54 protein-coding genes (2 of these 54 cut by a window edge) are annotated in these 57,671 nt (G+C 61.5%); 37 read left to right on the plus strand and 17 right to left on the minus strand.

The genetic code is table 11. From position 1 onward, the window contains the following. From tusB to AC07PQ_RS03950, 4 genes are all read left to right on the plus strand, one after another. Positions 1–23, plus strand: the 3' portion of a protein-coding gene (tusB, locus tag AC07PQ_RS03935) for a sulfurtransferase complex subunit TusB (protein ID WP_053261833.1). 277 nt of this gene lie to the left of the window's left edge; the window shows 23 of its 300 coding nt (coding positions 278–300); its start codon lies off the left edge, out of view; its stop codon occupies positions 21–23. Continuing rightward, positions 20–355 carry a TusE/DsrC/DsvC family sulfur relay protein gene (locus AC07PQ_RS03940; protein ID WP_007929238.1) on the plus strand — a complete coding sequence of 112 codons (336 nt, stop codon included), beginning with the start codon at positions 20–22 and terminating at the stop codon, positions 353–355. Before tusB ends, AC07PQ_RS03940 begins: the two co-directional genes overlap by 4 nt. Then, positions 352–1,353, plus strand: coding sequence for a glycosyl transferase family protein (locus AC07PQ_RS03945; protein WP_493184393.1), 1,002 nt, complete (start codon positions 352–354; stop codon positions 1,351–1,353). The genes AC07PQ_RS03940 and AC07PQ_RS03945 overlap by 4 nt, the downstream gene beginning before the upstream one ends. Before the next feature lie 88 nt (positions 1,354–1,441). Next, a complete protein-coding gene (locus AC07PQ_RS03950) occupies positions 1,442–2,443 on the plus strand; it encodes a glutathione S-transferase family protein (protein WP_493184392.1) in 1,002 nt (333 codons plus the stop codon). Between the two features lie 74 nt (positions 2,444–2,517). On the opposite strand, the gene cysG is transcribed toward AC07PQ_RS03950, so the two are convergent. The 6 genes from cysG to ftsK all read right to left on the minus strand — a co-directional run bounded on the left by cysG (position 2,518) and on the right by ftsK (position 10,034). Beyond that, entirely contained in the window at positions 2,518–3,912 is a 1,395-nt protein-coding gene (gene cysG / locus AC07PQ_RS03955) for a siroheme synthase CysG (RefSeq protein WP_493184391.1), read from the minus strand. Further along, positions 3,913–5,193, minus strand: a complete 1,281-nt coding sequence (gene serS / locus AC07PQ_RS03960) for a serine--tRNA ligase (protein WP_007929229.1) — start codon at positions 5,191–5,193, stop codon at positions 3,913–3,915. A 16-nt stretch (positions 5,194–5,209) separates the two neighbouring features. After that, positions 5,210–5,584, minus strand: a complete 375-nt coding sequence (gene crcB, locus AC07PQ_RS03965) for a fluoride efflux transporter CrcB (protein ID WP_007929222.1) — start codon at positions 5,582–5,584, stop codon at positions 5,210–5,212. Next, on the minus strand, positions 5,581–6,906 hold the full coding sequence (locus tag AC07PQ_RS03970; RefSeq protein ID WP_493184390.1) for a replication-associated recombination protein A: 1,326 nt from the start codon (positions 6,904–6,906) through the stop codon (positions 5,581–5,583). The genes crcB and AC07PQ_RS03970 overlap by 4 nt, the downstream gene beginning before the upstream one ends. 30 nt (positions 6,907–6,936) lie before the next feature. Further along, positions 6,937–7,560: an outer membrane lipoprotein periplasmic chaperone LolA gene (gene lolA, locus AC07PQ_RS03975; RefSeq protein ID WP_007929220.1), complete on the minus strand. Its 624-nt coding sequence runs from the start codon at positions 7,558–7,560 to the stop codon at positions 6,937–6,939. A 65-nt stretch (positions 7,561–7,625) separates the two neighbouring features. Beyond that, positions 7,626–10,034 (minus strand): DNA translocase FtsK, encoded by a 2,409-nt coding sequence (gene ftsK, locus AC07PQ_RS03980; protein ID WP_009044578.1) that lies wholly within the window; start codon positions 10,032–10,034, stop codon positions 7,626–7,628. 316 nt (positions 10,035–10,350) lie between these two features. On the opposite strand from ftsK, the gene trxB reads away from it, so the two are divergent. From trxB to infA, 4 genes are all read left to right on the plus strand, one after another. Continuing rightward, complete coding sequence (gene trxB, locus AC07PQ_RS03985) at positions 10,351–11,301, plus strand: thioredoxin-disulfide reductase (protein WP_493184389.1); 951 nt, start codon at positions 10,351–10,353, stop codon at positions 11,299–11,301. Between the two features lie 71 nt (positions 11,302–11,372). After that, the gene (gene aat / locus AC07PQ_RS03990) at positions 11,373–12,053 is read left to right on the plus strand and encodes a leucyl/phenylalanyl-tRNA--protein transferase (RefSeq protein WP_493184388.1); all 681 of its coding nucleotides are present in this window, start codon (positions 11,373–11,375) and stop codon (positions 12,051–12,053) included. A gap of 57 nt (positions 12,054–12,110) precedes the next feature. Further along, positions 12,111–12,818 carry an arginyltransferase gene (locus tag AC07PQ_RS03995; protein ID WP_007929216.1) on the plus strand — a complete coding sequence of 236 codons (708 nt, stop codon included), beginning with the start codon at positions 12,111–12,113 and terminating at the stop codon, positions 12,816–12,818. Positions 12,819–12,918: 100 nt separating this feature from the next. Then, on the plus strand, positions 12,919–13,137 hold the full coding sequence (infA, locus tag AC07PQ_RS04000) for a translation initiation factor IF-1 (RefSeq protein ID WP_002553999.1): 219 nt from the start codon (positions 12,919–12,921) through the stop codon (positions 13,135–13,137). Positions 13,138–13,258: 121 nt separating this feature from the next. On the opposite strand, the gene clpA is transcribed toward infA, so the two are convergent. Then, on the minus strand, positions 13,259–15,529 hold the full coding sequence (clpA, locus tag AC07PQ_RS04005) for an ATP-dependent Clp protease ATP-binding subunit ClpA (protein WP_007929214.1): 2,271 nt from the start codon (positions 15,527–15,529) through the stop codon (positions 13,259–13,261). A gap of 29 nt (positions 15,530–15,558) precedes the next feature. Beyond that, on the minus strand, positions 15,559–15,921 hold the full coding sequence (gene clpS, locus AC07PQ_RS04010; protein ID WP_009044582.1) for an ATP-dependent Clp protease adapter ClpS: 363 nt from the start codon (positions 15,919–15,921) through the stop codon (positions 15,559–15,561). A gap of 226 nt (positions 15,922–16,147) precedes the next feature. Here clpS and cspD point away from each other — a divergent pair, with 226 nt between their 5' ends. Then, positions 16,148–16,405: a cold shock domain-containing protein CspD gene (gene cspD, locus AC07PQ_RS04015; protein ID WP_007929210.1), complete on the plus strand. Its 258-nt coding sequence runs from the start codon at positions 16,148–16,150 to the stop codon at positions 16,403–16,405. 89 nt (positions 16,406–16,494) lie between these two features. Here cspD and icd read toward each other — a convergent pair whose 3' ends face one another. Beyond that, on the minus strand, positions 16,495–17,751 hold the full coding sequence (icd, locus tag AC07PQ_RS04020; protein ID WP_007929208.1) for an NADP-dependent isocitrate dehydrogenase: 1,257 nt from the start codon (positions 17,749–17,751) through the stop codon (positions 16,495–16,497). 504 nt (positions 17,752–18,255) lie between these two features. Between icd and AC07PQ_RS04025 the strand changes: the two genes are divergently transcribed. From AC07PQ_RS04025 to AC07PQ_RS04140, 24 genes are all read left to right on the plus strand, one after another. Further along, a complete protein-coding gene (locus tag AC07PQ_RS04025; RefSeq protein WP_007929198.1) occupies positions 18,256–20,481 on the plus strand; it encodes an NADP-dependent isocitrate dehydrogenase in 2,226 nt (741 codons plus the stop codon). Between the two features lie 117 nt (positions 20,482–20,598). After that, positions 20,599–21,045, plus strand: a complete 447-nt coding sequence (locus AC07PQ_RS04030; protein ID WP_007929196.1) for an NUDIX hydrolase — start codon at positions 20,599–20,601, stop codon at positions 21,043–21,045. Positions 21,046–21,116: 71 nt separating this feature from the next. Further along, on the plus strand, positions 21,117–22,241 hold the full coding sequence (mnmA, locus tag AC07PQ_RS04035; protein WP_007929194.1) for a tRNA 2-thiouridine(34) synthase MnmA: 1,125 nt from the start codon (positions 21,117–21,119) through the stop codon (positions 22,239–22,241). Further along, the gene (hflD, locus tag AC07PQ_RS04040) at positions 22,238–22,861 is read left to right on the plus strand and encodes a high frequency lysogenization protein HflD (protein ID WP_007929193.1); all 624 of its coding nucleotides are present in this window, start codon (positions 22,238–22,240) and stop codon (positions 22,859–22,861) included. Before mnmA ends, hflD begins: the two co-directional genes overlap by 4 nt. A 126-nt stretch (positions 22,862–22,987) precedes the next feature. Beyond that, positions 22,988–24,358 (plus strand): adenylosuccinate lyase, encoded by a 1,371-nt coding sequence (purB, locus tag AC07PQ_RS04045; protein WP_493184387.1) that lies wholly within the window; start codon positions 22,988–22,990, stop codon positions 24,356–24,358. 82 nt (positions 24,359–24,440) lie between these two features. Beyond that, the gene (locus AC07PQ_RS04050; RefSeq protein WP_007929191.1) at positions 24,441–25,607 is read left to right on the plus strand and encodes a ribosomal protein uL16 3-hydroxylase; all 1,167 of its coding nucleotides are present in this window, start codon (positions 24,441–24,443) and stop codon (positions 25,605–25,607) included. Continuing rightward, entirely contained in the window at positions 25,600–26,025 is a 426-nt protein-coding gene (locus AC07PQ_RS04055; protein ID WP_007929190.1) for a GNAT family N-acetyltransferase, read from the plus strand. The genes AC07PQ_RS04050 and AC07PQ_RS04055 overlap by 8 nt, the downstream gene beginning before the upstream one ends. A gap of 196 nt (positions 26,026–26,221) precedes the next feature. Continuing rightward, a complete protein-coding gene (locus tag AC07PQ_RS04060; protein WP_087091622.1) occupies positions 26,222–26,977 on the plus strand; it encodes a secretin N-terminal domain-containing protein in 756 nt (251 codons plus the stop codon). A gap of 511 nt (positions 26,978–27,488) precedes the next feature. Further along, entirely contained in the window at positions 27,489–28,814 is a 1,326-nt protein-coding gene (gene aceA / locus AC07PQ_RS04065) for an isocitrate lyase (RefSeq protein ID WP_007929188.1), read from the plus strand. A gap of 599 nt (positions 28,815–29,413) precedes the next feature. Further along, positions 29,414–29,827 carry an NADH-quinone oxidoreductase subunit A gene (locus AC07PQ_RS04070; protein ID WP_007929187.1) on the plus strand — a complete coding sequence of 138 codons (414 nt, stop codon included), beginning with the start codon at positions 29,414–29,416 and terminating at the stop codon, positions 29,825–29,827. A 10-nt stretch (positions 29,828–29,837) separates the two neighbouring features. After that, positions 29,838–30,512, plus strand: coding sequence for a NuoB/complex I 20 kDa subunit family protein (locus AC07PQ_RS04075; protein ID WP_007929186.1), 675 nt, complete (start codon positions 29,838–29,840; stop codon positions 30,510–30,512). 72 nt (positions 30,513–30,584) lie between these two features. Beyond that, positions 30,585–32,366: an NADH-quinone oxidoreductase subunit C/D gene (gene nuoC, locus AC07PQ_RS04080; protein ID WP_007929185.1), complete on the plus strand. Its 1,782-nt coding sequence runs from the start codon at positions 30,585–30,587 to the stop codon at positions 32,364–32,366. Between the two features lie 2 nt (positions 32,367–32,368). Beyond that, complete coding sequence (gene nuoE / locus AC07PQ_RS04085; protein WP_007929184.1) at positions 32,369–32,866, plus strand: NADH-quinone oxidoreductase subunit NuoE; 498 nt, start codon at positions 32,369–32,371, stop codon at positions 32,864–32,866. Further along, on the plus strand, positions 32,863–34,221 hold the full coding sequence (nuoF, locus tag AC07PQ_RS04090; protein WP_009044590.1) for an NADH-quinone oxidoreductase subunit NuoF: 1,359 nt from the start codon (positions 32,863–32,865) through the stop codon (positions 34,219–34,221). Before nuoE ends, nuoF begins: the two co-directional genes overlap by 4 nt. A gap of 125 nt (positions 34,222–34,346) precedes the next feature. After that, complete coding sequence (gene nuoG, locus AC07PQ_RS04095; RefSeq protein WP_277589203.1) at positions 34,347–37,061, plus strand: NADH-quinone oxidoreductase subunit NuoG; 2,715 nt, start codon at positions 34,347–34,349, stop codon at positions 37,059–37,061. After that, on the plus strand, positions 37,058–38,065 hold the full coding sequence (nuoH, locus tag AC07PQ_RS04100; RefSeq protein ID WP_007929607.1) for an NADH-quinone oxidoreductase subunit NuoH: 1,008 nt from the start codon (positions 37,058–37,060) through the stop codon (positions 38,063–38,065). The genes nuoG and nuoH overlap by 4 nt, the downstream gene beginning before the upstream one ends. An 11-nt stretch (positions 38,066–38,076) precedes the next feature. Further along, the gene (gene nuoI, locus AC07PQ_RS04105) at positions 38,077–38,625 is read left to right on the plus strand and encodes an NADH-quinone oxidoreductase subunit NuoI (RefSeq protein WP_003223795.1); all 549 of its coding nucleotides are present in this window, start codon (positions 38,077–38,079) and stop codon (positions 38,623–38,625) included. Positions 38,626–38,634: 9 nt separating this feature from the next. Then, positions 38,635–39,135 (plus strand): NADH-quinone oxidoreductase subunit J, encoded by a 501-nt coding sequence (gene nuoJ / locus AC07PQ_RS04110; protein ID WP_007929608.1) that lies wholly within the window; start codon positions 38,635–38,637, stop codon positions 39,133–39,135. 13 nt (positions 39,136–39,148) lie between these two features. Then, positions 39,149–39,457: an NADH-quinone oxidoreductase subunit NuoK gene (nuoK, locus tag AC07PQ_RS04115; protein ID WP_085985111.1), complete on the plus strand. Its 309-nt coding sequence runs from the start codon at positions 39,149–39,151 to the stop codon at positions 39,455–39,457. After that, entirely contained in the window at positions 39,454–41,307 is a 1,854-nt protein-coding gene (nuoL, locus tag AC07PQ_RS04120; RefSeq protein ID WP_101338482.1) for an NADH-quinone oxidoreductase subunit L, read from the plus strand. The genes nuoK and nuoL overlap by 4 nt, the downstream gene beginning before the upstream one ends. Positions 41,308–41,346: 39 nt before the next feature. Next, the gene (nuoM, locus tag AC07PQ_RS04125; protein ID WP_493184386.1) at positions 41,347–42,879 is read left to right on the plus strand and encodes an NADH-quinone oxidoreductase subunit M; all 1,533 of its coding nucleotides are present in this window, start codon (positions 41,347–41,349) and stop codon (positions 42,877–42,879) included. Between the two features lie 7 nt (positions 42,880–42,886). Beyond that, positions 42,887–44,350 (plus strand): NADH-quinone oxidoreductase subunit NuoN, encoded by a 1,464-nt coding sequence (gene nuoN / locus AC07PQ_RS04130; RefSeq protein ID WP_007929613.1) that lies wholly within the window; start codon positions 42,887–42,889, stop codon positions 44,348–44,350. Positions 44,351–44,595: 245 nt separating this feature from the next. Beyond that, a complete protein-coding gene (locus AC07PQ_RS04135; protein ID WP_493184385.1) occupies positions 44,596–44,946 on the plus strand; it encodes a type II toxin-antitoxin system RelE/ParE family toxin in 351 nt (116 codons plus the stop codon). After that, positions 44,936–45,250: a helix-turn-helix domain-containing protein gene (locus AC07PQ_RS04140; protein ID WP_007929615.1), complete on the plus strand. Its 315-nt coding sequence runs from the start codon at positions 44,936–44,938 to the stop codon at positions 45,248–45,250. The genes AC07PQ_RS04135 and AC07PQ_RS04140 overlap by 11 nt, the downstream gene beginning before the upstream one ends. 171 nt (positions 45,251–45,421) lie before the next feature. Here the strand turns inward: AC07PQ_RS04140 and AC07PQ_RS04145 are convergent, their stop codons facing one another. The 6 genes from AC07PQ_RS04145 to AC07PQ_RS04170 are packed head-to-tail and all read right to left on the minus strand — an operon-like array spanning position 45,422 to position 51,382. After that, the gene (locus AC07PQ_RS04145; RefSeq protein WP_492570964.1) at positions 45,422–47,164 is read right to left on the minus strand and encodes an ABC transporter substrate-binding protein; all 1,743 of its coding nucleotides are present in this window, start codon (positions 47,162–47,164) and stop codon (positions 45,422–45,424) included. A 50-nt stretch (positions 47,165–47,214) separates the two neighbouring features. Then, a complete protein-coding gene (locus AC07PQ_RS04150; protein WP_493184384.1) occupies positions 47,215–47,487 on the minus strand; it encodes a DUF2160 domain-containing protein in 273 nt (90 codons plus the stop codon). Between the two features lie 10 nt (positions 47,488–47,497). Further along, positions 47,498–48,298 carry a carbohydrate ABC transporter permease gene (locus AC07PQ_RS04155; protein WP_007929618.1) on the minus strand — a complete coding sequence of 267 codons (801 nt, stop codon included), beginning with the start codon at positions 48,296–48,298 and terminating at the stop codon, positions 47,498–47,500. Between the two features lie 11 nt (positions 48,299–48,309). Next, complete coding sequence (locus AC07PQ_RS04160) at positions 48,310–49,176, minus strand: carbohydrate ABC transporter permease (protein WP_007929620.1); 867 nt, start codon at positions 49,174–49,176, stop codon at positions 48,310–48,312. Then, positions 49,173–50,288 carry an ABC transporter ATP-binding protein gene (locus tag AC07PQ_RS04165; RefSeq protein WP_493184383.1) on the minus strand — a complete coding sequence of 372 codons (1,116 nt, stop codon included), beginning with the start codon at positions 50,286–50,288 and terminating at the stop codon, positions 49,173–49,175. The genes AC07PQ_RS04160 and AC07PQ_RS04165 overlap by 4 nt, the downstream gene beginning before the upstream one ends. Continuing rightward, on the minus strand, positions 50,288–51,382 hold the full coding sequence (locus tag AC07PQ_RS04170; RefSeq protein ID WP_493184382.1) for an ABC transporter ATP-binding protein: 1,095 nt from the start codon (positions 51,380–51,382) through the stop codon (positions 50,288–50,290). Before AC07PQ_RS04170 ends, AC07PQ_RS04165 begins: the two co-directional genes overlap by 1 nt. Before the next feature lie 294 nt (positions 51,383–51,676). On the opposite strand from AC07PQ_RS04170, the gene AC07PQ_RS04175 reads away from it, so the two are divergent. The 3 genes from AC07PQ_RS04175 to AC07PQ_RS04185 are packed head-to-tail and all read left to right on the plus strand — an operon-like array spanning position 51,677 to position 54,220. Continuing rightward, complete coding sequence (locus AC07PQ_RS04175; protein WP_493184381.1) at positions 51,677–53,527, plus strand: sigma-54-dependent Fis family transcriptional regulator; 1,851 nt, start codon at positions 51,677–51,679, stop codon at positions 53,525–53,527. Between the two features lie 25 nt (positions 53,528–53,552). Beyond that, complete coding sequence (locus tag AC07PQ_RS04180) at positions 53,553–53,846, plus strand: type II toxin-antitoxin system Phd/YefM family antitoxin (RefSeq protein WP_238543449.1); 294 nt, start codon at positions 53,553–53,555, stop codon at positions 53,844–53,846. Next, complete coding sequence (locus AC07PQ_RS04185) at positions 53,843–54,220, plus strand: type II toxin-antitoxin system VapC family toxin (RefSeq protein ID WP_007929631.1); 378 nt, start codon at positions 53,843–53,845, stop codon at positions 54,218–54,220. Before AC07PQ_RS04180 ends, AC07PQ_RS04185 begins: the two co-directional genes overlap by 4 nt. Before the next feature lie 72 nt (positions 54,221–54,292). Here the strand turns inward: AC07PQ_RS04185 and cysS are convergent, their stop codons facing one another. Both cysS and AC07PQ_RS04195 read right to left on the minus strand, forming a co-directional pair. After that, complete coding sequence (gene cysS, locus AC07PQ_RS04190; RefSeq protein ID WP_007929632.1) at positions 54,293–55,675, minus strand: cysteine--tRNA ligase; 1,383 nt, start codon at positions 55,673–55,675, stop codon at positions 54,293–54,295. A gap of 18 nt (positions 55,676–55,693) precedes the next feature. Beyond that, complete coding sequence (locus tag AC07PQ_RS04195; RefSeq protein WP_102679845.1) at positions 55,694–57,391, minus strand: glutamine--tRNA ligase/YqeY domain fusion protein; 1,698 nt, start codon at positions 57,389–57,391, stop codon at positions 55,694–55,696. A gap of 277 nt (positions 57,392–57,668) precedes the next feature. Between AC07PQ_RS04195 and AC07PQ_RS04200 the strand changes: the two genes are divergently transcribed. After that, positions 57,669–57,671, plus strand: the start of a protein-coding gene (locus AC07PQ_RS04200) for a peptidylprolyl isomerase (protein WP_007929634.1). The gene runs 501 nt beyond the window's last position; only the first 3 of its 504 coding nucleotides appear in the window; it begins with the start codon at positions 57,669–57,671; its stop codon lies beyond the right edge, outside the window.

Below are 57,671 nucleotides of genomic sequence, written 5' to 3' on the forward strand. Positions count from 1 at the left end.
ACAAGGTCAACAGCTGGTTATGAACGCACTGACTGTCGGCGAACGCGCCATCGCCCTGGACAAGGACGGCTACCTGGTGGAACTGGGCGACTGGTCCAGCGAAGTGGCCGCTGCCCTGGCCGCGGCGGAACAGATCGAACTGACCCCCGAGCACTGGGAAATCCTCGAGCTGCTGCGCGGCTTCTACCAGGAGTTCCAGCTGTCGCCCGCGACCCGCCCACTGATCAAATACACCGCCTTGAAGCTGGGCCCGGACAAGGGCAACAGCCTGCACCTGAACCGACTGTTCAAAGGCACTCCCGCCAAACTTGCCGCCAAGCTGGCGGGCCTGCCCAAGCCGACCAATTGCTTATGACCGATTACACCCCGCTGACCATCGAGACGCCCGCCGAGCATCCTTTCGCGCAGTTCGTACGCATTCTCGGCAAAGGCAAACGCGGCGCCCGCAGCCTCACCCGTGAAGAAGCCCGGGAAGCCATGGGCATGCTGCTCGACGACAAGGTCGAGGACACCCAGCTCGGCGCCTTCCTGATGCTGTTGCGGCACAAGGAAGAAAGCCCCGAGGAGTTGGCGGGCTTTACCGAAGCCCTGCGCCAGCGCCTGCAGGCGCCACCGATCAAGGTCGATCTGGACTGGCCCAGCTATGCCGGCAAAAAGCGCCACCTGCCCTGGTTCCTGCTGGCCGCCAAGTGCCTGGCGCAAAACGGCGTGCGTATCCTGCTGCACGGCGGCGGCGCCCATACCGCCGGCCGGCTGTACACCGAGCAATTGCTGGAGCAGCTGCACATCCCGCTGTGCCGCGACTGGCAGGCGGTCGACGCCGCGCTGGACCAGGGCAACCTGGCCTTCATCCCCCTGGGCGACTGGGCGCCACAGCTGCAACGCATGATCGACCTGCGCAATACCCTGGGCCTGCGCTCGCCGATCCACTCCCTGGCGCGCATCCTCAACCCGTTGGGCGCGCGCTGCGGCCTGCAAAGCATCTTCCACCCCGGCTATCAGGGCGTGCATCGCGATGCCAGCGGCCTGTTGGGGGACAACGTCATTGTGATCAAGGGCGACGGCGGCGAAATCGAGATCAACCCGGACAGCGCCAGCCACTTGTACGGCACCACTGGCGGTATCAGTTGGGATGAGGAATGGCCGGCGCTATCCGAGCAGCGCCATGTCAAACCGGCCAGCCTCGACCCCGAGCACCTGAAAGCCGTCTGGCGCGGCGATGTGCAGGACAGCTACCCGCAGCTGGCGCTGATCGCCACCATGGCCCTGGCCCTGCGCGGGCTCGGCATGCCCCGGGAACAGGCTTTCGAGCAAGCTCAGCACTACTGGGACGCGCGCGAAAGATCGATTTAACCGATCATAACTGCCGGACTTTTGCGTAATTCGTTCGAACCCCTCGGATTAGACTGCACTCCAATGCACACTGACCGAGGAGTTTTTTATGGGCCTGCTGATTGAAGGACGCTGGCACGACCAGTGGTACGAAAGCAGCAAAGACGGCGCCTTCCAGCGCGAACAGGCGCAACGCCGCAACTGGGTGACCGCTGACGGCAAACCAGGCCCTAGCGGCGAAGGCGGTTTTCGCGCGGAAGCCGGCCGTTATCATCTGTACGTATCCCTGGCCTGCCCCTGGGCTCACCGCACGCTGATCCTGCGCAAGCTCAAGGGTTTGGAAAGCCTGGTCGATGTGTCGGTGGTCAGCTGGCTGATGCTGGAACAGGGCTGGACTTTCGACCGGGCCCTGGGCTCCAGCGGCGACCAGCTGGATCATCTGGATTTCCTCCACCAACGCTACACCGCCGACACCCGCGACTACACCGGCCGCGTCACCGTGCCCGTGCTCTGGGACAAGCAGCAGAAACGCATCGTCAGCAACGAGTCGGCGGAAATCATCCGCATGTTCAACAGCGCCTTCGATGGCCTGAGCGGTAACGGCCTGGACTTCTATCCGGAGCCGCTACGCGGTGAAATCGACGAACTGAACGCACGTATCTACCCCGCGGTGAACAATGGTGTGTATCGCGCCGGCTTCGCCACTTCGCAGCAAGCCTACGAAGCGGCCTTCGACGATCTGTTCGCCGAACTCGACTGGCTGGAACGGTGCCTGGGCGGCCAACGCTACCTGGCCGGCGAATACCTGACGGAAGCGGACATCCGCCTGTTCACCACGCTGATCCGCTTCGACGCGGTGTATTACGGTCACTTCAAGTGCAACCTGCGGCGGATCGCCGACTATCCGAACCTGTCGAACTGGCTGCGCGAGCTGTACCAATGGCCGGGGATCGGCGAAACCGTGGACTTTGCCCATATCAAGGGACACTACTACGCCAGTCATCGCACCATCAACCCGACCGGCATCGTGCCGAAAGGGCCGGCGCAGGACTTCGATGCGGCGCATGATCGCGAGCGTTTGAGCGGGCGTGGAGTTTGGCGCAAAGGTTGAGATCGCTATCGCGAGCAAGCTCGCTCCTACAGGGATCGCGGATACCTGTAGGAGCGAGCTTGCCCGCGATGCTTTCAGACCTGCGACTGCGCGCCTTCGAACCAGGCGAGCTTCTCGCGAAGCTGCACCACTTCGCCGACGATCACCAGGGTCGGCGCATGCACTTCATGCTCCGCCACCAGCTTCGGAAGATCCGCCAGAGTGCCGGTGAACACTCGCTGGTTGGCGGTCGTGCCCTGCTGGATCAAGGCGGCCGGCGTATCCGCCGAACGGCCATGCTGGATCAGTTGCTCGCAGATCACCGGCAAGCCCACCAGGCCCATATAGAACACCAGGGTCTGTGCAGGCGCGACCAGGTCGGCCCAGGGCAGATCGGTGGTGCCATCCTTCAGATGCCCGGTGACGAAACGCACGGACTGCGCATAGTCACGGTGGGTCAAAGGAATGCCGGCATAGGCCGCGCAACCGCTGGCCGCGGTAATCCCCGGCACCACCTGGAACGGAATGCCATGGGCCGCCAGCTCTTCGATCTCTTCGCCGCCACGGCCGAAGATGAACGGATCGCCACCCTTCAGACGCAGCACGCGCTTGCCCTGTTTGGCCAGGTCCACCAATTGCTGGTTGATCTGTTCCTGGGGCAAGGCGTGATCAGCGCGGCGCTTGCCGACATACACCCGCTCGGCATCGCGCCGGCACAGCTCGAGAATCGCCGGAGCTACGAGGCGGTCGTAGAGCACCACATCGGCTTGCTGCATCAGGCGCAAGGCGCGGAAGGTCAGCAGATCCGGATCGCCCGGCCCTGCCCCCACCAGATACACCTCGCCCGGCGCATGGGGCGCTTCGCCGGCGATCTTGGCCTGTAGCAAGCGCTCGGCCTCATCGCCCTGCCCGGCCAGCTGCCGGTCGGCGATCGGTCCCTGGAACACGTCTTCCCAAAAGGCACGACGCTGCTGCACGTCCGGAAACAGGCCTTTGACCTGATTACGAAAACGCGCGGCCAGGCCGGCCAGCTGACCATAGGTCGAGGGAATCCAGGTTTCCAGCTTGGCCCGGATCAGGCGCGCCAGCACCGGCGCATCGCCGCCGCTGGAGACCGCGATCACCAACGGCGAACGGTCGACGATCGCCGGGAAGATCACACTGCACAGGGCCGGCGCGTCCACCACATTGACCGGCACACAGCGCCGATGAGCGTCGGCGGAGACCTGGGCATTGAGCGGTTCGTCGTCGGTGGCGGCGATGATCAGCACGCAGCCGTCCAGGTCCGCCTCGACATAACCGCGCGACAGGCATTCGCCGCCGCTGGCCGTGACCAGCTCGCGCAACTGGGGTTCCACTTCAGGTGCAACTACCCGCAGCAGCGCACCGGCGTCGGCCAGCAGACGGGATTTGCGCAAGGCAATCTCCCCGCCGCCGACCACCAACACACGACTGCCGCGCAGGTTATGAAACAGCGGCAGAAATTCCATTTAGCCGATGACCTCGAGGCCGCCCATGTAAGGCTTGAGCACCTCAGGCACACGGATCGAACCGTCGGCCTGCTGGTAGTTCTCCAGCACCGCCACCAGGGTACGACCGACCGCCAGGCCGGAACCGTTCAGGGTATGCACCAGTTCCGGCTTGCCAGTTTCCGGATTGCGGAAGCGCGCCTGCATGCGACGGGCCTGGAAGTCGCCGCAGTTGGAGCACGACGAAATCTCGCGGTACTTGTCCTGGCTCGGGATCCACACTTCCAGGTCATAGGTCTTGACCGCGCTGAAGCCCATGTCGCCGGTGCACAGCGCCAGGGTGCGGTAAGGCAGCTCCAGCAGTTGCAGGACTTTCTCGGCGTTGGCGGTCAGGCCTTCCAGGGCTTCCATGGAAGTCGATGGCTCGACGATCTGGACCATCTCGACCTTGTCGAACTGGTGCTGACGGATCATGCCGCGGGTGTCGCGGCCCGACGAACCGGCTTCGCTGCGGAAGCACGGGGTATGGGCGACGAACTTGATCGGCAACTGCTTCGGATCGAGGATCTCGCCGGCCACGATATTGGTCAGCGACACTTCGGCGGTCGGGATCAGGTACAGATCGGCTTCGTTTTCACGGCTGATCTTGAACAGGTCTTCTTCGAACTTCGGCAACTGGCCGGTACCCACCAACGCCGGTGCCTGCACCAGGTAAGGGGTGTAGGCCTCTTCGTAGCCGTGCTCGCTGGTGTGCAGGTTGATCATGAACTGCGCCAGTGCGCGGTGCAGACGGGCGATCGGTCCGCGCAACAGGGCAAAACGCGCGCCCGACAGCTTGGCCGCGGTCTCGAAGTCCAGCCAGCCGTGTTTTTCGCCCAGGGCGACGTGGTCCAGGATCGGGAAGTCGAACGCCGTCGGCGTGCCCCAGCGGCGCACTTCGACGTTGCCCTCTTCGTCGTCGCCAACCGGCACCGATTCGTGGGGCAGGTTCGGGATGCCCTGCAGGATCGCATCCAGCTCGGTTTGAATGGCGTCCAGCTCAACCTTGCCGACCGCCAACTCGCCCGCCATGCGCTCGACGTCGGCCATCAGCGGCGCGATGTCTTCGCCGCGCTGCTTGGCCTGACCGATGGACTTGGAGCGCGCGTTACGTTCGGCCTGCAGTTGTTCGGTGCGGGTCTGGACGGTCTTGCGCTGTTCTTCCAGCGCTTCGATGCGTGCTACATCCAGGGCAAAGCCACGGGATGCCAGGCGGTCCGCTACGTCCTGAAGGTTGCTACGTAACAGTTTGGAATCGAGCATGTCGGTCTCTCGTTTATCAAAGTTTGGTCAGGGACAGGCCGGCCCAGGTCGCGAGCAGCCCGCCGAATACGCTGATGGCCGCATAGCCCAGGGCCAGCGGTATCTGTCCGCTTTCCAGCAGACGCACCGTATCCAGTGAAAAGGATGAAAAAGTCGTCAGGCCGCCAAGGAAGCCCACCATCAACCCGGCGCGCACCTCGATGGGCACCTCCGGGCGTATCAGAAACAGGCCGTACAGCACGCCGATCAGCAGGCAGCCCACGATATTAACGGCCAGCGTCGCGGTATAGAAGTGCCGCGGCCAATTGGCGCTGATCCAGTTACCGGTGGCAAAGCGCAACAGGGTTCCGGCAATACCACCCACCGAGACGGCAAGGATCAACGGGATCACGGTTTTCTCCGCTGCTTGGGGCTGGCCCGGTCAAGCTCCACCAGGTGCTTGAGCTTCTCGCCGATCTTCAGTTCCAGGCCACGGGGCACGGGTTGATAGAAGGGTTGCGGCTCCAGCGCCTCGGGAAAGTAGTCTTCGCCGGCCGCGTAGGCATCCGGCTCATCATGGGCATAACGATATTCGTCACCGTAACCCAGTTGCTTCATCAGTTTGGTCGGCGCATTGCGCAGGTGCAGCGGCACTTCCAGCGACCCATGCTCGGCAGCGCTGCGCATGGCGGCCTTGAAGCCCATGTACACGGCGTTGCTTTTCGGCGCGCAGGCCAGGTAGGTGATGGCCTGGGCCACCGCCAGCTCGCCTTCGGGGCTGCCAAGGCGCTCCTGCACGTCCCAGGCCGCCAGGCACAGGCTCAATGCCCGTGGATCGGCGTTGCCGATGTCTTCGCTGGCCATACGCACCACACGCCGTGCCAGGTACAGCGGGTCGCAACCACCGTCGAGCATCCGCGCGAACCAGTACAGGGCGCCGTCCGGGTTGGAACCACGGACCGACTTGTGCAGCGCCGATATCTGGTCATAGAAGGCTTCGCCGCCCTTGTCGAAACGCCGGCGGGTATCGCCCAGCAGGCTTTGCAGCAGCTCGACGCCGATTTGCGTGCCGTCTTCGGCGAGATCGGAAGCATTCTCCAGCAGGTTGAGCAGGCGCCGGCCATCGCCGTCCGCCGCCGCCAGGAGCATCTGAAAGCCTTCGTCGCTGAGGCTCAGCTGGCGCTTGCCCAGCCCGCGTTCTTCAGCCAAGGCCCGCTGCACCAGCTTGTGCAGCGCCGCCTCGTCGAGGCTCTTGAGCACATACACCCGGGCCCGGGACAACAGCGCGTTGTTCAGCTCGAAGGACGGGTTCTCGGTGGTCGCACCGATGAAAATCAGGGTGCCATCTTCGACATAGGGCAGGAAGGCATCCTGCTGCGACTTGTTGAAACGGTGCACTTCGTCGACGAACAGGATGGTCCGACGCCCGTACTGGGCCGCCTGCTGCTTGGCGATTTCCACCGCCTGGCGGATCTCCTTGACCCCGGCCAGCACCGCCGAGACCGTTTCGAAGTGCGCATCCGAGACTTTCGCCAGGAGCCGCGCCAGGGTGGTCTTGCCCACGCCCGGCGGCCCCCAGAAGATCATCGAGTGCAAGGCCCCCTGTTCCAGCGCTTCGCGCAGAGGCTTGCCGCGGGCGAGCACATGTTCCTGACCGACGTACTCGTCCAGGTTGGCCGGGCGCAGGCGCGCGGCCAGGGGTTGGGCGATCGGGTCACTGCGAAACAGATCCATGGCGGACGATTGAAACCTCTTGGCGTCGACTTATTCTTGGATCACGTCGGCACCCTTGGGGATGTCGAACTTGAACTTGGAAGCAGCGATCGGTTCGTTGGCCTTGACCCCGGTGAACAGGATATTGGTGCGCTGGCCAACGCTGTCGATCAGTTGCATGTCATTCACCAGGCCGTTGCGGAACGACAGGCGCAGGCTGTCGAACAGGGTGTCCTTGGTTTTCGGCTTGAGGATGAAGTCCACCACGCCACCGGCTTCCTTGGCGCTGATGTCGAAGCTTTCGCTGATTTTCGACACATCGCCCGACAACAACAAGGCTGGGGTCTGGGTCAGGCGCTGGTCCAGGGTCTTGATGGTGACCTGCTCCAGGTCCGGGTCCCACAGGGAAACCTTCTTGCCGTCGGAGACCATCAGTTGCTCCTGCGGCGCATCGGTGTGCCAGTAGAACAGGCCCGGGCGCTTCAGCGCCATGTCGCCAGCGGTTTCCTGCAGCTGGGTGCCGCTGCCGTCGAGGGTCAGTTGCGAGAAACGCGCAGTCAGGGTCTGGGACTTTTCGAGCAACTGGGTCAGGCGCGCCACGTCTTTCTGATCGGCATGGGCCGACAGCGTCGTTAAAGCCAGTACCGGTACCAGCAACATGCGGATAAGACGCATGGGAGTCCTCATTAGATTCGTGGAAAAAACCGGCGGCGCTGGGGCGCGCCGCCTGTGTCGGGTCATTAGTCGCGCATCGGACCCGGCGCTATCACTTCGCGCGAGCCGTTGGTGTTCATGGCGGTCACCACACCGGCCATTTCCATGGCTTCGATCATGCGGGCCGCGCGGTTGTAGCCGATCTTGAGCTTGCGCTGAACCGCGGAGATCGATGCCCGGCGGCTCTCGAGGACGAACTGCACCGCCTCGTCGTACAGCGCGTCGGTCTCGGCGTCGTCACCGTCACCACCACCGCTGCCGCCGTCGAAGCCGCTACCGGCTTCTTCGACACCGTTGAGGATGTCGTCGTTGTACTCCGGTGCGCCACGCAGTTTCCAGGCCTCCACCACACGGTGCACCTCATCGTCGGAGACGAAGGCGCCATGGACGCGGATCGGCAGGCTGGTGCCCGGCGGCATGTAGAGCATGTCACCGTGCCCCAGCAGCTGTTCGGCGCCGCCCTGGTCGATGATGGTCCGCGAGTCGATCTTGCTCGATACCTGGAACGCCATGCGGGTCGGGATGTTGGCCTTGATCAGGCCGGTGATCACGTCCACCGACGGACGCTGGGTCGCCAGGATCAGGTGGATCCCCGCGGCACGGGCTTTCTGGGCGATCCGCGCGATCAGTTCTTCGACCTTCTTGCCGACGATCATCATCATGTCGGCGAATTCGTCGACCACCACGACGATGGTCGGCAGCTTGGTCAGCAGCGGCGCTTCGTCGTGAATACTTTCGCGGTTGTACAGTGGGTCGGTCAGCGGCGTACCGGCTTCGATCGCTTCTTTAACCTTGGCGTTGAAGCCCGACAGGTTACGCACGCCCATCTTCGCCATCAGCTTGTAGCGCCGCTCCATCTCGGCCACGCTCCAGCGCAGGGCGTTGGCGGCGTCCTTCATGTCGGTCACCACCGGGCACAGCAGGTGCGGGATGCCTTCGTAGATCGACAGCTCGAGCATTTTCGGGTCGATCATGATCAGCTTGGCGTCTTCCGGGCCGGACTTGAACAGGATCGACAGGATCATCGCGTTCACACCCACCGACTTACCGGAACCGGTGGTACCGGCCACCAGCAGGTGAGGCATCTTGGCCAGGTCGGTGATGATCGGCTTGCCGCCGATATCGTGGCCCAGGGCTAGGGTGACCGGGGATTTGAAGTTGTCGTATTCCGGGGTCGACAGCACTTCGGAGAAGCGCACGATCTGCCGGTCTTCGTTGGGAATCTCGATACCCACGGTGGTCTTGCCGGGAATCACTTCCACTACCCGCACGCTGGTCACCGCCAGCGAACGCGCCAGGTCCTTGGCCAGGTTGGCGATACGGCTGACTTTCACACCGGCGGCCGGCTGGATTTCGTAACGGGTAATCACCGGGCCCGGGTGGATCGAGTCCACCGACACCTCGACCCCGAACTCCTTGAGCTTGATTTCCAGCAGATGGCCGACAGCGGCCAGCGACTCGGGGGAGTAGTTGAGTTGTTTCTTTTCCGCCGGATCGAGAATAGAGATAGGCGGCAAGGTGCCTTCGACCGCGCTGTCGATGAACAGCGGGACCTGTTTCTCTTTCTGCACGCGCTTGCTGGGTTCGGGCGCTTTGACCGGGGCCGGGGCAATCACCGGCGGGACCTGTTTCTCACGGTCGGACATGTGCTTGCTCAGGGCCTGCTCGCGCTCGATCAGGCGCTCCTTGACCTTGGCCTGCTCACGCTTGTCGGTCACGGTCGGAGCGACCACTTCGTCGACCCGGGCATCCACTTCACGCAATTGGGCGACCAGTTGCTTGCGCTCGGTACGGGCCGCCCACCAGCGGTTGGCGGCGCCCTGGAACAGTTCGAACAGGTCGAGGGTGATCTTGCCGGTCACATCCATGACCTTGAACCAGGAAAGATCGGTAAAAACGGTCAGGCCGAACAGGAACAGCGCGATAAACATCAGGGTACTGCCCTGGATATTCAGCGCGTTCTTGGCCAGGTCGCCCAGGCTTTCACCCAGCGCCCCACCTGCGCCAGCCGGCAGGCCGGTCGCCGCGTGGAAATGGATATGCGCCAACGCGGCACCGGACAGCACCAGGAATACCAGGCCGATCAAACGCCAGGAGAACAGCCAGCCGCTCCACTGCCACGGCTCATGGCGCTGACGGAAGATCTGATAAGTCTTGATCGCCAATAACAACGGGAAGATATAGGCGAAGTAACCCAACACCATAAACAGGATATCGGCGCTGTAAGAGCCCGCAGGACCACCGAAGTTCTGTACATCTTCAATCTTGCTGTTATGACTCCAGCCCGGATCGTCCTTGCCATATGTCAGCAATGCCATCATCAGGAACAGGCACAAGGCCCCAATGGCGATCAACGCACCTTCCTTGAGCCGGTAGTGCAATTGCTGGCGCCAGAGTGGGACTACTGTTTTAGGTGCTGCGGTGGATTTCTTCAAAACGCGTCTTTTCCTGCGCCATGGGCGCGTCCAACTGTTGATCGACTAAAAAATACTGCCCAATCCAGGCAGGTAAAAAGTTGACGAGCGTAACTGGGGCTACTTTTAACATTCTGCCCACGCATTGCGAAACTGTAAGAGCTGCCGCGTGCAATGCCGATGTATTCCATATAGGGATACAAACCCGCATTGTACGGGTTTGTAAGCGCCGTGCCACGCTGCTCAATACTGGGTGTAGCATAATCAGGAACACTTTACGCAGTATTCAATTTGAGCATGCATTCTCTTTTGTGACAAAGGCTTATGAGGTGTTTTTATGACCGAAGCGAAGCATTCACGCCTGATCATTCTGGGCTCCGGCCCTGCCGGTTACAGCGCTGCCGTTTATGCCGCCCGCGCCAACCTCAAACCGACCGTCATCACCGGCCTGCAAGCGGGCGGTCAACTGACCACCACCGTCGAGGTCGACAATTGGCCTGGCGATGTCGAAGGCCTGACCGGCCCGGTGCTGATGGAGCGCATGCAAAAACACGCTGAACGCTTCGACACCGAGATCGTCTACGACCACATCCATACCGCGGAGTTGCAGCAGCAACCCTTTATCCTCAAGGGCGACAGCGGCACCTACAGCTGCGACGCACTGATCATCGCCACGGGTGCATCGGCTCAGTACCTGGGCCTGCCCTCCGAAGAAGCCTTCGCCGGCAAGGGTGTATCCGCCTGCGCTACCTGTGACGGCTTTTTCTATCGCAATCAAGTAGTTGCCGTAATCGGTGGCGGCAACACCGCCGTGGAGGAAGCCCTGTACCTCTCCAACATCGCCAAAGAGGTTCACCTGGTGCACCGGCGCGACAAGCTGCGCGCGGAGAAAATCCTCCAGGACAAGCTGTTCGACAAAGCCGCCAAGGGCAATATCCGCCTGCACTGGAACCAGAATCTCGATGAGGTACTGGGCGATGCCAGCGGCGTCACTGGCGCCCGACTGCGCGACAGCCTGACCGGAGAGACCCAGGAACTGGCGCTGACCGGCGTATTCATCGCCATCGGTCACAAGCCCAATACGGATCTGTTCAAGGGCCAGCTGGAAATGCGCGATGGCTATCTGCTGGTCAAGGGTGGCAGCGAAGGCGACGCCACGGCCACCGGCATCCCGGGCGTGTTCGCCGCGGGCGATGTGGCCGACCATGTGTACCGCCAGGCCGTCACTTCCGCGGGCGCGGGCTGCATGGCGGCCCTGGATGCAGAGAAATTCCTCGACGACAACTGACCTCCCGACCTACGCTTGCGGCGGGCCTTGCAGGCCCGCCACCGCCCTCCCCTTCCGCAAGTCTGAATGCCATGCTGACCTGGTTACAACGCAACACCTTCGACTTTCCCCCGCTGGAAAAGGCCCTGCGCACCCCCAACGGCCTGTTGGCCGCCGGCGGCGACCTGTCGGCCGACCGGTTGATCCAGGCCTATCGCCACGGCTGCTTTCCCTGGTTTTCCGAAGGCCAGCCCATCCTCTGGTGGTCGCCCGACCCGCGCACGGTGCTATTTCCAGACGAACTGCATGTATCCCGCAGCCTGGGCAAACTGCTGCGCCAGCAACGCTACCAGGTCACCTTCGATCAGGATTTTGCCGCGGTCATCAGCGCCTGCGCGGCGCCACGCCCTTATGCCGACGGCACCTGGATCACTGAATCGATGCAGGATGCCTACCTTGAACTGCACAAGCGCGGTTATGCCCATTCGGTCGAAGTCTGGGATCAGGGTTTGCTGGTGGGCGGGCTGTATGGGCTAGCAATGGGCCAGCTGTTTTTTGGCGAATCGATGTTCAGTCGGGCCGACAATGCGTCGAAATTCGGCTTCGTCACGCTGGTCCAACATTTACGGGTATGGGGCTTCGCCCTGATCGACTGCCAGATGCCCACCGACCACTTGCACAGCCTGGGCGCCCGCGCCATCCCTCGCCAGGAGTTCGCCGGTTATCTGCAGCGCCATCTGGACCAGCCCAGCCGCGCCATATGGGTTTCCTAGGCGGGTTTTGCCGGCGTGGCTTACACTTAATTCAAAGCTAATCCCGAGGGTTGATTCATGACCGAGTTGGCGCGTTTGAAGTTTTATGCCACTCAGCCCCACTCTTGCAGCTACCTGCCCGAAGAACAGGCGACCACGCTGTTCCTCGATCCTAGCCAGCCCATGGATGTGCATGTCTACGCAGATCTGTCGGAAATGGGCTTTCGCCGCAGTGGCGACCACCTGTACCGGCCGCATTGCCAAAACTGCAATGCCTGTGTTCCGGCACGCATTCCTGCCGCGCAGTTTGTGCCCAATCGTCAGCAAAAACGCATCCTCAAACGCAATGCCGACTTGAAGGTCCAGCCTGTCAAACCGGGGTTCAGCGAAGAGTATTTCGACCTTTACCAGCGTTATATCGAGCAACGCCACGCCGATGGCGACATGTACCCACCCAGCCGCGATCAGTTCTCGACCTTTCTGGTTCGCGATCTGCCCTTCTCCAGGTTCTACGAGTTCCGCCTCGATGGGCGCCTGCTCGCCGTGGCCGTCACCGATCTGCTGCCCAATGGTCTTTCCGCGGTCTACACCTTCTACGAACCCGATGAAGAGCGCCGCAGCCTCGGCCGCTACGCCATTCTGTGGCAGATCGGCGAAGCCTTGCGCCTGGGTCTGGACGCGGTCTACCTCGGATACTGGATCAAGAACTGCAAAAAGATGAACTACAAGACCCAATATCGGCCCATTGAGCTGCTGATTAACCAGAGATGGGTCATCCTGAACTAGAAGCCCTTGGCTTGAACCCCACTTTTCGGGCACAATGCACGCCGCTTTTGCCTGGCGCAGTTGCACCGGGCCATTCATTGGACACCGAGGGCTTTACTGCATGTCGAAAGAAGACAGCTTCGAAATGGAAGGCACTGTCGTCGACACCCTGCCCAACACCATGTTTCGTGTGGAGTTGGAAAATGGGCACGTCGTAACCGCGCATATCTCCGGCAAGATGCGCAAGAACTACATTCGTATTCTTACCGGTGACAAAGTGCGCGTCGAACTGACGCCCTATGACTTGAGCAAAGGGCGCATCACTTACCGCGCTCGCTAAGCAAGTCAATACAAGACGCCCGGCCCATGCCGGGCGTTTTTGTTTGCCTGCGATTTACTCTGCCTGCCTACAGAACAGATATAAAAAAGGCGCCTTGCGGCGCCTTTTTTATTGCGGCCGGTCAGGCCATTTCTGCGGTGGTCTCGAACTCGAAGGTCAGCTCGCCATCCTTGATGTCGATGTGCACCACACCGCCATGTTCGGCCAGTTCGCCAAAGAGTATCTCCTCCGCCAGCGGACGCTTGATCTTGTCCTGGATCAGGCGCGCCATAGGACGAGCGCCCATGGTCACATCGTAACCACCAGCCGCCAGCCAGCTGCGGGCCGCATCGGTGACTTCCAGCTGAACGCGCTTGTCCTCCAGCTGCGCCTGCAGTTCGGTAAGGAACTTGTCCACCACGCTCTTGATAACCTCATGACTGAGGCGACCAAACTGGATAATGGTGTCCAGACGGTTACGGAATTCCGGCGTGAAGCTCTTCTTGATCACTTCCATGGCATCGGAAGAGTGATCCTGATGAGTGAACCCGATGGAAGCCCGCGCCGCGGTCTCGGCACCTGCGTTGGTGGTCATGATCACGATCACGTTGCGGAAATCCGCCTTGCGCCCGTTGTTATCGGTCAAGGTACCGTGGTCCATCACCTGCAGCAGCAGGTTGAAGACTTCCGGGTGGGCCTTTTCGATTTCATCGAGCAGCAATACGCAGTGAGGCTGCTTGGTAATCGCTTCGGTCAGCAAACCGCCCTGGTCGAAACCGACATAACCCGGAGGCGCACCGATCAGGCGCGACACGGTGTGACGCTCCATGTACTCGGACATGTCAAAACGCACCAGTTCGATACCCAGCGCCTTGGCCAACTGCCGTGCAGCCTCGGTCTTACCGACACCGGTAGGCCCGGCAAACAGGAACGAACCGACGGGTTTGTCCGGCGACTTCAGGCCAGCACGGGACAGCTTGATCGCGGTCGACAGCGAGTCGATCGCTGCATCCTGGCCGAACACCGTCAACTTCAGGTCGCGCTCGAGGTTACGCAGCAGCTCCTTGTCGGAACTGGTGACGTGTTTCGGCGGAATCCGCGCGATTTTCGCCACGATGTCCTCGACCTGAGCGACCTCTATGCGTTTTACGCGCTTGTCGACAGGCTGCAGACGCTGATAGGCGCCCGCCTCGTCGATCACGTCGATCGCCTTGTCGGGCATATGCCGGTCATTGATATAACGCGACGCCAGTTCGGCGGCGGCGCGCAATGCCTCATCGCTGTACTCAATGCTGTGGTGCAGCTCGAAACGCCCCTTGAGGCCGCGCAGAATGCCGATGGTGTCCTCTACCGAAGGCTCGGACACATCGACCTTCTGGAAACGGCGAGCCAAGGCCCGGTCCTTCTCGAAAATTCCACGGAATTCCTGGAAGGTGGTCGAACCGATGCAACGGATGTCGCCCGAGGAAAGCAGCGGCTTGAGCAGGTTCGAGGCATCCATCACCCCACCGGACGCCGCACCGGCGCCAATGATGGTGTGAATTTCGTCGATAAACAGGATCGCCTGCGGACGTTTCTTCAACTCGCCCAGCAACGCCTTGAAGCGCTTCTCGAAATCACCGCGGTATTTGGTTCCCGCCAGCAACGCGCCGAGATCCAGGGAGTACACCACGCTGCTGGCCAGCAGGTCAGGCACCTGACTGTCGACGATGCGCTTGGCCAGACCTTCGGCGATGGCCGTTTTACCGACCCCGGCCTCGCCCACCAGCAGCGGGTTGTTCTTGCGCCGGCGCGCAAGAATCTGCGCCACACGCTCGACTTCCTGCTCACGACCGACCAACGGGTCGATACGCCCCTGGCGCGCCAGCTCATTAAGATTGCTGGCATAAGCATCCAGCGGATTACCTGAAGAGGAAGACTCACCGCCTTCATCGTCCTGCATATCCTGCTCACCTTCGGAATGATCGCCATGCCCCGGCACTTTGGAGATGCCATGGGCGATGTAGTTGACGACATCGATGCGGGCAACGCTCTGCTGTTTCAGCAGGAACACCGCCTGACTCTCTTGCTCACTGAAGATCGCAACCAGCACATTGGCGCCGGTCACTTCGCGCTTGCCCGAGCTCTGCACATGAAAGACAGCACGTTGCAGCACACGCTGGAAGCCCAGGGTTGGCTGGGTTTCGCGATCCTCGTCGTGCACAGGAATCAGCGGCGTGGTGGAGTCGATGAACTCCTGCAGGTCGTGCTTGAGTTTGTCGAGGTTTGCTCCGCAGGCACGCAAAACGGTGGCGGCGGCCTCATTATCCAAAAGAGCCAACAAGAGGTGCTCGACGGTCATGAACTCATGACGCTTCGAACGAGCCTCTTTGAAGGCGAGATTGAGGGTGACTTCGAGCTCGCGGTTTAACATAGCTTCACCTCATACCCAAGTGGTCGGCGTTAACCGTCCTTCTCGATTTCACAGAGTAGCGGATGCTGGCTTTCCCTGGCGTACTGGTTGACCTGCATGGCCTTGGTCTCGGCGATGTCGCGGGTAAACAATCCACATACTGCCCGTCCTTCTGTGTGAACGGCCAGCATTACCTTGGTCGCCAGCTCGCGATTCAGGTTAAAAAACACCTCGAGCACTTCGACGACGAAATCCATCGGTGTGTAGTCATCATTGAACAAAACCACCTTGTACATCGGCGGAGCCTGCAACGTCGGCTTAGCTTCCTGTACAGCCAAGCCAGCGGAATCGTCGTCTTGGAAATCCGGGCGATCCTGATTGAATGTTAGTCGAATCTGGCTGATTGCATGCATGGAAAGAAAGGTTCGTTAGTTGAGCAAATACAGTGGTGGGGGCACTCCAGGGGGATTTCAACTCCGACCGCCGGGTCACCTTGACTATCGGCAAAACGGTGTTACAACCAATAGAGCCCACATTGGGTAATAAAGGTCCGTACCGTCAATCCTATATTTTCGGATTCCGGTACGGATGAACTGGATGATACTCCAGTGATGGAGTCTGTTGCAGAGGGATATGAGCATGGCAAGCGGCAAGGTCAAGTGGTTCAACAACGCCAAGGGTTATGGCTTCATTAATGAGGAGGGTAAAAGCGACGACCTTTTCGCCCACTACTCGGCCATCGAGATGGAAGGCTACAAAACCTTGAAAGCCGGCCAGGCCGTGAGCTTCGAGATCACTCAAGGACCCAAGGGCCTGCACGCCGTGAAAATCCAATCCATCAAGACCCAGAACACCCCCGTCGCAGCCCCCTCCTACCAGGAAACGGCCCTGAGCTGAAAATCTTCAGCATCCAGTCATAAAAACAGTCATAAAAAAACGGCCGGCTCAATCGATTGAGCCGGCCGTTTCATTTGGAGCGCGTCAATTTACATGTGAGAGATCAGCGCATCGCCGAACGCCGAAGACGACAACAGCGTGGCGCCTTCCATCAGGCGCTCGAAGTCGTAGGTCACGGTCTTGGCACCAATGGCGCCGTTGGTGCCCTTGATGATCAGGTCGGCCGCTTCGGTCCAGCCCATGTGACGCAGCATCATTTCCGCGGACAGGATCAGCGAACCCGGGTTCACCTGATCCTTGCCCGCGTACTTCGGCGCCGTACCGTGGGTCGCCTCGAACATGGCCACGGTGTCGGACAGGTTGGCGCCCGGAGCGATGCCGATCCCGCCCACTTCAGCCGCCAGTGCGTCGGACAGGTAGTCACCGTTCAGGTTGAGGGTCGCGATCACGTCATATTCGGCCGGACGCAGCAGGATCTGCTGGAGCATCGCATCGGCGATGGCGTCCTTGACGATCACGTTCTTGCCGGTTTTCGGGTTCTTGAACTGCATCCACGGGCCGCCATCGAGCAGCGTCGCGCCGAACTCCTCCGCAGCCACTTCATAGGCCCACTCTTTGAAGGCACCTTCGGTGAACTTCATGATGTTGCCTTTATGCACGATGGTCAGCGAATCACGATCGTTGTCGACCACATATTGCAGCGCTTTGCGCGCCAGACGCTTGGTGCCCTGCAGGGAAACCGGCTTGACGCCAATACCGCAGTTTTCGTCGAAACGGATCTTGGTGACGCCCATTTCTTCTTTGAGGAACTTGATGACCTTGGTGGCTTCGGCGGAGCCGGCCTTCCATTCGATACCGGCGTAAATGTCTTCCGAGTTCTCACGGAAAATGGTCATGTCGACATCGCCAGGCTTCTTCACCGGGCTCGGCACGCCTTCGAACCAGCGCACCGGACGCAGGCACACATACAGGTCAAGCTGCTGACGCAGGGCCACGTTCAGGGAACGGATACCGCCACCTACCGGAGTGGTCAGCGGGCCCTTGATGGAAACCACGTAATCCTTGACTGCGTCCAGGGTTTCCTGAGGGAGCCAGGTGTCCTGGTCGTACACTTGAGTTGCTTTCTCCCCGGCATAGACTTCCATCCAGGAGATTTTGCGCTCGCCGCCGTAGGCCTTCTTAACAGCAGCATCGACAACCTTGATCATGACCGGGCTGATATCAACGCCAATACCATCGCCTTCGATGAAAGGGATAATCGGGTTGTTAGGAACATTGAGAGAATGGTCTGCGTTGACGGTGATTTTGTCGCCGACTGCTGGAACCTGAATCTTCTTGTATCCCATGCTGAACTCCGTTGTGTGGATTGAACATCTGGCTGCGTTCGAGCGTACCCCAGTTGAATCTGGACGGGAACCTCATGTTCCGCTCATATGCCGTGAAGGCTGCGCAGTTCGTGGCCTACAAGCCTGAAAGCAAAGGGAAAAGCGCCAAACTTGAGCACTGCGCAGGACTCTACGCCGCCACCCCGCCTGCGACCTTTAGACCAATGGACGAGATCGGTTGCATATGAACCGTCGGCGTTTTGCCAGCTACCTATGTATAATGCCGCCGCTGACCACAGAGTCACGACGGCTGAGCGCTCTGCTACTGAAAAAAGGAGCCGAGACTTTCCGCCCAAAGCCGGGTTGTTACCGCAGCCCACCCGCTTGACGCTCGACTGATGCACCCAACATCACCGCGAAGAAACCTCGACATTCGGTTCACGGATGACTTTGAACGAACGCGCTTACCCGGCGCCCCCTCGAGTTTCTGCGCACGCTTTAGCAAAGAAGAGAGTTAATCCGAATATGCCCACCCGCTCGAAGATCATCTATACCTTCACCGACGAAGCCCCCGCCCTCGCCACCTACTCGCTGCTCCCTATCGTCGAAGCCTTCACCGCTTCCGCTGATATTGCCGTGGAAACCCGCGACATCTCTCTCGCAGGGCGTATTCTTGCCAGCTTCCCGGAGCTGCTGGGCGACAAAGCCGTACCGGACCACCTGGCCGAGCTGGGCGACCTGGCTGTAACCCCTGAAGCCAACATCATCAAGCTGCCGAACATCAGTGCTTCGGCACCGCAGCTTCAGGCCGCGATCAAAGAGCTGCAAGCCAAGGGCTACGCCCTGCCGGACTACCCGGAAACCGTGACCAGCGACGCCGACAAAGACGCCAAGGCGCGCTACGACAAGGTCAAGGGCAGCGCCGTGAACCCGGTCCTGCGTGAAGGCAACTCCGACCGCCGCGCTCCGCTGTCGGTCAAGAACTACGCGCGCAAGCACCCGCACAAAATGGGCGCCTGGGCCAAAGACTCCAAGTCCCACGTTGCTCACATGAGCCAGGGCGATTTCTACGGCAGCGAAAAAGCCGCCCTGATCGACGCCCAGGACACTGTGAAGATCGAGTTGATCGCTCAAGACGGTAGCGCTACCGTCCTGAAGGAAAAAACCGCCGTACAAGCCGGCGAGATCCTCGATTGCGCAGTCATGAGCAAAAAGGCCCTGCGGGCTTTCGTTGCCGCCGAGATCGAAGACGCCAAGAAGCAAGGCGTACTGCTGTCGGTGCACCTGAAAGCCACCATGATGAAGGTTTCCGACCCGATCATGTTCGGCCAGATCGTTGCCGAGTTCTATCAGGACGCCCTGAGCAAGCACGCTGATGTGCTGAGCCAGATCGGCTTCAACCTGAACAACGGCATCGGCGACCTGTACGCCCGCATCAAGGCCCTGCCCGCGGAGCAACAAGCACAGATCGAAGCCGACATCCAGGCCGTCTACGCCGTGCGCCCTGCCCTGGCCATGGTCAACTCCGACAAAGGCATCACCAACCTGCACGTGCCGAGCGACGTGATCGTCGACGCCTCGATGCCAGCCATGATCCGTGACTCCGGCAAAATGTGGGGCACCGACGGCCAGTTGCACGACACCAAGGCGCTGATTCCGGATCGCTGCTACGCCACCATCTACCAGGCCGTGATCGAAGACTGCAAGGCCAATGGCGCCTTCGACCCGACCACCATGGGCAGCGTACCGAACGTTGGCCTGATGGCGAAGAAAGCCGAAGAGTACGGCTCCCACGACAAGACCTTTCAGATCAAGGCTGACGGTGTCGTTCGCGTCACCGACAGCAAGGGCAACCTGCTGCTGGAACAGGCCGTCGAAGCCGGCGACATCTTCCGCATGTGCCAGACCAAGGACGCGCCGATCCAGGACTGGGTCAAACTGGCCGTCAACCGCGCTCGCGCCAGCAGCACGCCAGCGATTTTCTGGCTGGACCCGATGCGCGCCCACGACGGCGTGATGATCGAGAAGGTCCAGGCTTACCTGAAGGATCACGACACCGCCGGCCTGGACATCCGCGTGATGTCGCCAGTCGATGCCATGAAGTTCACCCTGGCCCGCACCCGCGAAGGCAAGGACACCATCTCCGTCACCGGCAACGTGCTGCGCGACTACCTGACCGACCTGTTCCCGATCATGGAGCTGGGCACCAGCGCCAAGATGCTGTCGATCGTGCCGCTGATGAACGGTGGCGGCCTGTTCGAAACCGGCGCCGGCGGTTCGGCTCCGAAGCACGTACAACAGCTGCTGGAAGAGAACTTCCTGCGCTGGGATTCCCTGGGTGAGTTCCTGGCCCTGGCCGCTTCCCTGGAGCACCTGGGCAACACCTACAACAACCCGAAAGCGCTGGTACTGGCCAAGACCCTCGACCAGGCAACCGGTCAGTTCCTGGACAACAACAAGTCGCCATCGCGCAAAGTCGGCAACATCGACAACCGCGGCAGCCACTTCTACCTGGCGCTGTACTGGGCCCAGGCCCTGGCCGCCCAGACTGAAGATAGCGCCCTGCAAGCGCAGTTCAGCACCCTGGCCAAGACCCTGACCGAGAACGAAGCGACCATCGTCGCCGAACTCAACGGCGTTCAAGGCAAGCCAGTGGACATCGGCGGCTACTACAGCGCCAACCCTGAGCTGGTGAGCAAGGCCATGCGCCCAAGCGCCACCCTCAACGCGGCTATCGCTGCGCTGGTTTAAGCAACACCGCTGTCATACAAACCCCGGCCAAGTGCCGGGGTTTGTGCTTTTTGGACAACACCCGTAGGACTGGCGTTCGCCTTATGATGACCACCCACTCAAGACAGAGCTTTGTATATGGAATGGCAACCCCACATCACCGTCGCCACCATCGTTGAGGATCAGGGGCGCTTCCTGTTCGTCGAGGAGTTCCAGGGCGAGCAGGCGGTGCTCAACCAGCCCGCCGGGCACCTGGATCCGGACGAAAGCCTGCTCCAGGCGGCCATTCGCGAAACCCTGGAGGAAACCGGCTGGGACATCGAGCTGACCGGCGTGGTCGGCATCTACCTGTACACCGCCCCCAGCAATGGCGTGACCTACCAACGCGTCTGCTTTGCCGGCAAACCGCTCAGGCACCACCCTGACTATCAATTGGACGACGGCATCATCGGCCCGCGCTGGCTGAGCCGCGACGAACTGCTGGCCTTGCGCCCGCAATGGCGCAGCGAGCTGATTATCCGCTGTGTCGACGACTATCTGGCCGGCCAACTGCACAGCCTCGAGCTGATCCGTCCGTCGCTTTAACCGCAGTTTTAGCCTTGCAGGCCTCAGCCTGTTAGAATCGCGTCCTTTTTCAAGACACCCGTTGAATTCCTATGCGTGATCCAGCCCCTTCTGACACCCAAAAGAAGCGCGTCATCGTCGGCATGTCCGGCGGCGTGGACTCTTCCGTTTCCGCCCTCCTGCTGATGGAGCAGGGTTACCAGGTGGAAGGCCTGTTCATGAAGAACTGGGAGGAAGACGACGGAACCGAGTACTGCACCGCCATGGACGACCTCGCGGACGCCCAGGCCGTGTGCGACAAGATCGGCATCAAGCTGCACACCGCCAACTTCGCCGCCGAGTACTGGGACAACGTGTTCGAGCACTTCCTGGCCGAATACAAGGCCGGCCGCACGCCGAACCCGGACATCCTGTGCAACCGTGAAATCAAGTTCAAGGCGTTCCTCGACTACGCCATGATGCTCGGCGCCGACCTGATCGCCACTGGCCACTATGTGCGCCGCCGCGACATCGATGGGCGCACCGAACTGCTCAAGGGCCTGGATCCGAACAAGGATCAGAGTTACTTCCTGCACGCCGTCGGCGGCGAACAGATCGCCAAGACCCTGTTTCCGGTAGGCGAGCTGGAAAAGCCCGAAGTCCGTGCGATTGCCGAGAAACACGACCTGGCCACCGCCAAGAAGAAGGACTCCACCGGTATCTGCTTTATTGGTGAACGACGCTTCAGCGACTTCCTCAAGCAATACCTGCCGGCCCAGCCCGGCGAGATCAAGACCACCGAAGGTGAAGTGATCGGCCGCCACCACGGCCTGATGTACCACACCATCGGCCAGCGCCAGGGCCTGGGCATCGGCGGCCTCAAGGACGCCGGCGATGAGCCGTGGTACGTGCTGATCAAGGACCTGGAACACAACGAGCTGATCGTTGGCCAGGGCAACGATCACCCGTGGCTGTTCTCCCGCGCCCTGCTCGCCTCCGACATCTATTGGGTCAACCCGATCGACCTGAGCCAGCCGCGCCGCCTCACCGCGAAAGTGCGCTACCGCCAGAGCGACCAGCCTTGCACCCTGGAACAGACCGTCAGCGGCTACCGCGCCACCTTCGATGACCCGCAACGCGCGGTCACCCCCGGCCAATCCGTAGTCTTCTATGACGGCGAAATCTGTCTGGGCGGCGGCGTGATCGAAGTCGCAGAGCCCTGGAGCAGCAAGGCATGAGCCCGACCCAGGAGCAACTGACGGCATTGGGCGGCGTGTTTCTCGCCGCCGTGCTGGTGGACAAGATCGCCAAGACCGGCCAGGTCACCGAAGCAGCCTTGAGCTGCATGCTTGGCAGCCTGCTGATCCGCGACCCGAAAGACACCCTGGAAGTCTACGGTGGCGACGACATCAACCTGCGTGAAGGTTATCGCGCCCTGATCGGCGCCCTGGAGCGCGACCCCAGCACCCTGCAGCGCGAGCCATTGCGCTACGCCCTGTCGATGCTCGGCCTGGAGCGCCAGCTGGCCAAGCGCGACGACCTGCTGGAAATCATCGGCAAGCGCCTGCCGCAGATTCAGTCCCAGGTCGAACATTTCGGCCCGGCCCACGAAAACGTGGTTGCCGCTTGCGGCTCGCTGTATCAGGACACCCTGAGCACCTTGCGCCAGCGGATCCAGGTGCATGGCGACATGCGCAACCTGCAGCAACCGAGCAATGCCTCGAAGATCCGCGCCCTGCTGCTGGCCGGCATCCGTTCGGCGCGGCTGTGGCGCCAACTGGGCGGCCATCGCTGGCAGCTGGTGATCAGCCGCCGCAAACTGCTCAAAGAGCTTTATCCACTGATGCGCAGCAGCTGAACTGCGCCCGCAAGACCTTTTGTAGTCAGTAACGCGTAAGACGCTGGTCAGTTGGCAACGGACCGGCGGATATTTTCATGTATGATACGCGCCCCATTTCGTTGCCCGACTGTCCGAGAACACCCCATGCAGCTCTCTTCGCTCACTGCGGTTTCCCCTGTTGACGGCCGCTACGCCGGCAAAACCCAGGCCCTGCGCCCCATTTTCAGCGAATACGGCCTGATCCGTGCTCGCGTCCTGGTCGAAGTGCGCTGGCTCCAGCGCCTGGCCGCCCATTCCGCCATCAGCGAAGTGCCGGCGTTCTCCGCCGAAGCCAACGCCGTGCTGAACACCCTGGCGGAAAACTTCTCTCTGGAGCACGCCGAGCGTGTCAAAGAGATCGAACGCACCACCAACCACGACGTAAAGGCCATCGAGTACCTGCTCAAGGAACAGGCCGCCAAGCTGCCTGAACTGGCCAACGTCAGCGAATTCATCCACTTCGCCTGCACCAGCGAGGACATCAACAACCTGTCCCACGCCCTGATGCTGCGCGAAGGCCGCGACGAAGTGATGCTGCCGCTGATGCGCCAGACCGCCGGGGCTATCCGCGAACTGGCCCTGCGCTTCGCCGACGTGCCGATGCTGTCGCGCACCCACGGCCAGCCGGCCTCGCCGACCACCCTGGGCAAAGAACTGGCGAACGTGGTGTACCGCCTGGAGCGCCAGATCGCTCAGGTCGCCGCCGTGCCACTGCTGGGCAAGATCAACGGTGCCGTGGGCAACTACAACGCACACCTGTCGGCCTACCCGGAAATCGACTGGGAAACCAACGCCCGCGCCTTCATCGAAGACGAGCTGGGCCTGAGCTTCAACCCGTACACCACGCAGATCGAGCCGCACGACTACATCGCCGAGCTGTTCGACGCCATCGCGCGCTTCAACACCATCCTGATCGACTTCGATCGCGATATCTGGGGTTACATCTCCCTGGGCTACTTCAAGCAGCGCACCATCGCCGGCGAAATCGGTTCCTCGACCATGCCGCACAAGGTCAACCCGATCGACTTCGAAAACTCCGAAGGCAACCTGGGTATCGCCAACGCGCTGTTCCAGCACCTGGCGAGCAAACTGCCGATCTCCCGCTGGCAGCGCGACCTGACCGACTCCACCGTCCTGCGTAACCTGGGCGTCGGTTTCGCCCACAGCGTGATCGCTTACGAAGCCAGCCTCAAAGGCATCAGCAAGCTGGAGCTCAACGCCCAGAAGATCGCCGAAGACCTGGACGCCTGCTGGGAAGTCCTGGCCGAGCCGATCCAGACCGTGATGCGCCGCTACAACATCGAAAACCCGTACGAAAAACTCAAGGAACTGACGCGCGGCAAGGGCATCAGCCCTGAAGCACTGCAGACCTTCATCGACGCGTTGGAAATGCCTGAAGCCGCCAAGGCCGAGCTGAAAAAGCTCACCCCGGCCAGCTACATCGGCAATGCCGCGGCGCAAGCCAAACGCATCTGATCGATGGCAAGACCTTTGACGCCCGGCAGCGCCGGGCGTTTTTATTCCCGTATGAAAAGTGCATTTTTTCAATAGGTTACACATGAATCCTGATATTCCTCTTCAACTTCTGGGCGGCATCAGCGCACGGGAATTCCTGCGTGACTACTGGCAGAAAAAGCCCCTGCTGATCCGTCAGGCCCTGCCCGACTTCGAAAGCCCGATCGACGCCGACGAACTGGCCGGCCTGGCGCTGGAAGAAGAGGTCGAATCGCGCCTGGTCATCGAGCACGGCGAACGCCCTTGGGAACTGCGTCGCGGCCCGTTCGCCGAAGACGAATTCAGCAAGCTGCCGGAGCGTGACTGGACCCTGCTGGTCCAGGCCGTCGACCAGTTCGTGCCGGAAGTCGCCGAACTGCTGGAGCATTTCCGTTTCCTGCCGAGTTGGCGTATCGACGATGTGATGATCAGCTTCGCCGCTCCCGGCGGTAACGTCGGCCCGCACTTCGATAACTACGATGTGTTCCTGCTGCAAGGCCACGGCAAGCGCAACTGGAAGATCGGCCAGATGTGCGACGCCGAAAGCCCGCTGCTGCAGCACGCGGACCTGCGCATCCTCGCCGAGTTCGAAGAAACCGAAAGCTGGGTCCTGGAACCCGGCGACATGCTCTACCTGCCACCGCGCCTGGCCCACTACGGCGTCGCGGTGAACGACTGCATGACCTACTCGGTGGGCTTCCGCGCGCCGAGCGCCGCCGAAGTGCTGACCCACTTCACCGACTTCCTCAGCCAGTACCTGCCGGATGAAGAGCGCTATACCGACGCCGACGTGCAACCTGTCAGCGACCCGCACCAGATCCAGCACGACGCCCTCGATCGCCTCAAGGGCCTGCTGGCCGAGCACATGAGCGACGAGCGCATGCTGCTGACCTGGTTCGGCCAGTTCATGACCGAGCCGCGCTACCCGGAACTGGTGGTCGGCCCCGAGCTGGAAGAAGAAGACCTGCTCGGCAGCCTCGAACAGGGCGCCATCCTGATCCGCAACCCGAGCGCGCGCCTGGCCTGGTCCGAAGTCGACGACGACCTGCTGCTGTTCGCCAGCGGCCAGAGCCGCTACCTGCCGGGCAAGCTGCGCGAACTGCTGAAGATGATTTGCGCCGCCGACGCGCTGCACCTCGACAACCTTGGCCCATGGCTGGCGGACGACGATGGACGCAGCCTGCTGTGCGAACTGGTCAAGCAAGGAAGCCTGGGATTTGCCGATGAATAAGATTCGCGTACGTGTCGCAGACTGGCAAAAGGATAACGCCGAGATCCGGCGCATTCGTGAAGCGGTGTTCATCATCGAGCAATCCGTCCCCCCTGAACTGGAGTGGGACGCCGACGACGACAGCGCGGTGCATTTCCTCGCGCTCGAAGGCGACTTTCCGATCGGCACCGCACGCCTGCTGCCCGATGGGCAGATCGGCCGGGTATCGGTACTCAAGGACTGGCGCGGCCTGAAGGTCGGCGATGCGCTGATGCAGGCAGTGATCGGCGAAGCCGAGAAACGTGGCCTCAAGCAGCTGATGCTCAGCGCCCAGGTCCAGGCTACCGCCTTCTATGAGCGCCTGGGTTTCAGCATCGTCAGCGAGGAGTTCCTGGAAGCGGGCATTCCTCACGTCGACATGGTTCGCGGCAACGCCTGAGCAAGCCCCGCGCAGCAGCGGACCTGCTGACGATGTCCTGCCAAGCGTCACAAAACGCCCCGGTCTCCCCGGATCCAGCAAGCTAAGCTGGCTCCAGGGAGGCTGGGGCGTTTTGCCATCGGCGATTCAACTTGCCCCACCGCAGGCCGACAAACTGTCAAACTCAAGGCTTCCACCCCTAGCGGAGATAACGGACATGTCCCTACGCACCCTGCTCACGACGCTGCTGCTGACTGCAAGCTTTTCAGTCTCGGCCGCGACCGAGATCGTGCCCCTGAACAACCGCACCAGCGCCGACCTGCTGCCCGTCGCACAGAACTTCCTCGGCAAGGAAGGCCAGGTCAGCGCCTACGGCAACCAGCTGATCGTCAATGCGGAACCGGAGAAGATCGAGGAACTGCGCGCCTTCATCGCGCAACTGGATACCGCCGCCAAACGCCTGCTGATCACGGTCGACACCAACGAAAACAACACCCAGAACAACCAGGGTTATTCGCTCAACGGCGCGCCGCAAACCCGCATCATCAGCCGCAGCACCGTCAGCCGCGATGGCGGCATCCAGCAGATCCAGGCCAGCGAAGGCATACCGGCCCTGATCCAGGTCGGCCAGAGCGTGCCGCTGACCACCACCCAGACCGATCCTTACGGCCGCCTGCAGAACCAGACCCAGTATCGCAACGTCACCCAGGGTTTCTACGTCACGGCCAGCGTCACCGGCGAAACCGTCCACCTGAGCATCAGTACCAACCGTGACCGCATGAGCCAGGAACGTCCCGATGTAGTGAATGTGCAAAGTACCGACACAACTGTCAGCGGCCGTCTTGGCGAGTGGATCACCCTGGCCGGCGTCAATCGCCAGAACCAGGCCGACAAACAGGCTACAACCCGCAGCTACTCGACTCAGGGCCGGGATGACATGACCTTGCGAGTGAAAGTCGACGCCTTGGACTAAAGCACCGGAAACTGACTGATTAGTCGTATTAGACCAAAGATGTAGTGGTGAAAAAAAAGCACTACAAAACGTTTGACGAGGCAAAAAACCGAAGGCATGATGGCCTCGCTCCCGCTAATCAGGGGCCCTGGCAAGGGCCTTCGGATCGCTGCTCTAACCTACCCACCTGAGCCGATTCGTGTCTGTACCGCCCACAAGGTGTGTTTGACGAGATTGCGACTGGAACGAGGTTGTCCCGAGGGACGGAAGCTAATTAGGTAGATCGGCAACACACTGATGGTTCGTATGAAGGCCCACGACGCCCGAATGCGCCCGACAGCTGGCCCTCACCTGCTCACTTTCCCCTTGAGCCCATCGTTCAACCGTCGCCATCGCGTCATACCCGACTTGACCGCCTAAGCTTCTGGTCAGCGAGCAGCCAACTACGCACCCTTTGACCTGCGTATCTGGCGAGTCGGAATTTTCCGCCCAAGAACGACTTTTCACACAAGACGCGACGAGGTTTATCTCCATGGCACTGACACGCGAACAGCAAATTGCAGCCCTTGAAAAAGACTGGGCTGAAAACCCGCGCTGGAAAGGCGTGACTCGCACTTATTCCGCTGCCGACGTTGTCCGTCTGCGTGGCTCGGTTCAACCTGAGCACACCCTGGCACGCATGGGCGCCGAGAAGCTCTGGAACCTGGTGACCCAGGGTGCCAAACCGTCCTTCCGTCCTGAGAAAGATTTCGTCAACTGCATGGGCGCCCTGACCGGCGGCCAGGCTGTACAGCAAGTCAAAGCCGGCATCCAGGCGATCTACCTGTCGGGCTGGCAGGTTGCCGCGGACAACAACTCCGCCGAATCGATGTACCCGGACCAGTCGCTGTACCCGGTGGACTCCGTGCCAACCGTGGTCAAGCGCATCAACAACTCGTTCCGTCGCGCCGACCAGATCCAGTGGAAGTCCGGCAAGAACCCGGGCGACGAAGGCTACATCGACTACTTCGCACCGATCGTGGCTGACGCCGAAGCCGGTTTCGGCGGCGTGCTGAACGCCTACGAGCTGATGAAAAGCATGATCGAAGCAGGCGCCGCTGGCGTTCACTTCGAAGACCAACTGGCTTCCGTGAAGAAATGCGGCCACATGGGCGGCAAGGTACTGGTTCCGACCCAGGAAGCCGTGCAGAAGCTGACCGCTGCCCGTCTGGCGGCCGACGTTGCCGGCGTACCGACCATCATCCTGGCCCGCACCGACGCTAACGCCGCCGACCTGCTGACCTCCGACTGCGACCCGTACGACCAGCCGTTCGTGACCGGCACCCGCACCCAGGAAGGCTTCTATAAAGTGCGCGCCGGCCTCGACCAGGCCATCGCTCGCGGCCTGGCCTACGCGCCGTATGCCGACCTGATCTGGTGCGAAACCGCCAAGCCGGACCTGGACGAAGCCCGTCGCTTCGCCGAAGCGATCAAGAAGGAATACCCGGACCAGATCCTGTCGTACAACTGCTCGCCTTCCTTCAACTGGAAGAAGAACCTGGACGACGCGACCATCGCCAAGTTCCAGCGCGAACTGTCCGCCATGGGCTACAAGCACCAGTTCATCACCCTGGCCGGCATTCACAACATGTGGCACAGCATGTTCAACCTGGCGCACGACTACGCCCGCAACGACATGACCGCCTACGTGAAGCTGCAGGAGCAGGAATTCGCCGACGCCGCCAAGGGTTACACCTTCGTGGCTCACCAGCAGGAAGTGGGCACCGGCTACTTCGACGACATGACCACCGTGATCCAGGGCGGCTCGTCTTCGGTAACCGCACTGACCGGCTCCACCGAAGAAGAACAGTTCCACTGATTCGACTTCGCGCTGAAAAACGGCCATTGCAGACCCGGTAAAAGCTAACTGCAGTGCTGCACATCTGACGCCCCGACTGGTTCGGGGCGTTTTTTTGCCTGCAGCTTTTGCAGGCATCACCGGCAACCCCCAAGCTGCGACAGCAACGAGCCTGCTCGCGACGACGTCGGCCCGGACACCCTGCCAATCAGGCAAAACATTGATCCAGAGCGGTATGCGTGGAGAAAAAAGCGGGTAAAAGGGGCTCGCTCGCAACTTGCAGTAACGAGCATATAAAAGACAACTTAGCGGCTCTTCATGGAAACCATTGTTTAAAAGCGGCGCCAAATAATATTGATTATCATTTAGAAGCAATAATGTTCGTTACAGCGAGGACAAAACATAATTAACAAAACACCCGCTAATGCCCACAGGCCGTGGCTTACGGGGCTTGCAAGGGGAGCTACGTCCTTATTCCGCTAAATAATTTCGCCATGAAAATTTACTTGCCCGGTGTTTAGCCATAAAATCACGGCGATTGATTGCACTGCGACATATCGTCACTGCTTTATTTCTTTATCAAGCTCAGAGACCTTTGCTCTCTGTTAAGGATTACCAGCATGCCCGAAGCGACAGGACTCATGGCCCACAACTGGGGCTTTGCCATTTTCCTTCTGGGTGTAGGCGGCCTCTGCGCCTTCATGCTCGGCGTCTCCAGCCTCCTCGGGTCAAAAGCCTGGGGCCGCAGCAAAAACGAACCGTTCGAGTCCGGCATGCTACCTACCGGTGGCGCCCGCTTGCGGCTCTCAGCCAAATTCTATCTGGTCGCGATGCTCTTCGTGATCTTCGATATCGAAGCCCTCTTTCTCTTTGCCTGGTCTGTGTCCGTCCGCGAAAGCGGCTGGACCGGATTCGTCGAAGCTCTCGTTTTCATAGCAATTCTGTTGGCAGGTCTTGTCTACCTTTGGCGGGTGGGGGCTCTTGATTGGGCTCCGGAAGGTCGCCGTAAGCGGCAGGCGAAGCTAAAACAATGAGGCTTTGGCGATGCAATACAATCTCACCAGGATCGACCCCGATGCTCCTAACGAGCAGTATCCGATCGGCGAACGGGAAACCGTTTCCGATCCGTTAGAAGATCAAGTCCACAAAAACATCTTCATGGGCAAGCTGGAAGACGTGCTGAGCGGCGCGGTCAACTGGGGGCGTAAGAACTCCCTGTGGCCGTACAACTTCGGCCTGTCCTGCTGCTACGTGGAAATGACCACTGCCTTCACGGCGCCCCACGACATCGCGCGCTTCGGCGCCGAAGTTATCCGGGCATCACCGCGCCAGGCGGATTTCATGGTTATTGCCGGAACCTGCTTCATCAAGATGGCGCCGATCATTCAGCGTCTCTACGAGCAAATGCTCGAGCCGAAGTGGGTCATCTCCATGGGTTCGTGCGCCAACTCCGGTGGCATGTACGACATCTATTCCGTCGTTCAAGGGGTAGACAAGTTCCTGCCCGTGGACGTCTACGTGCCTGGCTGCCCGCCCCGCCCTGAAGCTTTTCTGCAAGGCCTGATGCTCTTGCAGGAGTCGATTGGCCAGGAGCGTCGCCCACTTTCCTGGGTCGTCGGTGACCAAGGCGTGTATCGCGCCGAAATGCCGTCGCAAAAGGAACAGCGCCGCGAACAGCGTATTCAGGTAACCAACCTGCGCAGCCCCGACGAAGTCTGATTCCAGAACGCTTCTTACAAAGAACGAAAAACTGGCTTCATTCTTTACGTTGACCGAAAGCGATAAAAAACCATGACTACAGGCAGTGCTCTGTACATCCCGCCTTATAAGGCAGACGACCAGGATGTGGTCGTCGAACTCAATAACCGTTTTGGCCCTGAGGCGTTCACCGCCCAGGCCACCCGCACCGGCATGCCGGTGCTGTGGGTTACCCGTGCCAAACTCGTCGAAGTCCTGACCTTCCTGCGCAACCTGCCCAAGCCGTACGTCATGCTCTATGACCTGCATGGCGTGGACGAGCGTCTGCGCACCAAGCGTCAAGGGCTGCCAGGCGCCGACTTCAGCGTGTTCTACCACCTGCTGTCGATCGAACGTAATAGTGACGTAATGATCAAGGTCGCCTTGTCCGAGAGCGACCTCAGCTTGCCGACCGTGACCGGTATCTGGCCGAACGCCAACTGGTACGAGCGTGAAGTCTGGGACATGTTCGGCATCGACTTCGCCGGCCACCCTCACCTGTCGCGCATCATGATGCCGCCGACCTGGGAAGGTCACCCGCTGCGCAAGGACTTCCCGGCGCGCGCCACCGAGTTCGATCCGTTCAGCCTGACCCTGGCCAAGCAACAACTGGAAGAAGAAGCCGCGCGCTTCAAGCCGGAAGACTGGGGCATGAAGCGTTCCGGCGCCAACGAGGACTACATGTTCCTCAACCTGGGCCCGAACCACCCTTCGGCCCACGGTGCCTTCCGCATCATCCTGCAGCTGGACGGCGAAGAGATCGTCGACTGCGTACCGGACATCGGCTACCACCACCGTGGCGCCGAGAAGATGGCCGAGCGTCAGTCCTGGCACAGCTTCATCCCGTACACCGACCGTATCGACTACCTCGGCGGCGTGATGAACAACCTGCCGTACGTGCTCTCGGTCGAGAAACTGGCCGGGATCAAGGTGCCGGAGAAGGTCGACGTCATCCGCATCATGATGGCCGAGTTCTTCCGGATCACCAGCCACCTGCTGTTCCTGGGCACCTACATCCAGGACGTCGGCGCCATGACCCCGGTGTTCTTCACCTTCACCGACCGTCAGCGCGCCTACACCGTGATCGAAGCGATCACCGGTTTCCGCCTGCACCCGGCCTGGTACCGCATCGGCGGCGTCGCCCACGACCTGCCGCGCGGCTGGGAAAAACTGGTGAAAGACTTCGTCGACTGGCTGCCCAAGCGCCTCGACGAATACACCAAGGCCGCCCTGCAGAACAGCATCCTCAAGGGTCGTACCATCGGCGTCGCCGCCTACAACACCAAGGAAGCCCTGGAATGGGGCGTCACCGGTGCCGGCCTGCGTTCCACCGGTTGCGATTTCGACCTGCGTAAAGCGCGCCCCTACTCCGGCTACGAGAACTTCGAATTCGAAGTTCCGCTGGCGGCCAACGGCGATGCCTACGACCGCTGCATGGTCCGCGTCGAAGAGATGCGCCAGAGCATCAAGATCATCGACCAGTGCCTGCGCAACATGCCGGAAGGCCCGTACAAGGCGGACCACCCGCTGACCACGCCGCCACCGAAAGAGCGCACGCTGCAGCACATCGAGACCCTGATCACGCACTTCCTGCAGGTTTCGTGGGGCCCGGTCATGCCGGCCAACGAGTCCTTCCAGATGATCGAAGCGACCAAGGGCATCAACAGTTATTACCTGACGAGCGATGGCGGCACCATGAGCTACCGCACCCGGATCCGCACTCCGAGCTTCGCCCACCTGCAGCAGATCCCTTCGGTGATCCGCGGCAGCATGGTCGCGGACTTGATCGCGTACCTGGGTAGTATCGACTTCGTTATGGCCGACGTGGACCGCTAAGCATGAACAGCACGCTCATCCAGACAGACCGTTTCGCCCTGAGCGAAACCGAGCGCTCGGCCATCGAGCACGAGTTGCATCACTACGAAGACCCGCGCGCGGCGTCTATCGAAGCCCTGAAGATCGTCCAGAAGGAACGTGGCTGGGTGCCTGATGGCGCGCTCTACGCCATCGGCGAGATCCTCGGCATCCCGGCCAGCGACGTAGAAGGCGTGGCGACGTTCTACAGCCAGATCTTCCGTCAGCCGGTCGGCCGTCACATCATCCGTGTCTGCGACAGCATGGTCTGCTACATCGGCGGCCACGAGTCCGTGGTCAGCCAGATCCAGAGCGAGCTGGGCATTGGCCTCGGCCAGACCACCGCCGACGGCCGCTTCACCCTGCTGCCGGTATGCTGCCTGGGCAACTGCGACAAGGCCCCGGCGCTGATGATCGACGACGACACTTTCGGCGACGTGCAGCCTGCTGGCGTGGCCAAACTGTTGGAGGGCTACGTATGACCCTGACATCCTTCGGCCCTGCCAACCGCATCCAGCGCAGTCCGGAAACCCATCCGCTGACCTGGCGCCTGCGCGACGACGGCGAGCCGGTATGGCTCGACGAGTACCAGGCCAAGAACGGCTACGCCGCTGCGCGCAAGGCCTTCGCCGACCTGTCCCAGGACGACATCGTCCAGACCGTCAAGGACGCCGGCCTCAAGGGCCGCGGCGGCGCGGGCTTCCCCACTGGTGTGAAATGGGGCCTGATGCCCAAAGACGAATCCATGAACATCCGCTACCTGCTGTGCAACGCGGATGAAATGGAACCCAACACCTGGAAAGACCGCATGCTGATGGAGCAACTGCCCCATCTGCTGATCGAAGGCATGCTGATCAGCGCCCGCGCGCTGAAAACCTATCGCGGCTACATCTTCCTGCGGGGCGAGTACACCACCGCCGCCAAGCACCTCAACCGTGCCGTGGAAGAAGCCAAGGCCGCAGGCCTGCTGGGCAAGAACATCCTCGGCTCGGGCTTCGACTTCGAGCTGTTCGTCCACACCGGCGCCGGGCGTTACATCTGCGGTGAAGAAACCGCACTGATCAACTCCCTCGAAGGCCGCCGTGCCAATCCGCGCTCCAAACCGCCCTTCCCTGCCGCCGTCGGCGTGTGGGGCAAGCCGACCTGCGTGAACAACGTCGAGACCCTGTGCAACGTGCCGGCGATCATCGGCGACGGCGTGGAGTGGTACAAATCCCTCGCTCGCGAAGGCAGTGAAGACCACGGCACCAAGCTGATGGGCTTCTCCGGCAAAGTGAAGAACCCTGGCCTGTGGGAGCTGCCGTTCGGCGTGACCGCGCGCGAGCTGTTCGAAGACTATGCCGGTGGCATGCGCGACGGCTTCAAGCTCAAGTGCTGGCAGCCCGGCGGCGCCGGTACCGGTTTCCTGTTGCCCGAGCACCTGGATGCGCAAATGTACGCCGGCGGCATCGCCAAGGTAGGCACCCGCATGGGTACCGGCCTGGCCATGGCAGTCGACGACAGCATCAACATGGTCTCGCTGCTGCGCAACATGGAAGAGTTCTTTGCCCGCGAATCCTGCGGCTTCTGCACCCCTTGCCGCGATGGCCTGCCGTGGAGCGTCAAGCTGCTGCGCGCCCTAGAGAAAGGCGAAGGGCAAGCCGGCGATATCGAGACCCTGCTGGGTCTGGTCGGTTTCCTCGGCCCAGGCAAGACCTTCTGTGCTCACGCACCGGGCGCCGTGGAGCCATTGGGCAGTGCCATCAAGTATTTCCGTCCAGAGTTCGAGGCCGGCATCGCAGCCACCAGTGCTGCAGCCGTCCCGCCCCTGGCCCGGCCGATCGTAGTCGGCGCGTAAACGTATCGAACGAGGGTGGTCCGTGCCGCCCTCGTATCGCCTGAAGACGCCGCGACGCGCCAGGCGAGCACCAAGATTCCATTAGCCACGCCCGCTGACACCGGGCCAACGAAGAACTTTGAACCATGGCCACTATCCACGTAGACGGCAAAGCGCTCGAAGTCGATGGGGCGGACAACCTGTTACAGGCATGTCTGTCACTAGGCCTCGACATCCCTTATTTCTGCTGGCACCCCGCTCTCGGTAGCGTCGGTGCCTGTCGCCAGTGCGCGGTCAAGCAGTACACCGACGAGAACGACACCCGTGGTCGCATCGTCATGTCCTGCATGACTCCCGCCACCGACAACACCTGGATCTCCATCGACGATGAAGAATCCAAGGCCTTCCGCGCCAGTGTCGTCGAATGGCTGATGACCAACCACCCGCACGACTGCCCGGTCTGCGAGGAAGGCGGTCACTGCCACCTGCAAGACATGACCGTGATGACCGGCCACAACGAGCGCCGTTATCGCTTCACCAAGCGTACCCACCAGAACCAGGAACTCGGCCCGTTCATCGCTCACGAGATGAACCGCTGCATCGCCTGCTATCGTTGCGTGCGTTTCTACAAGGACTATGCCGGCGGCACCGACCTCGGTGTGTTCGGCGCCCACGACAACGTGTACTTCGGTCGCGTTGAAGACGGCACCCTGGAAAGCGAATTCTCCGGCAACCTCACCGAGGTCTGCCCGACCGGTGTGTTCACCGACAAGACTCACTCCGAGCGCTACAACCGCAAATGGGACATGCAGTTCTCGCCGAGCATCTGCCATGGCTGCTCCAGCGGTTGCAACATTTCCCCGGGCGAGCGCTACGGCGAACTGCGGCGCATCGAGAACCGCTACAACGGTTCGGTGAACCAGTACTTCCTGTGCGACCGTGGCCGTTTCGGCTACGGCTACGTCAACCGCGAAGACCGTCCACGCCAGCCGCTGCTGAACGACGGTACCAAGCTGAACCTGGACCAGGCGCTGGACAAGGCCGCCGACCTGCTGCGCGGGCGCAATATTGTCGGTATCGGTTCGCCTCGCGCCAGCCTGGAAAGCAACTACGCCCTGCGTGAACTGGTAGGCGCCGAGCACTTCTACAGCGGTATCGAAGCCGCCGAACTGGAGCGCATCCGCCTGGTCCTGCAAGTGCTGAGAAACAGCCCGCTGCCTGTGCCGACCATGCGCGACATCGAAGACCACGATGCGGTGTTCGTCCTCGGCGAGGACCTGACCCAGACCGCCGCCCGCATGGCCCTGGCCCTGCGCCAGTCGGTCAAGGGCAAGGCCGAAGAGATGGCCGACGCCATGCGCGTCCAGCCATGGCTCGACGCCGCGGTGAAAAACATCGGCCAGCACGCGCTGAACCCGCTGTTCATTGCAAGCATCGCTGAAACCAAGCTCGACGACGTCGCCGAAGAGTGTGTACACGCCGCTCCCGACGACCTGGCGCGCATCGGTTTTGCCGTGGCCCACGCCCTGGATGCCAGCGCCCCGGCCGTCGAAGGTCTGGACAGCGAAGCCTTTGAGCTGGCCAAGCGCATCGCCGACGCCCTCCTCGCCGCCAAGCGCCCACTGATCATCGCCGGCACCTCCCTGGGTTCCAAGGCGCTGATCGAAGCCGCGGCGAACATTGCCAAGGCCCTCAAGCTGCGCGAGAAGAACGGTTCCATCAGCCTGATCGTGCCCGAGGCCAACAGCCTCGGCCTGGCCATGCTCGGTGGCGAATCGGTGGACGCCGCGCTGCAAGCGGTGATCGACGGTAAGGCCGACGCCCTGGTTGTGCTGGAAAACGATCTGTACACCCGCACCGACGCTGCCAAGGTCGATGCCGCGCTGAACGCCGCGAAAGTGGTGATCGTCGCCGACCACCAGAAGACCGCCACCAGCGATCGCGCGCACCTGGTCCTGCCAGCGGCCAGCTTCGCCGAGGGCGACGGCACCCTGGTCAGCCAGGAAGGCCGTGCCCAGCGCTTCTTCCAGGTGTTCGATCCAACCTATATGGATGCCAGCATCCTGGTTCACGAAGGCTGGCGCTGGCTGCATGCCCTGCGCTCTACCCTGCTGAACAAGCCGGTGGACTGGACCCAGCTGGACCACGTGACCGCCGCCTGCGCCCAGAGCAACCCGCAACTGGCGCACATCGTCGATGCCGCGCCATCGGCGTCGTTCCGCATCAAGGGCCTGAAGCTGGCCCGCGAACCGTTGCGCTACAGCGGCCGTACCGCCATGCGCGCCGATATCAGCGTGCACGAGCCACGTACCCCGCAGGACCAGGACACCGCGTTTTCCTTCTCCATGGAAGGTTACTCGGGCTCCGTGGAACCGCGCTCCCAGGTTCCGTTCGCCTGGTCGCCGGGCTGGAACTCGCCGCAAGCCTGGAACAAGTTCCAGGACGAAGTCGGTGGTCATCTGCGTGCTGGCGATCCGGGCACCCGCCTGATCGAAAGCCAGGGCGACAGCCTCGGCTGGTTCGCCAGCGTGCCGCGCGCCTTCTCTCCTGCCCAGGGCACCTGGCAGGCGGTGCCGTTCTACCACCTGTTCGGCAGCGAGGAGAACTCTTCGAAAGCCGCTCCGGTCCAGGAACGCATCCCGGCCGCCTACGTCTCCCTGGCCAAGTCCGAAGCCGACCGCCTGGGCGTCAACGATGGCGCGCTGCTCGCCGTGAGCGTGGCGGGCCAGACCCTGCGTCTGCCGCTGCGCATCAACGAAGAGCTGGGCGCTGGCCTGGTGGCCCTGCCGGCAGGCCTGGCGGGCATTCCACCGGCGTTCTTTGGCAAATCCGTTGACGGTCTGCAGGAGGCAGCGCAATGACCTGGTTCACCCCCGAAGTGATCGACGTGATCCTGGCGGTCGTCAAAGCCCTGGTCATCATGCTGGCCGTGGTGGTCGCAGGTGCCTTGCTCAGCTTTGTCGAACGTCGCCTGCTGGGCTGGTGGCAGGACCGTTACGGTCCGAACCGCGTTGGCCCGTTCGGCATGTTCCAGATCGCCGCCGACATGCTGAAGATGTTCTTCAAGGAAGACTGGACCCCGCCGTTTGCCGACAAGGTGATCTTCACCCTGGCACCGGTCGTGGCCATGAGCGCCTTGCTGATCGCTTTCGCGATCATCCCGATCACCCCGACCTGGGGCGTGGCGGACCTGAACATCGGCCTGCTGTTCTTCTTCGCCATGGCCGGCCTGTCGGTGTACGCGGTGCTGTTCGCCGGCTGGTCGAGCAACAACAAGTTCGCCCTGCTCGGCAGCCTGCGTGCCTCGGCCCAGACCGTGTCCTATGAAGTGTTCATGGGCCTGGCGCTGATGGGCATCGTGGCCCAGGTCGGTTCGTTCAACATGCGCGACATCGTCGACTACCAGGCGCAGAACCTGTGGTTCATCATTCCGCAGTTCTTCGGCTTCTGTACCTTCTTCATCGCTGGCGTGGCCGTGACTCACCGTCACCCGTTCGACCAGCCGGAAGCGGAACAGGAACTGGCCGACGGTTACCACATTGAATACGCCGGCATGAAATGGGGCATGTTCTTCGTTGGCGAGTACATCGGCATCATCCTGATCTCGGCACTGCTGGTCACCCTGTTCTTCGGTGGCTGGCACGGTCCGTTCGGCATCCTGCCGCAACTGTCCTTCGTCTGGTTCGCCCTGAAGACCGCGTTCTTCATCATGCTGTTCATCCTGCTGCGCGCTTCCATCCCGCGTCCGCGTTATGACCAGGTGATGGACTTCAGCTGGAAATTCTGCCTGCCGCTGACCCTGATCAATTTGCTGGTGACTGCTGCGCTTGTGTTGTTGAACACGCCAGCAGGCGCGGTTCAGTGAGGATTTGACCCATGTTCAAATATATTGGCGACATCGTTAAGGGTACTGGTACCCAACTGCGCAGCCTGGTGATGGTCTTCGGCCATGGCTTTCGCAAGCGCGACACCCTGCAATACCCGGAAGAGCCGGTCTACCTGCCGCCCCGCTACCGCGGCCGCATCGTGCTGACCCGCGACCCCGATGGCGAAGAGCGTTGCGTAGCCTGCAACCTGTGCGCCGTGGCATGCCCGGTGGGATGCATCTCGCTGCAGAAAGCTGAAACCGAAGACGGTCGCTGGTACCCGGACTTCTTCCGCATCAACTTCTCGCGTTGCATCTTCTGCGGCCTCTGCGAGGAAGCCTGCCCGACCACCGCGATCCAGCTGACCCCGGATTTCGAGATGGCCGAGTTCAAACGTCAGGACCTGGTTTACGAGAAAGAAGATCTGCTGATCTCCGGCCCCGGAAAGAACCCTGATTACAACTTCTATCGTGTTGCAGGTATGGCCATTGCCGGTAAGCCAAAAGGCTCCGCGCAAAACGAAGCCGAGCCGATCAACGTGAAGAGCTTGCTGCCTTAAGGAAGAAAGATGGAATTCGCTTTCTATTTCGCGTCAGGTGTCGCCGTTGTCTCCACGCTCCGCGTGGTGACCAACACCAACCCTGTGCACGCCCTGCTCTACCTGATCATTTCGCTGATCGCCGTGGCGATGACCTTCTTCAGCCTCGGCGCGCCGTTCGCCGGCGTACTGGAAGTGATCGCCTATGCTGGCGCCATCATGGTGCTGTTCGTGTTCGTGGTGATGATGCTGAACCTGGGGCCTGCCTCGGTTCAGCAGGAACGCATCTGGCTCAAGCCGGGAATCTGGCTGGGGCCGGTGGTGCTTGCCGCCCTGCTGCTGGTGGAACTGCTGTACGTGCTATTCAGCCACCAGAGCGGTACCGGTGTCGGCCACACCACCGTGGACGCCAAGGCCGTGGGCATCAGCCTGTTCGGTCCTTATCTGCTGGTGGTCGAACTCGCCTCGATGCTGCTGCTCGCCGCAGCCGTCACGGCGTTCCACCTGGGCCGCAACGAGGCGAAGGAGTAAGACCATGCCTACTATCGGAACTATCCCTCTGGAGCATGGCCTGGCCGTTGCCGGCATCCTGTTCTGCCTCGGCCTGGTCGGCCTGATGGTGCGCCGCAACATTCTCTTCGTGCTGATGAGCCTGGAAGTGATGATGAACGCCTCCGCCCTGGCCTTCATCGTCGCAGGTGCCAGATGGGCGCAGCCGGATGGACAGATCATGTTCATCCTGGTGATCAGCCTGGCAGCCGCCGAGGCCAGCATTGGCCTGGCGATCCTGTTGCAGCTGTATCGCCGCTTCCACACTCTCGATATCGACGCTGCCAGCGAGATGCGCGGATGAACCTTCTCTATCTGACTTTCCTGTTCCCCCTGATCGGTTTCCTGCTGCTGTCGTTCTCCCGTGGACGCCTCTCGGAAAACCTCGCCGCCCTGATCGGTGTCGGCTCCGTTGGCCTGTCGGCGATTGTCGCGGCTTATGTGATCTGGCAATTCAACGTCGCCCCGCCGGAAGGTGGCCACTACACCCAGGTGCTGTGGCAGTGGATGACCGTAGGCGACTTCAAGCCGACCTTCGCCCTGTATCTGGATGGCCTGTCCGTGACCATGCTCGGCGTGGTGGTGGGCGTGGGCTTCCTGATCCACCTGTTCGCGTCCTGGTACATGCGCGGTGAAGACGGTTACTCGCGCTTCTTCGCCTACACCAACCTGTTCATCGCCAGCATGCTGTTCCTGGTGCTCGGCGATGACCTGTTGTTCCTGTACTTCGGCTGGGAAGGTGTGGGCCTGTGTTCGTACCTGCTGATCGGTTTCTACTACAGCAACCGCAACAACGGTAACGCGGCACTCAAGGCCTTCATCGTCACTCGCATCGGCGACGTGTTCATGGCCATCGGCCTGTTCATCCTGTTCCAGCAGCTGGGCACCCTGAATATCCAGCAACTGCTGGTCGCGGCGCCTGCGAAGTTCCAGGCCGGCGACTTCTGGATCGTCCTGGCGACCCTGATGCTGCTGGGTGGCGCGGTCGGTAAATCCGCCCAGCTGCCGCTGCAGACCTGGCTGGCGGACGCGATGGCCGGTCCTACTCCGGTTTCGGCACTGATCCACGCCGCAACCATGGTGACTGCCGGTGTCTACCTGATCGCCCGTACCCACGGTCTGTTCGCCCTGGCGCCGGATATCCTGCACCTGGTGGGCGTCGTCGGTGGCGTGACTCTGGTCCTGGCCGGCTTCGCCGCGCTGGTCCAGACCGACATCAAGCGGATTCTCGCCTACTCGACCATGAGCCAGATCGGCTACATGTTCCTGGCCCTGGGCGTTGGCGCCTGGGACGGCGCGATCTTCCACCTGATGACCCACGCCTTCTTCAAGGCCCTGCTGTTCCTTGCCTCCGGTGCGGTGATCGTTGCCTGCCACCACGAGCAGAACATCTTCAAGATGGGCGGCCTGTGGAAGAAACTGCCACTGGCCTACGCCAGCTTCATCGTCGGCGGCGCGGCCCTGGCGGCCTTGCCACTGGTCACCGCCGGTTTCTACTCCAAGGACGAGATCCTCTGGGAAGCCTTCGCCAGCGGTAATCACGGCCTGCTGTATGCCGGTCTGGTGGGGGCCTTCATGACCTCGCTGTACACCTTCCGCCTGATCTTCATCACCTTCCACGGTGAAGCCAAGACCGAAGCCCATGCCGGCCACGGCATCAGCCACTGGCTGCCGCTGTCGGTGCTGATCATTCTGTCGACCGCCGTCGGCGCCATGATCACTCCACCGCTGCACGGCGTACTGCCGCAAAGCGTCGGCCATGCCGGTGGCGAAGCCAAGCACAGCCTGGAACTGGCGTCGGGCGCCATCGCCATCGCCGGTATCCTGCTAGCCGCGCTGCTGTTCCTCGGCAAGCGTCGCTTCGTTACCGCCGTCGCCAACAGCAGCATCGGCCGCATCCTCTCGGCCTGGTGGTTCGCTGCCTGGGGCTTCGACTGGATCTACGACAAACTGTTCGTCAAGCCATATCTGGCGATCAGCCATGTACTGCGCAAAGACCCGCTCGACCAGACCATCGGTCTGATCCCGCGCCTGGCCAAAGGGGGCCACAACTCCCTGAGCCGTACGGAAACCGGTCAACTGCGTTGGTACGCCGCCTCGATGGCTGCTGGTGCCGTGCTGGTTATCGGCGCCGTCGTGCTGGTAGCGGTCTGATATGAACCTTGCGAACTTGCGAAAGGAATTGAGCCCGTCATGATTCTGCCTTGGCTAATCCTGATCCCCTTCATCGGCGGCCTGCTGTGCTGGATGGGTGAGCGCTTCGGCGCCACCCTCCCCCGCTGGATTGCGCTGCTGACCATGTCCCTGGAACTCGCTCTCGGCCTCTGGCTGTGGGCCCATGGCGACTATTCATTCGCTCCGGCACCTGGCGCCGATCCGACCTGGACCCTGGAGTTCAAGCACGTCTGGATCGAGCGCTTCGGCATCAACGTGCACCTGGCCCTCGATGGCCTGTCGCTGTTGATGATCCTGCTGACCGGCCTCCTGGGCGTGCTGTCCGTCCTCTGCTCCTGGAAAGAGATCCAGCGTCACGTGGGCTTCTTCCACCTGAACCTGATGTGGATCCTGGGCGGTGTCGTCGGCGTGTTCCTCGCCCTCGACCTGTTCATGTTCTTCTTCTTCTGGGAAATGATGCTGGTGCCGATGTACTTCCTCATCGCGCTCTGGGGTCACAGTTCTTCGGACGGCAAGAAAACCCGGATCTACGCCGCGACCAAGTTCTTCATCTTCACTCAGGCTTCCGGCCTGATCATGCTGGTGGCGATCCTCGGTCTGGTGCTGGTCAACTTCAACGACACCGGCGTGATTACCTTCAACTACGCCGACCTGTTGAAGACCAAGATGTCGACCACCACCGAGTACGTGCTGATGCTCGGCTTCTTTATCGCCTTCGCGGTGAAGCTGCCGGTGGTGCCGTTCCACTCCTGGCTGCCCGATGCCCACGCCCAGGCACCGACCGCAGGCTCCGTGGACCTCGCGGGGATCCTGCTGAAGACCGCGGCCTATGGCCTGCTGCGCTTCGCCCTGCCGCTGTTCCCGAACGCCTCGGCCGAATTCGCGCCGATCGCCATGACCCTGGGTCTGATCGGGATCTTCTACGGTGCCTTCCTGGCCTTCGCCCAGACCGACATCAAGCGCCTGGTGGCATTCTCCAGCGTTTCGCACATGGGCTTCGTGCTGATCGGCATCTACTCCGGCAGCCAGCTGGCCCTGCAGGGCGCGGTGATCCAGATGCTGGCTCACGGTCTGTCGGCGGCAGCACTCTTTATCCTGTGCGGCCAGCTGTACGAACGCACCCACACCCGCGACATGCGTGAAATGGGTGGCCTGTGGTCGAAGATCGCCTACCTGCCAGCCATCAGCCTGTTCTTCGCCGCGGCCTCGCTGGGCTTGCCGGCAACCGGTAACTTCGTCGGCGAATTCCTGATCCTGATCGGCACCTTCGCCAGCGCGCCATGGGTCACCGTGCTCGCGACGTCCGGCCTGGTGTTCGGTTCGGTCTATTCGCTGATCATGATTCACCGCGCCTACTTCGGCCCGGCCAAGTCGGACGCGGTCTTGCACGGCATGGACGCTCGCGAACTGATCATGGTGGTCGGACTGGCGGCGCTGCTGATTTACATCGGCATCTACCCGCAACCGTTCCTCGATACCTCTGCCGCCACCATGAATGGCGTGCAGCAATGGCTCGGCACCGCCTTCACTCAACTCGCTTCGGCCCGGTAAGAGCGCTATGGACTTTACGATTCAACACTTTATCGCGCTTGCGCCGCTGTTGATCACCAGCCTCACCATCATTGTGGTGATGCTGGCTATCGCCTGGCGTCGCAACCATTCGCAAACCTTCCTGCTGTCGGTCGCCGGTCTGAACCTGGCGTTGCTGTCGATTCTGCCGGCCCTGAAAGTCACCCCTCTGGCGGTGACTCCATTGCTGCAGATCGACCAGTTCGCCTGCCTGTACATGGCGCTGATCCTGGTGGCCACCCTGGCCTGCGTCACCCTCGCCCACGCCTATCTGGGCGACGGCGGCACCGGCTACCCGGGCAACCGCGAAGAGCTGTACCTGCTGATCCTGATGGCCGCCGCCGGCGGCTTGGTCCTGGTCAGCGCACAGCACCTGGCCGGCTTGTTCATCGGCCTGGAGCTGCTCTCGGTACCGGTCTACGGCCTGGTGGCTTATGCCTTCTTCAACAAGCGTTCGCTGGAAGCCGGCATCAAGTACATGGTGCTGTCGGCCGCTGGTTCCGCGTTCCTGCTGTTCGGCATGGCCCTGCTCTACGCCGAAGCCGGCAGCCTGAGCTTCAACGGCATCGGTCAGGCCCTGGCCGCGACCGGCCTGCCTAGCCCGCTGGCCCAACTGGGCCTGGGCATGATGCTGATCGGCCTGGCGTTCAAGCTGTCGCTGGTACCGTTCCACCTGTGGACCCCGGACGTCTACGAAGGGGCCCCGGCGCCTGTGGCGGCCTTCCTGGCCACCGCGAGCAAGGTGGCGGTATTCGCGGTGATGGTGCGTCTGTTCCAGATCTCGCCGGTGGCCAGCAGCGGTGTCCTGAACACCGTGCTGACCCTGATCGCGATTGCCTCGATCCTGTTCGGTAACCTGCTGGCGCTGACCCAGAGCAACCTCAAGCGTCTGCTGGGTTACTCGTCCATCGCCCACTTCGGTTACCTGCTGATCGCCCTGGTGGCGAGCAAGGGCCTGGCGATGGAAGCCATCGGCGTCTACCTGGTCACCTACGTGATCACCAGCCTCGGCGCCTTCGGCGTGATCACCCTGATGTCCTCGCCCTACAAGGGTCGCGACGCGGATGCCCTGTACGAGTACCGCGGCCTGTTCTGGCGCCGTCCGTACCTGACCGCCGTGCTCACCGTGATGATGCTGTCCCTGGCCGGCATCCCGCTGACCGCGGGCTTCATCGGCAAGTTCTACATCATCGCCACCGGTGTCGAAGCGCACCAATGGTGGCTGGTCGGCTCCCTGGTCCTGGGCAGCGCCATCGGCGTGTTCTACTACCTGCGCGTCATGGTCACCCTGTACCTGATCGAGCCGAACCTGCGCCGCGTCGACGCCCAGCTGCACTGGGAACAGAAAGCCGGCGGCGTGATGCTGCTGGCCATCGCGGTCCTGGCGTTCTTCCTCGGCGTCTACCCACAACCGCTGCTGATCCTGGTCCAGCAATCCGGTCTGGCGGGCTGATCGCTCAAGCACGATCCGCAGTAAAACAAGACGGCGCCTTCGGGCGCCGTTTTGTTTTCCGAAGAAAACCGCCCTGCCCTTCCTCCTGCCGCCTGAAAGGAATTGCCTTTCAGGCTTTAAAGACGCGTCCTACGTCTCATCCTGATTGCTAAGTCTAAGGTCATTAAAAGGCGACGAGTGTCATGCGCAACGCCTTGACCTCTTGACCTATCCAATCAAAAATATACGCAGGTTACGTACAAAGCATGGACGCACTTTTTATTGAGTTACCCCCGTTCCAGCGCTATCGACAGGACTATCTGGACGACGAGCTTTTTCGTAGCCTGCAGCTTGAATTGCTCAAAGCCCCCGAAGCCGGAGATCTCATCGAAGGAACCGGTGGCTTGCGCAAGATCCGTTTTGTCGATGAGCGAAGACACAAGGGCAAACGCGGCGGAATCAGGGTGATCTATTACTGGTGGTCCGGAGGCGCCCAGTTCTGGCTCTTCACCCTTTACGCAAAGAACGAGCAGAACGACCTGGCACCCCAACAGAAAAAACTGCTCAAGCAACTGTTGAACAGAGAAGTCGAGGCAAGGACCCATCATGAAACGTGACATCTTTTCCGAACTGGTCGAAGGTTTCGACGCCCTGGCCAAAGAGCGCCAAGGCAAGCTCACGCTGCGTAGCCACAAGGTCAAGCTGAGCGCATTGCTCCCGATCACCGCCGAAGAAGTGCTGGCAGTGCGCGAACAGCTGAACCTGTCCAGATCGGTATTTGCCATGTACCTGCGCACCAACACTCGAACCCTGGAGAACTGGGAGCAAGGACGGGCAAAACCCAACGCTCAGGCCACCACCCTGATCCGCCTGGTACAGCGCTTTCCCGATACGGTGGAGCGGCTGGCAGCACTGGCCTGAAGATCTGCGCCGGTTCGAGGGACATCATCGCGGGCAAGCCTCGCTCCTACAGACAAGCAGTGTCTTCGCCACCAGGTCTGCCCGCGACAGCGATTGCCCTGACAGCACAACAGCCATTCCCAAAACACAACGGCACCCGAAGGTGCCGTTGCGAATTACCGATCCACAACCTTATTTGCGCGCTGCCTCCCACGACTTGAGCAGTTCGTTGTAGCTCACGGTTTCCCCCTTGGGTTTCTCGTTGGCCAGTTTCGGTTTCGGCGCGCCCGGCTGGTCGAACCAGTATTGCGCGTCGCGCTCGGGGTTCATTTTCGGCGCGCAGGTGGCCTGGGCTTTCGAGCGCTCGAGCCGGGTCATGATTGCGTCCTGGTCCTTGGCCAGGCCATCGAGTGCCTGTTGCGGGGTTTTCTCGCCGCTGGCCGCTTCGGCGATATGGCTCCACCACAGCTGCGCCAGGCGTGGATAGTCCGGCACGTTGGTGCCGGTCGGCGTCCACTGCACCCGGGCCGGACTGCGATAGAACTCCACCAGGCCACCGAGCTTCGGTGCCAGGTCGGTCATCGCCTGGGAGTTGATGTCCGACTCGCGGATCGGTGTCAGGCCGACGATGGTTTTCTTCAGCGACACGGTTTTCGAGGTCACGAACTGGGCATAGAGCCAGGCCGCGAGTTTCTGCTTCTCCGGGGTGGACTTCATGAAGGTCCAGGAACCCACGTCCTGATACCCCAGCTTCATGCCCTCTTCCCAGTACGGTCCACGCGGAGACGGCGCCATGCGCCATTTCGGCGTGCCATCGGCGTTCATCACCGCCAGGCCCGGCTTGGTCATGTCGGCGGTGAACGCGGTGTACCAGAAGATCTGCTGGGCGATATTGCCCTGGGACGGTACCGGCCCTGACTCGGAGAAGGTCATGCCCGCCGCTTCCGGTGGCGCGTACTTTTTCATCCAGTCGACGTATTTGGTGGTGGCGAACACCGCCGCCGGGCCGTTGGTGTCGCCGCCGCGGGTCACGCTGGAGCCCACCGGATGGCAGTCCTCGACGCGGATCCCCCACTCGTCCACCGGCAAGCCATTGGGCAAGCCCTTGTCGCCGCCGCCGGCCATGGAGAACCAGGCATCGGTGAAGCGCCAGCCCAGGGACGGGTCCTTCTTGCCGTAGTCCATATGCCCGTAGACCCGCTTGCCGTCGATCTCCTTGACGTCCTCGCTGAAGAACTTGGCGATGTCCTCATAGGCCGACCAGTTCACCGGCACACCCAGCTCGTAGCCGTACTTCTCCTTGAACCTGGCCTTCAGGTCGGCCCGCTCGAACCAGTCGGCGCGGAACCAGTACAGGTTGGCGAATTGCTGGTCGGGCAACTGATAGATCTTGCCGTCCGGCGCGGTGGTGAAGGAGATGCCGATGAAGTCCTTGATGTCCAGGGTCGGCGAGGTGTAGTCCTTGCCTTCGTTGGCCATCAGGTCGGTGATGGATTCGGTCTTGCCATAACGAAAGTGCGTGCCGATCAGGTCGGAGTCGTTGACCCAGCCGTCATAGATGTTCTTGTCCGACTGCATCTGGGTCTGCAGCTTCTCCACCACGTCGCCCTCCTGCAGCAGGTCGTGGGTCAGCTTGATCCCGGTGATTTCGCTGAAAGCCTTGGCCAGCACCTTGGACTCGTATTCATGGGTGGCGATGGTTTCCGAGACCACGTTGATCTTCATCCCGCGAAACGGCTCGGACGCTTTAATGAACCACTTCAGCTCTTCCAGCTGTTGTTCCGCGGTCAGGGTGGATGGCTTGAACTCGCTGCCGATCCACTTTTTCGCGGCGTCCTCGTAGGCGTCGGCCCAGGCCGTCGCGCTCAGGCCGCTCAATGCCAGCATGGCCGCCAATGAAACGCTATGTCGCAGCTTATTGTTTTTGTCGAACATAGAGACCTCCCGGTTGAATTTCGAAGCAGGACTGCCGCGCACGCGCCCGGCTAGCCCCAACGCATCACAGCCAACAGCCACACCAGGGACAGCACGAACGCCACCCAGATGCTCCATTCGGTGGCGCCGATTACCAGCAGATGCAGGTAGGCGCTGCCGAGAAGACCGATAAACAGACGATCGCCACGGGTGGTGGCAATCGGCAGGAAGCCGCGCCGAGGGATGCTCGGCGAACGCAGCTCCCAAGTGGTCATGCCCAGCATGATCAAGGCAATGACACCGAAGAATGCCGCCGTCGGGGCGGTCCAGTTCATCCATTCCATCAACGGTTCCTCATACCCGGCCCAGGGCAAAGCCCTTGGCCACATGGTTGCGAACAAACCAGATCACCAGCATGCCCGGCAGGATGGTCAGCACCCCGGCGGCCGCCAGCACGCCCCAGTCGATACCGGAGGCGGACACGGTACGGGTCATCACCGCGGCGATCGGCTTGGCGTTCACCGAGGTCAAAGTCCGCGCCAGCAGCAGCTCGACCCAGGAAAACATGAAGCAGAAGAACGCCGTCACGCCGATCCCCGAACCGATCAGCGGGACGAAGATCTTCACGAAGAACTTGGGAAAGCTGTAGCCATCGATGTAGGCGGTCTCGTCGATTTCCTTCGGCACCCCGGACATGAAGCCTTCGAGAATCCACACCGCCAGCGGCACGTTGAATAGGCAGTGGGCCAGGGCCACGGCAATGTGCGTATCGAACAGGCCGATGGACGAATACAGCTGGAAGAACGGCAGCAGGAATACCGCCGGCGGCGCCATGCGGTTGGTCAGCAGCCAGAAGAACAGGTGCTTGTCGCCGAGGAAGCGGTAGCGCGAGAACGCATAGGCCGCCGGCAGCGCCACGCTCAGGGAAATCACCGTGTTCAGGCTGACGTAATACAGCGAGTTGAGGTAGCCGGTGTACCAGCTGGGGTCGGTGAAGATCACCTTGTAGTTGTGCCAGGTGAAGTCCTGGGGCCACAGGGTCAGGCTGCCGAGGATCTCGTTGTTGCTCTTGAACGACATGTTCAGCAACCAGTAGATCGGCACCAGCAGGAACAGGATGTAGATCAGCAGCGGTATCAGCTTGCGCTTGGTCATGGCGGCCGTCCTCAGCGATTGGCGTCGGAGTGGGTCATGGCGGTGTAGAACAGCCAGGACACCAGCAGGATGATTAGGAAGTACACCAGGGAGAACGCTGCGGCGGGGCCCAGGTCGAACTGACCGATCGCCATCTGGGTCAGGGTCTGGCTGAGGAAGGTCGTGGCGTTGCCCGGCCCGCCGCCGGTGAGCACGAACGGCTCGGTGTAGATCATGAAGCTGTCCATGAAACGCAGCATCACCGCGATCAGCAGCACGCTTTTCATCTTCGGCAACTGGATATGGCGGAACACTGCCCAGTTCGACGCCCGGTCGATGCGCGCCGCCTGGTAATACACGTCCGGGATCGCCCGCAGCCCCGAAAAGCAGAGCAGCGCCACCAGCGAGGTCCAGTGCCACACGTCCATCACCAGCACCGTGACCCAGGCATCCATGGTGTTGGCCGCGTAGTTGTAATCGATACCCAGGGCATTCAGCGCCGAGCCCATCAGGCCGATGTCGGCTCGGCCGAAGATCTGCCAGATGGTGCCCACCACGTTCCACGGAATCAGCAGCGGAATGGCGAGGATGATCAGCACCACCGACGACCAGCGTCCCTTGCTTGGCATGGTCAGGGCGATGGCGATGCCCAAGGGAATTTCGATCAACAGCACGCAGGCGGAATAGATGAACTGGCGCAGCAGCGAGTCGTGCAGGCGCGGGTCGAGCAGCACCTGGCGGTACCAGTCGGCGCCGACGAAATAGCGGCTGGACTGGTCGAAAATGTCCTGCACCGAATAGTTGACCACGGTCATCATCGGGATCACCGCACTGAAGGCCACCAGCAGGAACACCGGCAATACCAGCCACCAGGCTTTGTTGTTCTGCACTTTGTTCATGGCTGAACCTCGTTCGTGGCGTGGGCCTCCAGCAGGTATTCGTCGGTGTAGACCATCAGCCACTGCGCTGGGAAGCTGATGCAGGCCCTGCCCTGCGGCACCGGTTTGTCTTCGGCCAGCCGCACTTTCAAGACCGCGCCGTCGAGGTTCAGGGTCATGATCTTGTAGGTACCCAGGTCCTCGATGTGGACCACGTCGGCCTGCAGCGCCTCCTCGTAAGGCTCGTCCCAGACATGGATGAACTCCGGGCGAATGCCGACTTTCAGGCTCTGGTAATCGATCTCGGCGATTCGCTGCTGCAAGGCTTCAGGTAATGGCAGGTGGGTGCCGGCGAACCTGACACCGCCGGCCTCTGCCCGGACCTCGATCAGGTTCATCCCCGGGCTGCCGATGAAGTAGCCGACAAAGGTGTGGCTCGGCCGCTCGAACAGCTCCCGCGGGGTACCGAACTGGACGATCTGCCCGCCGTACATCACCGCGATCTTGTCGGCGAAGGTCGAGGCTTCGAGCTGGTCGTGGGTGACGTAGACCATGGTGATGTTGAACTGCTCGTGGATCTGCTTGAGCTTGCGCCGCAGCTTCCACTTCAAGTGCGGGTCGATCACCGTCAGCGGCTCGTCGAACAGGATCGCCGATACGTCGTCGCGCACCAGGCCGCGGCCCATGGAAACCTTCTGCTTTTCGTCGGCGCTGAGGTTGCGCGCCTTCTTGTTCAGCAGCGCCTGCAAGTCGAGGACCTCGGCGATCTCCTGCACCTTGCTGTGCACCCTGGCCTCGGCCAGGCCCTGGTTGCGCAGCGGAAAGGCCAGGTTGTCGAACACCGTCATGGTGTCGTAGACCACCGGGAACTGGAAAACCTGGGCGATGTTGCGCTTCTCGGGAGTCAGCTCGTTGACCACCCGGGTATCGAACAGCACCTGCCCCTGGGAAGGGCTGAGCAGCCCGGAAATGATGTTGAGCAAGGTCGACTTGCCGCAGCCGGACGGCCCGAGCAAGGCATAGGCGCCGCCCTGCTCCCAGACGTGGTTCATCTCGCGGATCGCATAGTCCTCGGGACCGGCCGGGGTACTGGTGTAACTGTGGGCGAGGTTGTGCAAACGGATCTCGGCCATCAGGCAACCCTCGCGACGCGCCGCCCCGGTGCCTGGACCAGACGGCCCTGGGCATCGAAGACGAACAGTTTGTGGGTGGGGATATAAATGCGGATCGGCGCGTCGACGTCGTATTCGTGCACGCCGGGCAGGTGCAGCACCAATAGGAATTGTTCGTTGCGCACATGCAGGAAGGTTTCCGAGCCGCTGATTTCCGCCACCTCGACGGTCACCGCCAGCTCCAGGTCGTCGTCGTTGCTCGGTACCAGGGAGATATGGCTGGGCCGCACGCCGAAGCGGAACTCGCCCTCGCCGACCGGGCGCAGATCGACGTTCAGCGGAAAGTGCACGAAATTGGCGAAGCTCACTTCATTGCCGGCGATGCGCCCCGGCATCAGGTTGATCGGCGGTTCGGAGAACAGCTCGGCGGCCAGCACCGTCTGGGGCTGGTGATAGACCTCGGCGGTCTTGCCGCTCTGCACCAGGTGCCCCTCGTGGAGGATGGTGGTGGTACCGCCCAGGGCCAGCGCCTCGTTGGGCTCGGTGGTGGCGTAGATGGCGATGGTGTGGCGGGCCTGGAACAGCTCGCGCATCTCCTGGCGCAGCTCTTCGCGCAGCTTGTAGTCGAGGTTGACCAGCGGCTCGTCGAACAGGATCAGCTCGGCATCCTTGACCAGCGCCCGGGCCATCGCCGTGCGCTGCTGCTGGCCGCCGGACAGCTCCAGCGGATGGCGCTGCAGGAACTTCTCGATCCGCAGCATCTTCGCCGTCTCCAGCACCTTGCTCTCGATCAGTTGCGCCGAAACGCCGGCCTGGCGCAGCGGCGAGGCGATATTCTCGAACACGGTCATGGTCGGGTAGTTGATGAACTGCTGATAGACCATCGACACATTGCGCAGCCGCACCGGGCGCCCGGTGACGTCCACGCCGTTCATCAGGATGCGCCCACTGGCGGGCTTGTCGAGCCCGGCGATCAGGCGCATCAGGCTGGTCTTGCCGGACAGCGTGCGCCCCAGCAGGACATTGAAGGAACCGGGTTCAAAGCGCAGCGAGATGTCATCGATCCAGGTCTGGCCCTCGACGACACGGCTGACGTGCTCCAGCGTTAATGACATGGCTCGGCCTTTTTTATTATTGGAGTCAAGCGACCGCAGCAGCAGAGCGACTTTCGTGCCAGAACCGTGGCACCAAACCAAGCCCCTGATAAGCCTGATATTTATTAAAAGACCGGCTATTGGAAGGTTCACAGCTGAACAGAAATGAACAACCCGCACTGAACAACTGAACAGTCCGGCGGTTGACAATGAACAAGAGTGAACAACACTGGATGGACGCTTTTGCCCGTAAACGCCACAGTTCCGGGCATAGGCCAATAACAACAATAAAAGCGTTTTCAGAGACCTACCGCCATGAGCGCACCTGCCTCACCGCTGTCTCACGAGACCATCATCAAGGACTCCTGGAGTCGCTGCCGGGCCTTTGGCCTCAGCCACCAGAGCACACCGGCCTTCGATCAACTGCCCGCCGAGCGCATCGCCCAGTTGCTGGAGAGCCAGCATGCCCTGGTGCAGACCACCCACCAGGAAGTCCTCCCCTACTACGAGAACATCCTCAGCAACTCCAATTGCCTGATCATGCTCGCCGACAACCAGGGCCAGGTGCTGACGTCCTGGGGCACCCAGCGTTTTATCCAGCCGAGCCTGGCCCGTGGTTTCAGCGCCGGCGCCAGCTGGCTGGAACACTGCAGCGGGACCAACGCCATCGGCACCGCCCTGGCTTGCGAACAGGCGGTGCATATCGAGCACGATGAACACTTTCTCAAGGCCAACCGCTTCATGACCGGCTCGGCCGCGCCGATCTTCGATGCCGAGCGCCGGGTGATCGCGGTGCTGGACGTCTCCAGCGACAGCTACCTGCCGCCCTCCCACACCCTGGGCATGGTCAAGATGATGAGCCAGACCGTGGAGAACCGGCTGATCCTCAACCTGTTTGAAGGCCGGCATTTCCAGCTGACCTTCAACACCGGCCTGAACAACCTCGACAGCCAGTGGGCCGGCTTGCTGATCTTCGATGACAGCGGCCAGGTGCTTTCGGCCAACCGCCGCGCCGACAACCTGCTGGGCATCAGCCTGTCGCGGGTCGGCATCGAAAGCCTGTTCAAGGCGTCACTGCTGGAATTGCTCAACCAGCCCGAAGGCCTGCCCTTCGCCCTGCAGGCTGCCGGTCGCAACCGCTTCCATTGCCTGCTCAAGCGTCCAAGGCAGATGCCGATCCAGGCCCGAGTCTTCGTCGAGCCACCTTCCCGTCCGGCTCCCGCCAACACAGATGCCATCAGCCTGAACACCCTGCACTTCGGCGACAGCCGGGTGGAGAAAGCCGTGCGCCAGGCCGAACGGCTGCTGGAAAAGGACATTCCGCTGCTGATCCACGGCGAAACCGGCGTCGGCAAGGAAGTTTTCGTCAAGGCCCTGCATCAAGCCAGCTCGCGGAGCAAACAGGCGTTCATTGCCGTCAACTGCGCGGCGATTCCCGCCGAACTGGTGGAGTCCGAGTTGTTCGGCTACGAGAAAGGCGCCTTCACCGGCGCCAGCCAGAAAGGCAGCATCGGCCTGATCCGCAAGGCCGACAAAGGCACGCTGTTCCTCGACGAAATCGGCGACATGCCCTTGCCGACCCAGGCCCGCCTGTTGCGTGTGCTGCAGGAGCGCTGCGTGCAACCGGTGGGTAGCAGCGAGCTGTTCCCGGTGGACATCCGCATCATCTCGGCGACCAACCGCTCCCTGCGCGAACAGGTACAACTCGGGCGTTTTCGCGAGGACCTGTATTACCGCATCGGCGGCCTGACCCTGGAGTTGCCGCCCCTGCGCGAACGCAGCGACAAACAGGCGCTGTTCAAGCGCATCTGGGAACAGCATCGCGAGCCCGGCCAATGGGCCGGGCTCAGCCGCGACGTCCAGGAACTGTTCGAGCGCCATCCCTGGCCGGGCAACCTGCGCCAGGTCAGCAGCGTGATGCAGGTAGCGCTGGCCATGGCCGAAGAACAGCCGATCCGCGCCGAGCACTTGCCGGACGACTTTTTTGTCGACCTGGACATGGAGCCAGCCACCAGCCACGAACCGCCCGGCGACATCGACCTGCAAGACACCCCCGACCTGCACCGCCAGCTCAAGGCCGTGGGCGGCAACATCTCCCTATTGGCCCGGCGCCTGGGGGTGAGTCGCAATACCCTGTACAAGCGCTTGCGACAGCTGGATACATAAAACCTGACCTGCCGTCTGCCTCGGCTTGGCCGGGATCAAATATTCTGGCTATATTTGTCCAGAATATTGGAGAAACCTCATGATCACTGTCCCGCTGGCAGAAGCCAAAAACAACCTGTCCAAACTGGTCGACGATGCCGCGGCAGGACAGGTCATTACCATCGCCAAACACGGTCGTGCCCTCGCCCGCCTGGTTCCCGTCGGCAAACCGTCGGGGCAGCGCATTGGTGCAATGAAAGGCAAACTGGTGCTTCCCGACGACTTTGACGCCCCGCTGCCGGACGACATGCTCGACGCCTTCGAAGGTACTCAGGAGTGAGAGTCCTGCTCGACACGCATATTCTGCTCTGGACCCTCAGCGACGATCCGAAGTTGTCGGCCAAGGCCCGAAAGCTGATTGAAAGCGCTGCCGAAATCTATATCAGCGCCGCGTCTTTCTGGGAGATGGCCATCAAGGTTGGCCTGGGCAAGCTTGATGTGGACCTGGAAGAGATTCGCGAATATTGCCTGGCGAGCGGTTTCATCGAACTGGCCATCACCTCGGAACACGCCATTGCGGTCAAAGACCTTGAACATCACCACCGCGATCCCTTTGACCGGCTGATTGTGGCCACCGCGATCAGCGAACCGATGAAACTGCTGACCGCCGACCCGCTAGTCGCCAAGTACAGCTCCCTGGCCATTCTGGTTTGATCCCGCACAGATAAATCGCAGGCAAACAAAAACCCGCACAAGGCGGGTTTCTGTTTGTCGCCAGTACAACGATCAGTCAGCCAGGCGCCAGGTGGTCCCACCCTTGCCGTCTTCCAGCACCACGCCCATGGCGGTGATCTGGTCGCGGATGCGGTCGGACTCGGCCCAGTCCTTGTTGGCCCGGGCAGCCAGGCGCGCCTGGATCAACGCTTCGACCTGCGCCGCGTCGACCCGGCCTTCGGCACCGGCCTGCAGGAAGTCATCGGCTTCCAGCTGCAGCACACCCAGCACGTCCGCCAGTTCCCGCAGGCGCGCCGCCAGACCGGCCGCCGCATTGAGATCGCTCTCGCGCAGACGGTTGATCTCGCGCACCATCTCGAACAGCACCGCACAGGCTTCCGGCGTGCCGAAGTCGTCGTTCATCACCTCGGTGAAACGCTCGACGAAGGCTTCGCCACCGGCGGCCGGTACAGCCGGCAGGCCTTTGAGGGCGTGGTAGAAACGCTCCAGGGCGCCCTTGGCGTCCTTGAGGTTGTCTTCCGAGTAGTTGATCGCGCTGCGGTAGTGGCTCGACACCAGCAGGTAACGCACCACTTCCGGATGGTATTTGTCGAGCACGTCGCGGATGGTGAAGAAGTTGTTCAAGGACTTGGACATCTTCTCGCCATTGATGCGGATCATGCCGCAATGCATCCAGGCATTGGCGTAGGTCTTGCCGGTGGCCGCCTCGCTCTGGGCGATCTCGTTTTCATGGTGCGGGAACTCGAGGTCGCTGCCGCCGCCATGAATGTCGAAGGTTTCGCCCAGGCAGCAGGTCGACATCACCGAGCATTCGATGTGCCAGCCCGGACGCCCGGCGCCCCATGGTGATTCCCAGCTCGGCTCGCCCGGCTTGGCGGCTTTCCACAGCACGAAGTCCAGCGGGTCCTGTTTCGACTCGTCGACTTCGATCCGCGCGCCGATGCGCAGGTCTTCGATCTTCTTGCGCGACAGCTTGCCGTAACCGAGGAACTTGCCGACCCGGTAGTACACGTCGCCGTTGCCCGGCGCATAGGCGTAGCCCTTGTCGATCAGGGTCTGGATCATCGCGTGCATGCCGGCGATATGGTCGGTGGCACGCGGCTCCATGTCCGGCTTCTTGATGTTCAGGCGCGCTTCGTCTTCGTGCATCGCCGCAATCATGCGCTCGGTCAGCGCCTCGAACGACTCGCCGTTCTCGTTGGCCCGATTGATGATCTTGTCGTCGATGTCGGTGATGTTGCGCACATAAGTCAGGTCGTAGCCGCTGAAACGCAGCCAGCGGGTCACCAGGTCGAAGGCGACCATGCTGCGGCCGTGGCCCAGGTGGCAGTAGTCGTACACGGTCATGCCGCACACGTACATGCGCACCTTGTTGCCATCGAGCGGCTTGAAGACTTCTTTGCTCTTGGTGAGCGTGTTGTAGATCGTTAGCACAAGGAGTTCCTTAACTGATCACTGACCCCAGGAGTCGCGCAGGGTCACGGTACGGTTGAATACCGGTGCGCCCGGTTTCGAGTCCTTGATATCCGCGCAGAAGTAACCTTCGCGCTCGAACTGGAAACGGTCTTCCGGCTGTGCGTTGCCCAGCGAGGGTTCGGCACGACAACCAGTGAGGACCTGCAGGGAGTCAGGGTTGATGTTGTCCAGGAAACTTGCGCTGTCTTCGGCCTTCTCCGGGTTCGGCGAACGGAACAGGCGATCGTACAGGCGCACTTCGCACTCGACGCTGGCGGCGGCCGGCACCCAGTGGATCACGCCCTTGACCTTGCGCCCTTCCGGGTTCTTGCCCAGGGTGTCCGGGTCGTACGAGCAACGCAGCTCGACGATGTTGCCATCGGCGTCCTTGATCGCCTCGTCGGCGCGGATCACGTAGCTACCGCGCAGGCGCACTTCGCCGGCCGGTTCCAGGCGCTTGTAGCCCTTTGGCGGCTCTTCCATGAAGTCGTCGCGATCGATGTAGATTTCACGGGCGAACGGTAGTACCCGCACACCCATGTCTTCTTTCGGGTGACGCGGCAATTCGAGGTTCTCGACCTGGTCTTGCGGGTAGTTGGTGATCACCACCTTCAGCGGACGCAGCACGCACATGGCGCGCGGGGCGCTGTGGTCGAGGTCGTCACGGATGCTGAACTCCAGCATGCCGAAGTCCACCACGCCGTCGGAACGGTTGGTGCCGACCATCTCGCAGAAGTTGCGGATGGATTTCGGCGTGTAGCCACGACGGCGGAAGCCCGACAGGGTCGACATGCGCGGGTCGTCCCAACCGTTGACGTGCTTCTCGTCCACCAGTTGCTTGAGCTTGCGCTTGCTGGTGATGGTGTAGTTCAGGTTCAGGCGGCTGAACTCGTACTGGCGCGGCTGTGCCGGCACCGGCAGGTTTTCCAGGAACCATTCGTACAACGGGCGATGGCTTTCGAACTCCAGGGTGCAGATCGAGTGAGTGATGCCTTCGATGGCGTCCGACTGACCGTGGGTGAAGTCGTAGTTCGGGTAGATGCACCACTTGTCGCCGGTCTGGTGGTGATGCGCATGGCGGATGCGATACATGATCGGGTCGCGCAGGTTCATGTTCGGCGAGGCCATGTCGATCTTGGCCCGCAGCACGCGTGCACCGTCCGGGAACTCACCAGCGCGCATGCGGGCAAACAGGTCCAGGTTCTCTTCGACGCTGCGATCGCGGAACGGACTGTTCTTGCCCGGCTCGGTCAGGCTGCCACGGTATTCCTTGGCCTGCTCGGGGGTCAGGTCGTCGACATAGGCCTTGCCCGCCTTGATCAGCTCCACCGCCCAGTCGTGCAGCTGGTCGAAGTATTGCGAGGCGTAGCGTACTTCACCGGACCACTCGAAGCCCAGCCACTTGACGTCGCTTTCGATGGCGTCGATGTATTCCTGGTCTTCCTTGGCCGGGTTGGTGTCGTCGAAACGCAGGTGGGTGACGCCGCCGAATTCCTGGGCCAGCCCGAAGTTCACGCAGATCGACTTGGCGTGACCGATGTGCAGGTAGCCGTTGGGTTCCGGCGGGAAGCGGGTCACGATCTGTGTGTGCTTACCCGAGTCCAGGTCCGCCTGGATGATCGGGCGCAGGAAGTTGACCGGAACGGCCGGTCCGGTCTTGGAATTCGAGGTAGGGTCGACAGTGGGCTTGCTCATAGGATCCTTGAACGTACAAGTGCGCGGCCGGTGCGGCCTGATAAATCAAAACGGATATCATAGCCGATGCGGTCAAGCCCCTGACAGAGCGGGCTTTAAATCTGCCGCGATTAATCCGTCGCAAATGAAAAAACAGCCTCGAATTTCACGCCCGTCACGCTAAACTGCGCACCTTGGCGGATTTTTGCCAGCGCGGTTCCGGCCCGCGGGCCCCAGGCCTGCCTCCCGGAACCCGGGAATTCCTTGAAAACGCTCCTCCTTATAAAGAGTACCGATCATG

The organism is Pseudomonas sp. GW821-FHT09E12, assembly GCF_059416085.1.

Coding starts and splice junctions, on each gene's coding strand:
- hflD (WP_007929193.1), top strand. CDS start 22,238: ATGAGCCCGACCCAGGAGCAACTGACGGCATTGGGCGGCGTGTTTCTC.
- lolA (WP_007929220.1), bottom strand. CDS start 7,560: ATGCGTCTTATCCGCATGTTGCTGGTACCGGTACTGGCTTTAACGACG.
- AC07PQ_RS04145 (WP_492570964.1), bottom strand. CDS start 47,164: ATGTTCGACAAAAACAATAAGCTGCGACATAGCGTTTCATTGGCGGCC.
- trxB (WP_493184389.1), top strand. CDS start 10,351: ATGACCGAAGCGAAGCATTCACGCCTGATCATTCTGGGCTCCGGCCCT.
- infA (WP_002553999.1), top strand. CDS start 12,919: ATGTCGAAAGAAGACAGCTTCGAAATGGAAGGCACTGTCGTCGACACC.
- AC07PQ_RS03950 (WP_493184392.1), top strand. CDS start 1,442: ATGGGCCTGCTGATTGAAGGACGCTGGCACGACCAGTGGTACGAAAGC.
- nuoF (WP_009044590.1), top strand. CDS start 32,863: ATGACCCTGACATCCTTCGGCCCTGCCAACCGCATCCAGCGCAGTCCG.
- AC07PQ_RS04055 (WP_007929190.1), top strand. CDS start 25,600: ATGAATAAGATTCGCGTACGTGTCGCAGACTGGCAAAAGGATAACGCC.
- nuoN (WP_007929613.1), top strand. CDS start 42,887: ATGGACTTTACGATTCAACACTTTATCGCGCTTGCGCCGCTGTTGATC.
- AC07PQ_RS04050 (WP_007929191.1), top strand. CDS start 24,441: ATGAATCCTGATATTCCTCTTCAACTTCTGGGCGGCATCAGCGCACGG.
- icd (WP_007929208.1), bottom strand. CDS start 17,751: ATGGGATACAAGAAGATTCAGGTTCCAGCAGTCGGCGACAAAATCACC.
- AC07PQ_RS03945 (WP_493184393.1), top strand. CDS start 352: ATGACCGATTACACCCCGCTGACCATCGAGACGCCCGCCGAGCATCCT.
- AC07PQ_RS04150 (WP_493184384.1), bottom strand. CDS start 47,487: ATGGAATGGATGAACTGGACCGCCCCGACGGCGGCATTCTTCGGTGTC.
- nuoE (WP_007929184.1), top strand. CDS start 32,369: ATGAACAGCACGCTCATCCAGACAGACCGTTTCGCCCTGAGCGAAACC.
- nuoJ (WP_007929608.1), top strand. CDS start 38,635: ATGGAATTCGCTTTCTATTTCGCGTCAGGTGTCGCCGTTGTCTCCACG.
- nuoC (WP_007929185.1), top strand. CDS start 30,585: ATGACTACAGGCAGTGCTCTGTACATCCCGCCTTATAAGGCAGACGAC.
- clpA (WP_007929214.1), bottom strand. CDS start 15,529: ATGTTAAACCGCGAGCTCGAAGTCACCCTCAATCTCGCCTTCAAAGAG.
- AC07PQ_RS04160 (WP_007929620.1), bottom strand. CDS start 49,176: ATGAACAAAGTGCAGAACAACAAAGCCTGGTGGCTGGTATTGCCGGTG.
- AC07PQ_RS04170 (WP_493184382.1), bottom strand. CDS start 51,382: ATGTCATTAACGCTGGAGCACGTCAGCCGTGTCGTCGAGGGCCAGACC.
- AC07PQ_RS04070 (WP_007929187.1), top strand. CDS start 29,414: ATGCCCGAAGCGACAGGACTCATGGCCCACAACTGGGGCTTTGCCATT.
- AC07PQ_RS03995 (WP_007929216.1), top strand. CDS start 12,111: ATGACCGAGTTGGCGCGTTTGAAGTTTTATGCCACTCAGCCCCACTCT.
- clpS (WP_009044582.1), bottom strand. CDS start 15,921: ATGCATGCAATCAGCCAGATTCGACTAACATTCAATCAGGATCGCCCG.
- cspD (WP_007929210.1), top strand. CDS start 16,148: ATGGCAAGCGGCAAGGTCAAGTGGTTCAACAACGCCAAGGGTTATGGC.
- purB (WP_493184387.1), top strand. CDS start 22,988: ATGCAGCTCTCTTCGCTCACTGCGGTTTCCCCTGTTGACGGCCGCTAC.
- AC07PQ_RS04195 (WP_102679845.1), bottom strand. CDS start 57,391: ATGAGCAAGCCCACTGTCGACCCTACCTCGAATTCCAAGACCGGACCG.
- serS (WP_007929229.1), bottom strand. CDS start 5,193: ATGCTCGATTCCAAACTGTTACGTAGCAACCTTCAGGACGTAGCGGAC.
- AC07PQ_RS04075 (WP_007929186.1), top strand. CDS start 29,838: ATGCAATACAATCTCACCAGGATCGACCCCGATGCTCCTAACGAGCAG.
- mnmA (WP_007929194.1), top strand. CDS start 21,117: ATGCGTGATCCAGCCCCTTCTGACACCCAAAAGAAGCGCGTCATCGTC.
- AC07PQ_RS03940 (WP_007929238.1), top strand. CDS start 20: ATGAACGCACTGACTGTCGGCGAACGCGCCATCGCCCTGGACAAGGAC.
- nuoL (WP_101338482.1), top strand. CDS start 39,454: ATGAACCTTCTCTATCTGACTTTCCTGTTCCCCCTGATCGGTTTCCTG.
- AC07PQ_RS04025 (WP_007929198.1), top strand. CDS start 18,256: ATGCCCACCCGCTCGAAGATCATCTATACCTTCACCGACGAAGCCCCC.
- nuoH (WP_007929607.1), top strand. CDS start 37,058: ATGACCTGGTTCACCCCCGAAGTGATCGACGTGATCCTGGCGGTCGTC.
- aceA (WP_007929188.1), top strand. CDS start 27,489: ATGGCACTGACACGCGAACAGCAAATTGCAGCCCTTGAAAAAGACTGG.
- cysG (WP_493184391.1), bottom strand. CDS start 3,912: ATGGAATTTCTGCCGCTGTTTCATAACCTGCGCGGCAGTCGTGTGTTG.
- nuoM (WP_493184386.1), top strand. CDS start 41,347: ATGATTCTGCCTTGGCTAATCCTGATCCCCTTCATCGGCGGCCTGCTG.
- AC07PQ_RS04140 (WP_007929615.1), top strand. CDS start 44,936: ATGAAACGTGACATCTTTTCCGAACTGGTCGAAGGTTTCGACGCCCTG.
- AC07PQ_RS04175 (WP_493184381.1), top strand. CDS start 51,677: ATGAGCGCACCTGCCTCACCGCTGTCTCACGAGACCATCATCAAGGAC.
- AC07PQ_RS03970 (WP_493184390.1), bottom strand. CDS start 6,906: ATGGATCTGTTTCGCAGTGACCCGATCGCCCAACCCCTGGCCGCGCGC.
- AC07PQ_RS04135 (WP_493184385.1), top strand. CDS start 44,596: ATGGACGCACTTTTTATTGAGTTACCCCCGTTCCAGCGCTATCGACAG.
- AC07PQ_RS04030 (WP_007929196.1), top strand. CDS start 20,599: ATGGAATGGCAACCCCACATCACCGTCGCCACCATCGTTGAGGATCAG.
- AC07PQ_RS04155 (WP_007929618.1), bottom strand. CDS start 48,298: ATGACCAAGCGCAAGCTGATACCGCTGCTGATCTACATCCTGTTCCTG.
- aat (WP_493184388.1), top strand. CDS start 11,373: ATGCTGACCTGGTTACAACGCAACACCTTCGACTTTCCCCCGCTGGAA.
- AC07PQ_RS04165 (WP_493184383.1), bottom strand. CDS start 50,288: ATGGCCGAGATCCGTTTGCACAACCTCGCCCACAGTTACACCAGTACC.
- nuoG (WP_277589203.1), top strand. CDS start 34,347: ATGGCCACTATCCACGTAGACGGCAAAGCGCTCGAAGTCGATGGGGCG.
- AC07PQ_RS04060 (WP_087091622.1), top strand. CDS start 26,222: ATGTCCCTACGCACCCTGCTCACGACGCTGCTGCTGACTGCAAGCTTT.
- nuoI (WP_003223795.1), top strand. CDS start 38,077: ATGTTCAAATATATTGGCGACATCGTTAAGGGTACTGGTACCCAACTG.